Origin of the sequence: Cryobacterium sp. 10C3, from assembly GCF_034314285.1 — a bacterium.
Lineage (GTDB): Bacteria > Actinomycetota > Actinomycetes > Actinomycetales > Microbacteriaceae > Cryobacterium > Cryobacterium glucosi.
In genome coordinates, this window is sequence record NZ_JAVIWF010000002.1 from 400,207 (window position 1) to 457,877 (window position 57,671).

The following is a 57,671-nucleotide window of genomic DNA, read 5'->3' on the forward strand; positions in this document are numbered from 1 at the left end:
GGCCGGGCGGTCTCGTCGCCGAAGGCGCCGGTCAGGTGAATGCCCTCCGAGCGGATGACGCCCAGGGCCTTTCCCCGTGCCGTCACGGTCACGGTATGCCCGGCCTTCTCCAGTAGCGTGGCGAACGTTCCGCCGAGGGCACCCGCACCGATCACAGCAATTCGCATTCCCCCAGCCTAGGTCGCCCCCGCCCCGCCCATCCCGCCCGTCCTTCTCGCGAGAGTACACTTTTGGCCCTTAAAACCGGCTCTCCTGACTCTTCCGTGGGTTAGTCCCGGCCGGGAAGCACGGGTTTGTGCCCGCCGAGGCTGAGCATTGCGAGGGCGATGAGGGCCTCGGGTGATTTGAAGCCGAACGCGATGCGGGTCATGAGGCGGATCTTGGTGTTCATGGATTCGACGCGGCCGTTGGAGAGGCTGTGCTCGATGGAGGCCAGGATCGCGGTGCGGTGTTTCACGATGCTCTTCTGCAGTTTCACGAAGGACGGGATGCGGCAGCGGCGAGCCCAACCAACCCATTTGTCGAGAGCTTCGGTCGCTTCCTCGAGAGGCAGTTTGAAGATCACACGGAGGCCTTCCTTCAGGTAGTACGCCCGAGCCAGCCGGGGGTCGGTCTGCACGATCCAGGCGAGCTTCGTTTGTTGCTTCTCGGTCAGGTTTTCCGGGTTCTTCCAAAGCGCGTATCGGCAGTTCTTGATGCCCGTCGCCCGGGCGCTGTCTGGGCGTGCCGGGGCGTCGGCTGGGGGCCGGCCGCGAGTGCGTCGGGCATCGTTGTGCCGGGCGGCTTTGCGGGCCTCGTTCCACGCGCCCCGGCGGACTTCATCGAGGGCCTCGGTGGCCCATTTCACGACGTGGAACGGATCAGCGCAGCGAACAGCGTTCGGCGCTCGTTCCGCGACAACACTGGCGATCCAGGCCGCACCGTCCGCGGAAACATGCGTGATCAGTGCCGAACGCTCCGGCCCCAACGCATCAAAAAACGTCTCGAGGGTGGCCTTGTCCTGGCCTGGTGCCGCCCAGACGAGACGGCCAGAATCGTGGTCCACGACGCAGGTCAAGTACTTGTGGCCGCGCTTGTAACTGATCTCGTCAATCCCGATCCGGGTGAGGCCCGCGAACTGGTCGAACTGCTTCTCCGTATCTGCCCAAACCCGGGTGATGATCGCGCCCACGGTGCGCCACGCGATGCGCATCAGCACGGTGATGGCGGACTTGGATGTTTGCGTGGCCAGCCACGCGACCTGGTCATCGAAGAACAAAGTGTGCCCGCTCTGATGCCGGGCCCACGGCACGGCGGCGACCGTCACGCCATGCACCCGGCAGCTCACCCGCGGCGCCGCAGCTTCTAAGTGGATTTGCACCGAGCCGGCGTCCAGGGATCGCCAGCGGCGCCGCCCGTCACCGGCGTCGTAGCGCGGGCAGCGCTTCCGGCAGGCCCCGCACCGGTTCCGCATCGATGCCGTTGGGCGCACCGACGCGACCAGCATGCCCGTATCCGCGTCGAGATCGACCGCTTCGACGATGGTTTTGTCGACTCCGAGCAGAGTCCGCCATAGTGTTGAGTTTTGCACGCCGTTTTCTCGTCCCTGTGTTTCTTGCCTTTGTCAGTTAGAAACCTAGACGGAGAGCGGCGTGCACTCGTTAAGGCGCTCGGAAACCACCCACGGTAACGTCAGGAGAGCCTTAAAACCCGTTCTTAAGGGCCAAAAACGTACTCTCGCGAGCTACCGGAAGGGTCAGGCGGAGAGGGTGGCGGGCTCGGGGACGGGAGTCGCTGCGGGCGCACGGCGACCGTGGGGCAGGGCGAGCCCGATCAGGGCGGCCAGACCGAGCACGGATGCCCCGACGACGATCGCCGGGACCGCCGCATCCACGTAGCCGGTCGGGGTCAGCTCTCCTCCGGCACCCGTGAAGACGGCCGTGAGGACCGCGACGCCGAGCGCCACGCCGATCTCGCGCAGGGTCGAGTTGGTTCCGGTCGCCTTCGCGTGGTCGTTCGGGACCATGTTCGCGAGCACTGCCGTGGAGCTCGGCGCGAACACGAGTCCCATCCCGACGCCGGCGAGGAGGAACGCGGGCACGAGGTCGATGTATGCAACCGTCGCACTCATCTCCACCGCCAGCCAGCCCATCGCGATGGCGAGGAAGGAGAGTCCGAGCACGATCGGAAGCCGGGTGCCCGTTCGCGGACTGAGCAGGCCGGTGAGCGGGGCGATCACCATGGGCGCGAGGGTCCAGGGCATCGTCATCAGGCCGGCCTCGAGCGGGGTGTGCCCCTGCACGATCTGCAGGAACTGGATCAGGATGAAGATGGACCCGAAGATGCCGAAGCTGAAGGTGAGGCCGACGAGGTTGGCGACGGTGAAGCTGCGGTCCCGGAACAGCCGGAGTGGCAGCAAAGGGTCAGGCGTGCGGGCTTCCCAGGCGATGAAGGCCGCGAGCAGGACCGCGCCGCCGGCGAGCGCGCCGAGGACCTCGAGGCTGGTCCAGCCCGCGTCGTTGCCGCGAACGATGCCGTAGACGAGACCGAAGACGCCGACCCCGGCGAGGACGAGACCCACGACATCCGCCCGGACCCTGGCCCCGAAGCTGTTCGGAAGGGCGACCAGGGCGAGTGGGATCGAGATCACGCCGAGCGGGACGTTCAACCAGAAGATGGCCTGCCAGTTCCAGCCTTCGACGACGGCGCCGCCGATGAGCGGGCCGAGTGCGACGCCGAGGCCGGAGATTCCGCCCCAGATACCGATCGCGGCCGGGCGGCGCTTCTCGCTGACCGAGCCGACGAGGAGGGTGAGCGACAACGGCATCAGGGCAGCGGCCCCGACACCCTGGATCGCCCGCGCGGTGATGAGCTGCCAGGGCTCTGTCGAGAGACCGGCGAGCGCGGAGGCGACCGTGAAGATCGCGATCCCGGCGAGGAAGACGGTTCGCCGGCCGAAGCGGTCGCCGATGGCGACGGCCATCAGCATGAAGGTCGCGAAGCTCAGCGAGTACGCGTTGATCACCCATTGCAGCTCCTCGATGGAAGCGCCGAGGTCTCGGTTGATCACGGGGAGGGCACCGGTCACGACGAGGTTGTCGAGGGTGGCCATGAACATGGGGAGTGAGGACGCGACGATGGCGAGCCAGATCGGGACGCGACGCGTGATGGGCTGGGACACGTGGTATCCAATCGAGGGGGCGAAGAAGCACGGAATGTTGTAATCGAATGATTACAAATAGAGACGATAGTTATTCGCGGATACCATGTCAAGAGTGAGTGAAGAATCCGGTACGGCAGCCAAAGAAACGACCACCGAACGAATCCCCGCGGCGTTGCGCAGGGAACAGATCCTGGCCGCGGCGAGCCGCGTCTTCGGCGAACGTGGATACTCCGGTGCCACGACCGACCAGGTCGCGCAGGCCGCCGGGATCAGCCAGCCGTACGTCGTGCGGATGTTCGGCACGAAGGAGAACCTCTTCCTCGAGGTCGTCGCCCGTGCTCTCGACAAACTCATCACGACCTTTCGCGTGGTCCTTGCCGAGCCCCAGCCGGCCGGCGACGACGACGCCGACTCGCTCGTCGCCCGTCTCGGGGCCGCATACGTCGACCTGATCGAGGACCGCGGCATCCTGCTCTCGCTCATGCAGGCCTTCATCACCGGGCATGACCCGGTGATCGGCGCCAAGGCCAGGGAGGGTTTCCTGCAGATCTACCGGATGCTGCGCGACGAAGCCGGGTTCCCCCGGAGATCATCCGGGATTTCCTCGCGAACGGCATGCTCTTCAACACCCTGCTCGCCATCCGGCTCCCGGACATCTTCGAGGACGACGAGGCCGCCGAGGAGCTGATGCGGTGCGCCTTCCGGGGCAAGCTCGACGTCGTGCTCGACGCGACGGGCTCGCACGCCTCGCACGCCATGTCCGCCCCGACCGGCACTGCAGGGACACACTCATGAGTGCAGACATCGAGCGCGAGACCGAACCCAACGACGAGACGTCGTCCCGAAACAGCGCGCGGGTGCATTCCACCGCGAGCGGTCTCCTCCTCGTCGACAAGCCGCAGGGTTGGACGAGCCACGACGCCGTCGCCCGCACGCGGCGCCTCGCAGGTACCCGCAAAGTCGGCCACGCGGGCACCCTCGACCCGATGGCCACCGGCCTGCTGCTCCTCGGCATCAACAGCTCGACCCGACTGCTCACCTTCATCGTCGGGCTCGACAAGGAATACCTGGCCACGATCCGGCTCGGCTCGGCGACGACCACGGACGACGCGGAGGGCGAGGAAGTCTCCCGCGCGCCTGAGGCATCCGTCGCACTCATCGAGCCCGCGGCCATTGCGGCCGGAATCGGCCAGCTGACCGGGTATATCAGCCAGCAGCCGAGCGCGGTGAGCGCGATCAAGGTCGACGGAAAGCGCGCGTATGCCCGCGTCCGCGACGGGGAGGACGTGCAGTTGCCCGCCCGGCCTGTCACCATCGCCGCCTTCGAACTGCTCTCGAGCACGCCCGTCGACGGCTTCCTCGACCTCGAGGTGCGCGTCGAGTGCTCCTCCGGCACGTACATCCGGGCCCTCGCCCGCGACCTCGGCGCCGGGCTCGGCGTCGGAGGGCACCTGACCGCGCTCCGCCGCACCCGCATCGGCCCGTTCCGTATCGAGAACGCCCAGCCCCTCGCGGAGCTCGACGTCGCCGCCGCTCTCATCAGTCCGGCGGATGCCGCGACGCGTGTGCTCGGGCGCCTCGACCTCACCGAACAACAGGCGATCGACCTCGGTCACGGCAAACGTATCGAGGTCACGACCGAGATCGCGGATACCGGGGCAGCGGGGACCGCGGCTCCGCTCGCCGCGATCGCCCCCGGCGGCCGGCTCGTCGGCCTCGTCGAGCTTCGGGGCACCCAGGCCCGCACCGTGATCAACTTCCCGCCCGACGAGGCCGCAGCGGGGGAGTCCTCGTGATCGAGTGGTTCACCTGGCTCCAGGTCGGTGTCGCGGTGCTCGCCGGCGTGCTCTGCCTGTTTCTCGGGCTGTTCGGCCGGGTCCCGAACGACCTCACGATGGGCGCGACGGCGCTCGTCGAACTGCTCCTCGTCGGGCAACTCGTCGTTTCGATCGCGGCACCCTTCGCCGGGAACACGGCGAGCGGCAGCCTGCTCGAGTTCTACACCTACCTCGTGAGCGCCCTCATCGTTCCCGTCGCCGCCGCCGCCTGGGCGCTCATCGAACGCAGCCGCTGGAGCACGGTCATTCTCGGCGGCGCGTGCCTCGCGATCGCGGTCATGGTGTACCGGATGTTCCAGATCTGGACAGTGCAGGGCTTGTGAGAGTCTCGCTCCCACAAGCTGCGATAATTAACAGGCCATGACCGGACCACAGAGCGCAGCCGAGAACGTCGTCGATGGACCGCAGAAGCGCAGGGTCACCGGCGTCGGACGCCTGCTGATCGCCGTCTACGGGCTGCTCGCGCTCGCCGCGACCGGGCGGTCGTTCGTCCAGATCGCCTCCAAGTTCGACCAGGCGCCGCTCGCGTACTCGCTGTCTGCGTTGTCCGCGGTCGTGTACATCGTCGCGACCATCGCGCTCGTGCGCAGCAGCGGCCGCTGGTACCGCGTCGCGTGGGTGACCATCTCCTTCGAGCTTCTCGGCGTGCTCGTCGTCGGCACCCTGAGCATCGTCGACCCCGCGCTCTTCCCGCACGACTCGGTCTGGTCGGTCTTCGGCAGCGGCTATCTCTTCATCCCGCTCGTGCTTCCGATCCTCGGGATGATGTGGCTCGTCCGCCACCGCCCTGCTCGTCCACAGGGCCCGGCACGACCACAGGGCCAGGCCGGTCGACAGGCCAGCTCGTGAAGGTCCTCTCCGGCATCGGCTCCCTCCCGCTCGAAACCGCCACCTCCGGCTCCGCGGTCACGATCGGGAAGTTCGACGGCGTCCACGCCGGCCATCGCGCCGTGATCGACCGGCTCAAAGACATCGCCGGAACGCAGGGGCTCACGGCGGTCGTCGTGACCTTCGACCGGCATCCGCTCGCCCTGCTCGCCCCAGAGAAGTGCCCGCCGTTCCTGATCAGCGCCGAGCAGAAGCTCCGGCTGCTCGCAGAGACCGGCGTCGACTGCACCCTCGTGCTCGAGTTCACCAGGGACCTCGCGAGCCTGCCGCCTGAGGTCTTCGTCGAGACCGTCCTCGTGAACGGACTGCACGCCCGGCACGTGCTCGTCGGCAGGGACTTCCGGTTCGGCGCGCACGGCGCCGGTGACGTGGCCCTGCTCACCGAGCTCGGCGCACGCTTCGGCTTCGCCGTAGACCTGATCGAGGATGTCAAGCCCGACCGGGTGCGCAGGGTTTCGTCGACCTGGATCAGGGAACTGCTCGCGAGCGGTGATGTGAGGGCTGCCGGCGAACTGCTCGGCCACACCCCGACCGTGCGCGGCGAGGTCGTGCACGGCGCGGCCAGGGGCCGCGAACTCGGGTTCCCGACGGCCAACCTCTCCGCGGAGTCCGAGGGGCTCATTCCTGCCGACGGCGTCTATGCCGGCTGGCTGACCGACGGCGCGGATCGTTACCCGGCCGCCATCTCGGTCGGCAACAATCCGACCTTCGACGGGGTCGCGCAGAAGCAGGTCGAGGCCTACGTATTGGACCGGGAGCTCGACCTCTACGGTCACGTCGTCGAGGTGTCGTTCGTCGACCGGATCCGCGGGATGGTCGCGTTCACCGGAATCGATCCGCTGATCCTGCAGATGCGGGCAGACGTCGACCAGATCCGCACTCTCCTCGCCGGCTCGACCCGCCACTGAAAGCGAGCGCGCTGCAGGGGCTCAGTGCTCAGCGCTCAGGGCTTAGGCCGCGGGGGAGCGCGGCCCGGTCGGTGTGAAGCCTTCCCGGCCGAAGAGGAAGAGCACGATGTTCACGGCCGTGCTCTCGATCACGGCTCCGCGCCCGACGCGCCAGCCGGCATCCGTCGCCACAAGCGTGCGGCGGCGCACGACCGCCTTGACCGGGGTGGGTGCCATCAGCGCCCGGCGCACGGCAACCGCGCCGAGCGCGACCGGCGAGACCTCAAGGGCCCTGCCGAGCGGATGCGCCAGGTCGAGTCCGTGGACGACGACCTCCGTCAGTTCGGTGATGCCGTGCCGCCCCCGGGCGGTCACCCGCCCCGCGGCGTACTCGGCGGCGGTGGTCTGCAGCGACGCGATGAGCTCAGCCGGCTCTGCCTCGGCGGCCCGGCGGCTGAGGGTGTCGACGGCATGGTCCACACTCAGGTTCGGCAGTTGCTCCCGCAGTGCCGTCCACCCGGTGCCGAGCAGCTCCCGCGTCGGGGTCCCGACCCGCCAGACGAGATGCCCGGCCGCGTCGCGCACCCGCCAGCCGCCGCAGAGGCTCGGTGTCTCCCATTCCTCCGCGGAAAGCGTCTCAAGGATTCCGGCGATTCCGGTCAGGGTCGCCGCGATATCCGCGCTCCAGTCGGACGTCGTCCCGGTGTCGTCCACCTGGGGCTTGCGGCTGAACGGCAGGTACTGGGAAATGTCGGGCATGACGTCCAGCCTAGACTCGCCCGGTGAATAGACTTGGCCGGTGAACCCCACCCCGATCCGCGGTCTCTGGGCCGGGCGAACCCTCGCGCTTCTGGGCATCCTCCTCGTCGCGGCCAACCTGCGCACGGCGGTCGCGGCGCTGTCTCCGATCGTCCTGGCGATCAGCGTCGACGTCCCGCTCGGGGCGCTCGCCATCGGCGTGCTCGGCATGCTCCCGCCGGTCTGCTTCGCGGTCTTCGGCATCTTCACTCCCGTCTTCACGCGCCGCATCGGGCTCGAGCGGGTCGTTGTCGTCGCCCTTGTCGCAATCCTCGCCGGTCACCTCCTCCGTGGCAGCGCGGGTTCCCTGACCTGGCTCATCGGCGGAAGCATCGTGACCTTCGCAGGTCTCGGCGCCGGTAACGTGCTGCTGCCCCCGCTCGTCAAGAAGTACTTCCCCGACCGGGTCGGCCTCGTGACCTCCCTCTACGTCACGGTGCTGTCTCTGAGCACCCTCGTTCCGCCTCTCATCGCGGTCCCGGTAGCGGATGCCGCCGGCTGGCGGGTCTCCCTCGGCATGTGGATGATCCCCGCGCTCCTCGCCCTCGTGCCCTGGGCCACCATGCTCGTGCGGCACCGGATGTCGCAGAGCGCCCCGCCGGCGGTTCCGGAGGCCGAGCCGGTGCTGCTGGCCCGCATCGGCCGTTCTTCGATCGCCTGGGCGATCGCCGTCGTCTTCGGGACGTCGTCGCTCAACGCATACGCGCTCTTCGCCTGGCTTCCGCTGATGCTCACCCAGACCGCGGGGATCAGCCCCGGCCAGGCCGGGACGTTGCTCTCCCTCTACGCCGCCGTCGGACTGCCGTGCGCGCTCGTCGTGCCGTGGCTCGCCGTACGGATGAAGAACCTCAGCCTCCTGATCTACGTCGGAATGTTCGCCTTCATCGCCGGAGACGTGGGTCTCCTCCTCGCACCGGGCACGCTCACGGTTCTCTGGGTGCTGCTCGCCGGCCTCGGCCCGCTCTACTTCCCGCTCGCGCTCGTGCTGATCAACCTCCGTACGCGCACCCACGAGGGCTCCGTCGCGCTCAGCGGGTTCGTCCAGAGCGTCGGGTACACCCTCGGCGCCCTCGGGCCGCTTGTCGTCGGCGTTCTGCACCAGCTCACGGGGGCTGGAGTTGGCCGATCTGGTTCCTGATCGCGACCGGCCTCGCCGTGGGCTTCGCCGCGCGCGTGATCGCCCGCCCGCATCTCCTCGAAGACGACCTCGACCGTTCCCGCTGACCACGTGGGCTGAGGTGTCGCATATCGACGTTCCTGGGCCACGGAACCTCGATATGCGACACCTCAGGAGGGAGTCGGGGGTCGCAGCAAGGCACCGATGCGGCGCTGCTCATGTGAGCAAGTTTTCCCACAACAGTTGAGGCGTGCGTCGACGCGTCCTACGCTGGTTGGGGAGCCAACGGAGGACCGCGTGATCGATACAGATGAACTGTTGTCCATTCGCGCCGCCGAACTCTATTACGAAGAGAACAAGACCCAGGACGAGATCGGCGCCGTCCTCCGGCTCACCCGCTGGAAGGTCGGCCGGCTCCTCGCGCAAGCCAAGGCGAGCGGCTTCATCCGGATCGAGATCGTGCACCCGCGGGCCCGCCGCCTCATCGTCGAGCGTCGCCTGCGGGAACACACCGGGCTGAGCGACGCCGTCGTCGTCTCCGCAGCCGGCGTCTCGACCGACGAGGAGCTGCAGTCCCGGGCGGCCCAGGCCGCCGCCGACTACCTCACCGCGCTCCGTCCGGTTCCGGCGACCCTCGGCATCAGCTGGGGCCGCACCCTGCACGAGGTGGCCCAGGGCCTGAAGCCCGGTTGGGCGCGCGGCGTCAACGTCGTGCAGATCAACGGCGGCGTCAGCCTCAACCGGCGGGAGGGAACGGCCGCGGCGACCGCGGTCACGATCGCGCAGAAAGCGCACGGCTCCGCGACCCTGCTGCCGAGTCCCGCGATCCTCGAGCGCGTCGAAACCAAGCTCGCGATCGAATCCGACCGCGCCGTCGCGACGGTCCTCGACCTGGGCAGCGCGGCATCCGCCTACCTGTTCAGCGCAGGCCAGGCCGACGAGAATTCGGCGCTCGTCGACAGCGGCTACCTCACTGCCGACCAGGTCGCCGAACTCGTGCGCAAGGGCGCCGTCGGAGACATCGTCGGCCGGTACATCAACGCGGACGGCCATATCGTCGACCTCGAGCTCGACGAGCGGACCATCGGCATCCGGCTCGAACAACTGCGCCGGGCACCGACCGCGATCGCCGTGATCGCGGGAAGCACAAAACACGCCGTCGCCCGCGCCATCGTCTCCAGCGGCCTCTGCACCGTGCTCGTCACCGACGAGGACACCGCCCTGGCCGTCTTGGGCGAAACCCACTGACCGGAACGCCCTCAGGCGCCCGGAGCCCCCGTGACACCCACCACCACCCTGCGAGGACATTTCATGACAAGCATCCCAGTGGTCGCGACCCAGCCGTCGACGAGGTCCCGTGCCCTCGCCCTCATCGGCGGCGAGGCCACAGACGCGAACCTCCGCCGCTACCTGCACGGGATCCCCGGGATCGACGCGGTCGGGCTCGAACAGCGTGCCGCCGCCCTCGGCACGCGCTCGATCAAGACGAGTTCGAAGAAGCGGGCGATCGACACGATCATCGGCCTGATCGACCTGACGACCCTCGAGGGCGCCGACACGCCGGGCAAGGTTCGTTCCCTCGTCGGCAAGGCGCTCACGCCAGACCCCGGTGACCCGGGCTGCCCCCGCGTCGCCGCCGTCTGCGTCTACGGAGACATGGTCCCGTACACCGTCGAGGCGCTCGGCTCCGCACACGCGGCCGGTCGCGACCAGGGCATCTTCGTCGCCTCCGTCGCCACCGCCTTCCCGAGCGGCCGCGCCTCCCTCGCGGTGAAGCTCGCCGACGTGGCCGACGCCGTCGCGGCCGGCGCAGACGAGATCGACATGGTCATCGACCGCGGGGCCTTTCTTTCCGGTCGTTTCGGCCAGGTCTACGACGAGATCGTCGCCGTCAAGGAAGCCTGCCGCCGCGCCGACGGCAGTGTCGCCCACCTCAAGGTGATCCTCGAGACCGGCGAACTCAACACCTACGACAACGTGCGCCGCGCCTCCTGGCTCGCCATCCTCGCCGGGGGCGACTTCATCAAGACCTCAACCGGCAAGATGCAGCCCGCGGCCACACTCCCCGTGACCCTCTCGATGATCGAGGTCGTGCGCGACTGGCATCGCCTCACCGGCGCGAGGGTCGGCGTGAAACCGGCCGGTGGCATCCGCACCTCGAAGGACGCCATCAAGTACCTCGTCGCCGTCGCCGAGACCGTCGGCGAGGACTGGCTCACGCCGAGCCTCTTCCGCTTCGGCGCCTCAAGCCTGCTCAACGACGTGCTGATGCAACGGCAGAAGATGCGCGATGGACACTACTCCGGCCCCGACTACGTGACGATCGACTGAAGGAACCACGATGAGCTTTCTTGACTACGCTCCCGCGCCGGAGTCCCAGGCGCTGCTGCACCTCCGCCCCGAATACGGACTCTTCATCGACGGCGAATTCGTCGCCGGCCGCGGCGAGCCCTTCCAGACCATCAACCCCGCGACCGAGAAGCAGCTCGCCATGATCGCACACGCCGACGCGGCGGATGTCGACACCGCGGTCGCCGCGGCCCGTCGTGCATTCGAACGGCGCTGGTCGACCCTTTCTGGCAGCGACCGCGGCAAGTACCTGTTCCGGATCGCACGTCTCGTGCAGGAGCGCGCCCGCGAGCTCGCCGTTGCAGAGACCCTGGACAACGGCAAGCCGATCACCGAAAGCCGTGACGTCGACATCCCCCTCGTCGCCGCCTGGTTCTTCTACTACGCCGGCTGGGCGGACAAGCTCGACCACGCCGGCCTCGGCGTCAACCCCGCGGCGCGGGGCGTCGCCGCCCAGGTGATCCCGTGGAACTTCCCGCTGCTCATGCTCGCGTGGAAGATCGCCCCGGCCCTCGCCGCGGGCAACACCGTCGTCCTCAAGCCGGCGGAGACCACCTCGCTCACCGCGCTCCTCTTCGCCGAGATCCTCCAGCAGGCCGAGTTGCCGGCCGGCGTCGTGAACATCGTCACGGGGGGCCGCGAGACCGGGCAGGCGCTCGTCGGCCACTCCGGCATCAACCTCGTCGCCTTCACCGGCTCGACAGGGGCCGGCAGGGCCATCGCCCGCGCCGTCGCAGGGACCGACAAGAAGATCATTCTCGAGCTGGGCGGCAAGGCGGCGAACATCGTCTTCGACGACGCTCCGATCGACCAGGCCATCGAGGGCATCGTCAACGGGATCTTCTTCAACCAGGGCCACGTCTGCTGCGCGGGCAGCCGCCTGCTCGTCCAGGAGAGCATCCACGACGAGGTCGTCGACCGGCTCAAGCAGCGCCTCTCGACGCTGCGCCTCGGCGATCCGCTCGACAAGAACACCGACATCGGTGCAATCAACAGCGCAGACCAGCTGAAGCGCATCACCGAACTGTCCGCCATCGGCGAGGACGAAGGCGCCGAACGCTGGAGTCCCGACTGCGACCTGCCGGAGAACGGGTTCTGGTTCCGGCCGACCATCTTCACCAATGTGTCGACGAGTCACCGCATCGCCCGCGACGAGGTCTTCGGCCCCGTGCTTTCCGTGCTGACGTTCCGCACCCCCGAGGAGGCGATCGCGAAGGCGAACAACACGCCGTACGGTCTCTCCGCCGGGATCTGGAGCGACAAGGGCAGCCGCGTCCTCGCCGTCGCCGACCGGCTCCGCGCCGGTGTGATCTGGGCGAACACCTTCAACCGGTTCGACCCCGCGAGCCCCTTCGGCGGTTACAAGGAGTCGGGCTACGGCCGCGAAGGCGGCCGCCACGGCCTCGCCGCGTACCTCCAGCCGGCGGGCAGCGCCGCAGTCGCCGCCGCCCGCCACGCCGTGGCCGTGGACGCCGATCATCAGCCGTCAAGCCGTCCGCAGCACGAAAGAAGGCCACCAAGTGACCCGCCTCGCCGTCCCCAAGACCTACAAGCTCTACATCGGCGGAAAGTTCCCGCGGAGCGAATCCGGTCGCGTCTATGCCGTGGCGACGCCGAGCGGCGACTTCCTCGCGAACGCGGCGCAGGCATCCCGCAAGGACGCCAGGGATGCCGTGGTCGCGGCACGCTCCGCCTTCGCGGGGTGGTCGCGTGCGACCCCGTACAACCGCGGCCAGGTGCTCTACCGCATCGCCGAGCTGCTCGAGGGCCGTCGCGCCCAGTTCGTCGAGGAGATCGTGCAGTCAGAGGGCGTGTCAGCGTCGGCCGCGGGCCGGCAGGTCGACGAGGCCGTCGACCGGTGGGTCTGGTACGCGGGCTGGGCCGACAAGTACGCGCAGGTCGCCGGCAATGCGAACCCGGTTTCCGGGCCGTACTTCAACATTTCCGTGCCAGAGCCGACCGGTGTCGTCGCTATCATCGCCCCGCAGTCCGGCGGGTCGCTGCTCGGTCTCGTGAGCGCCGTCGCCCCCGCCCTCGTCTCAGGCAACACGGTCGTGGTCGTCGCCGACGAAACCAGGCCGCTCTCGGCGATCACTCTCGGCGAGGTGCTCGCCACGAGCGACGTCCCCGGCGGGGTCGTCAACATCCTCACCGGGTCACCGGCCGAGATGGCGCCGTGGCTCGCGAGCCACGCCGACGTCAACGCGATCGACCTCCTCGGTGCCGGCGACCTCGACTGGGTGCACCTCGAGATCGACGCGGCCGAAACCCTCACCCGGGTGCTCCAGCCCGAATCCGGGGCGGATGCCGCGGCGCCCTCCCTCGCCCGGATCCTCGCCTTCACGGAGACGAAGACCGTCTGGCACACCAAGGGCCTGCTCTAGGCGCGGGGCTACTCCTCGTGGGGGCGGTCGGGGCCGTCCTCGCGCAGCAGGTCTTCGAGTGCCTGGTCGACCTCGTCGAGTTCGGGTTCCGTGCCCGCCGCGACGCTCGCGGCCGTGCTCGTCAGCCGCGCGACGAGCGCCTTCGGGTCGTCGAGGTCCGCTGACGTCGGCAGAAGGTCGGGGTGCGCCCAGAGCGCGTCACGACCGTCGTTACCGACGGCATCCGTCACGGCCTGCCACATCGCGGCGGCCTCGCGCAGCCTGCGCGGACGCAGCTCGAGCCCGACGAGGGTCGAGAACGCGGACTCGGCCGGACCGCCAGAGGCGCGACGGCGCTTGACGGTCTCGTTGATGGCATCGGCGCGGGGGAGCCTGCTCGTGGCCTCGACGGTCACGACGTCGACCCAGCCTTCGACGAGCGCGAGCATCGTCTCGAGCCTCGCGAGGGCGGCGAGCTGGGTCTCCGACTTCGGCGGGATCAGCGATCCGTTCAGGATCGCCTGCCGCAGTTCCTCGGGGTTGGACGGGTCGAAGCCCTCGGCGAGTTCTTCGAGACGCCCTGAGTCGATGCTGATGTCGTGGGCGAAGTCGGTGATCGAGCTGATCAGCCGCAGGCGCAGCCAGCGCGAATGCCGGAACAGCCTGGCGTGGGCGAGTTCCCGCACGGCAAGGTAGATCTGAACCTGGTCGATCGGCACGTCGAGGTCTTCGCCGAAGGCCGCGACGTTCTGCGGCACGAGGGCGGCCTGCTGGTCGGTCATGAGCGGGATGCCGATGTCGCCTCCTGAGACGACCTCGCTCGCGAGCTGGCCGACGACCTGACCGAGCTGCATGGCGAAGAGGGTGCCTCCGATGCTGCGCATCATCTTGCTCGCGCCGGCCATCATGCCCTTGAGCTCCTCCGGCGCCTGGTCGGTGAGGACCTTGGTCAGGGAATCGGAGATGCTGTTCGCGACCGGCTCCGCCAACTGGGTCCAGACCGGCATGGATTCCGTGACCCACTCCTTGCGGGTGAGAAGGCGCGGGACCACCGTGAGTTCGGCGATGTCGGTCACCTCGTCGAGCCAGAGCGCAGCAATGTGGAACGCCTGGTCGAGGGCGGCGTGCTCTGCGGGGGTCACCGAGACCTGGCTCTCGGCCGCCTTGTTCTGGCCCTGCGTGAGCGCTGCGTCCCAGCTGATGCCGCCCTCGCCGTTGCCGCGGAGGGCACCCTGCAACTGCTGCATGAGAGCGTTGATGCTGGCCGGGTCTGCCGGCAGGCCGGCGGCTCCGGCGAGCTGGCTCGGATCGATGGAGGACTTGCCCGACAGGATGTCGCGCAACATGTCCCGGAATTCGTCTTCCGGGTTGGGACCCTCGTCGGGTCGGGAGTCGTCGGGCACTTCAGGCACCTCTCAGTCGCTTGCTTCTACGCTAGTCCGAGACGCCCGGCCCGAACTGGGAAATGACCTACGCTGAGAGGTCTGGTGTCCGCTTGCCGCGAACGCCCGGCATAACCTGGAAGGAGCCCGGTGGCCCTCTTCACCGACGACCCGACGCCATCCGACTCCGGCACCACCTGGGAAGAGCGATCGCCGCGCTCCCGGCGTGCAAGCAAGGCCGGTTGGATCGTGCTCAGCATCGCCCTGGCCTGCGGCATCATCCTCGGCGTCACCCCGGCCCCATACGTGATCGAGAAGCCGGGCCCCGTCTACAACACCATCGGCTCGACCATCTCTGAGGACGGTGCGGACAGGCCCCTGATCACCATCGACGGCGCGGAGACCTTCCCGACCGACGGAACGCTGGACATGCTCACCGTGTCCCTCGTCGGCAACCCGGACAACCGCCCGAGCTGGCTCAAGGTCGCCGGAGCGTGGCTGGATTCCAGCCAGGCCGTCATCCCGATCGAGGCGGCGTTCCCCTCGAACACCACGACGCAGCAGCGCGACGAGGAGAACACCGCGCAGATGGTCAACTCCCAGCAGGATGCGATCGCCGCCGCCCTGACGAACCTCGGCTACACCTACCCGACGATCGTCTCGGTTGTTTCGCTGCCCGACGGTTCGCCGGCGACGGGCGTCCTCAAAGCGGACGACCAGATCGCCACCGTCAACGGCGCCGCCGTCACCGACATCGCCTCCCTCCGTGCCGCGCTCACGGCGAACGGCGCCGGCGTTCCGGCCACTGTCGGCATCGTGCGCGGCGGCGTCGCGCAGGACCTCACGGTCACCCCCGTCGACTCGGACGGCTCCGCGATCATCGGGATCAACGTGAAGACCGAGTATCGGTTCCCGTTCACGGTCACCATCCAGCTCGACCAGGTCGGCGGCCCGAGCGCCGGCATGATGTTCGCGCTCGGCATCATCGACAAGCTCACCCCCGGGCTCCTCCAGGGCGGCGAGAACGTCGCGGGCACCGGCACGATCGATCAGGCGGGCACGGTCGGCCCGATCGGCGGCATCCGCCAGAAACTCGCAGGCGCCCGGAGCGCCGGAGCAGACTGGTTCCTCGCCCCCGCGGACGACTGCGACGAGGTCACCGGGCACATCCCGGACGGTCTCACGGTCTTCTCGGTCACGACCCTCGACCAGGCACTCACCGCGCTGGACGCCATCAAGTCCGGGGCGGACACGAGCGCACTCCCGCACTGCCCCGTGCAATAACGGGGGATACCCCAGCGGCCTTGCAGGGAACTCTGAGCCGGCTTGGGGCCGGCTGGCAGGCCTGCTCCCAGAACCCCTGTCTAGAATGAGGCCTGACCGCCGATTTACAGACCAAGAGGCCCATTCGTGACGTCACAATCCACCGGAAACGCTCCTCGCAGGAGTCGTGCCCCCCTCGCCATTACGGCCGCCATCATCGCGGGGCTGGTGATCCTGTTCTTTGTGTTCGCCGGCCTGTACGCCGATGTGCTCTGGTTCAACCAGCTCGGCTTCCTGAGCGTACTGACCACCCAGTGGGCGGCAGGAGCCGCTCTCTTCTTCGTGGGCTTCCTCGCCATGGCGATCCCGGTCTTCGTCAGCATCCAGATCGCCTACCGGATGCGTCCGGTCTACGCGAAGCTCAACTCGCAGCTCGACCGCTACCAGCAGGTCATCGAGCCGCTCCGCCGCCTCGCCATGTACGGCATCCCCGCTCTGCTCGGCCTTTTCGCCGGCGTCGCCGCCGCCACCCGCTGGCAGGTCGTGCTGATGTGGCTGAACCGCACCGACACCGGCACCACCGATCCGCAGTTCCACCTCGACGTGTCGTTCTACCTGTTCGACCTGCCGTTCTTCCAGGCGTTCCTCGGCTTCGCATCCGCCGTCGTCCTCATCTCGGCCATCGTCGCGATCGCGACCACCTACCTGTACGGGTCGATCCGGGTCAGCGGCCGCGAAATCCTCGTGTCCAAGGCCGCTCGCGTCCAGATCGCCGTCACGGCGAGTCTCTACCTGGTCCTGCAGGCGCTCAGCATCTGGCTCGACCAGTATTCGACGCTCACCAGCACGAACGACCTGATCACCGGTGCCGGCTACACCGACACCCACGCCACCATCCCCGGACGGGCGATCCTCGCCGGCATCGCCGCCGTCGTCGCCATCCTCTTCCTCGTCACGGCGATCATCGGTCGCTGGCGCCTCCCCGTGATCGGCACGGCGCTCCTCATCGTGACAAGCCTCCTGCTCGGCTCCCTCTACCCGTGGGTCGTGCAGCGCTTCCAGGTCGATCCGAGCGCGAAGTCCCTCGAGGCCGAGTACATCCAACGGAACATCGATCTCACCCGGAACGCATACGACCTCTCCGGTGTCACCGAGGTCCCGTACAACGCGACGACGACCGCAGAGCCAGGGGCACTTCGGGCGGACGCGACGACGACCGCCAACATCCGGATCCTCGACCCGGCCCTCGTGAGCGACGCCTTCTCGCAGCTGGAACAGTTCAAGCAGTATTACCAGTTCCCGAAGAACCTCGATGTGGACCGGTACACGATCGACGGCAAGTCCCAGGACACCGTCGTCTCCGTCCGTGATCTCAAGCTGTCCGGGCTCAACGCCGGGAACACCTGGGTGAACTCGACGATCGTCTACACCCACGGGTACGGCGTCGTCGCGGCATACGGCAACCAGCGCTCGGCAGACGGCCAGCCCGTGTTCCTCGAGTCCGGCATCCCGACGACCGGATCGCTCGGAACTTACGAGCCGCGGATCTACTTCGGTGAGAACTCACCGACCTACTCGATCGTCGGGGCCGCGGCGGACAGCAAGCCCGTCGAGCTCGACTATCCGTCCGGCACCGATGGCGCCCAGCAGACCTACACGACGTTCACCGGCAACGGCGGTCCGAAGCTCGACAACGCGTTCAACAAGCTCGATCTATGCGCTCAAGTTCCAGTCCGAGCAGATCTTCCTCGCCAACGACGTCAACGACCAGTCCCAGATCCTCTACGACCGCGACCCCGTCACGCGCGTGCAGAAGGTCGCCCCCTACCTGACCCTCGACTCCTCCGCATACCCCTCTGTCGTCGACGGCCGGGTCAAGTGGATCGTCGACGGCTACACGACGAGCGCGGACTACCCGTACTCGACACCGGTCGGCCTGAGCGACGCCATCACGGACACCGAGACGCCCGCACAGCCGTTCGCGCTCGACAAGATCAACTACATGCGCAACTCGGTCAAGGCAACGGTCGACGCCTATGACGGCTCGGTCACCCTCTACGCGTGGGATACCACGGACCCGATCCTGAAGACGTGGCAGAAGATCTTCCCGTCCACGGTCAAGCCCATGAGCGATATGAGCGGCCAGCTGATGAGCCACGTCCGGTACCCGGCCGACCTCTTCAAGGTGCAGCGTCACATCCTGAGCCAGTATCACGTGACTGACCCCGGCTCGTTCTACTCGCACGACGACGCGTGGACGACGCCGAACGACCCGGTGTCGCCGTCGACGAACACGACTCTCCAGCCCCCGTACTACCTCACGATGCAGGTGCCCGGTTCGGAGAAACCGGCATTCACCCTGTACTCGACCTTCATCCCGGACGCGACGGGTACCACGAGCCGGAACGTGCTCACCGGGTACCTCGCCGTCGACTCGGATGCCGGCGCGACCGACGGAGTCAGATCGGCGGAATACGGAAAGCTCCGCCTGCTCACCCTGCCGAAGGCGAACACGGTGCCGGGCCCCGGCCAGGTGCAGGCGAAGTTCAACGCCGACCCGACGGTATCGACCCAGCTCAACCTGTTGAAGCAGGGCCAGTCGAAGGTGCTCAACGGCAACCTGCTGACGCTGCCCGTCGGTGGCGGGCTCCTGTACGTGCAGCCGGTCTACGTGCAGTCGACGGGTGAGACCAGCTACCCGCTGCTGCAGAAGGTTCTCGTGGCCTTCGGTGACCAGATCGCCTTCGAGGACACCCTGAACAAGGCGCTCGACGTGCTCTTCGGCGGCAGTTCGGGTGCGCAGGCCGGTGACACTTCGGTGCCGACCACCGGAACGACGACGCCGACGACAGGCGGCACCACGACACCCTCGACGACGACGGGCAACCCGGCAACGGATGCCCAGCTCCAGGCGCTCCTGGCCGTCGCCAAGCAGGCTATTGCCGACAAGCAGGCGGCGCTGACCGCCGGCGACTTCGCGGCCTACGGTGTGGCGGACAAGAAGCTCTCCGACACCGTCGCGAGCATGCGTCGCCCTGCTGGGCCAGTAGCAGACAGCAGCACCGGCCGCGGACAGCATCCGTGGTCGTGACGGCCGGTTCCCCTCGGGGAGCCGGCCGTCCGTGCGTGTGGCACAACGCACGAGCGCCGGCACAGAACCCGCGCAGCATGCACGGCGCCGCGTGGTTCGACTGGGCCTCAAGGCTGTGATAAGCTACTTCTTGTAGCGCGGGGTGGAGCAGTTCGGTAGCTCGCTGGGCTCATAACCCAGAGGTCGTAGGTTCAAATCCTGCCCCCGCAACAGATGCCCCCGGAACCGTAAGGTTCCGGGGCTTTTTCATACCCGGAACCGATACCCTCGGTGGATGACCTGCCCCACGACCCGGCCCCTGGCCTACGCCGAGACCGGGCATGCCTGAATGTTCACCATCGACAGGGACGATCCTGCGCGACCGGACGTCCATCGGCTGCTCGACGAGCATCTTGCGGATATGTTCGCCTCCTCGCCGGCCGAGAGTGTCCACGCCCTCGACCTCGAAGCCCTGTCCGCACCGGAGATCCGATTCTGGACCGCTCGGGAAGGCGGCACCCTGGTCGGCTGTGGGGCCCTGAAAGAGCTGACGAGTGACCACGCCGAGCTCAAGTCCATGCGCACAACGCGGGAGGCGCGCGGTCGCGGAGTGGCGGCCGGGCTCCTCTCGCACATCCTCGACGACGCACTCCACCGGCGCATCGGGCGCGTCAGCCTGGAAACCGGGACCCAGGACTCTTTCGCCCCGGCCCGGCGGCTGTACCTGCGCGCCGGCTTCGTCGAATGCCCGCCGTTCGCCGGGTACACCCTCGACCCCAGCAGCGTCTTCCTGACCATCCGGCTCGCTCGGGAGTGAGCCTTACTCCGGTGGGCCGCCGGTGATCGGTCAGTGGATCGCAGCGAGCAGAATGCCGACGCCGACGAAGAGAACTCCGAAGATGCGGTTGAGTACCCGCTGGCCGCGCGCGTCCCTGGTGAAGCGCTGGAATGACCGCGCCGTTCCCGCGAAGAAGAGCCACATCACGAGCACGTCGATCACGATCACCGTGGCTGCCGCGATCAGGTATTGCGGGAGCGCGGGGCGGTCGAGCCGGATGAACTGGGGGAGGAAGGCCAGGAAGAAGACGATCGCCTTCGGATTGAGCAGGTTCACCCACAGGCCGCGACGGAACATCGACCAGCGCGGCTCGTCACGAAGAGCCCGGGCGCTCTCGGCGTCCAGGCTCGGCTTCGCGAGGAACTGCCGAATGCCCAGGTAGACGAGGTACGCGGCGCCCGCATAGCGGATGATGTTGAATGCGACAGGCGAATTGGCGACGAGCAGCCCAACGCCGAGGGCAACGATCGTGATGTGCACGACCAGTGCAGCCTGTTGGCCGAGGATGCCCCAGATGGAGCGGCGGAACCCGGAATTGAGGGCATTGCTCATGGTGTTGATCGCCCCAGCCCCGGGCGTGAAACTGATCAGCGCACCCGCACCCACGAGGGCCAGCCAGAGGGAGAATTGCACCGCTCCAGCCTAGGGCCTGCCTGAACCCGTGGATTGCGGTGGGTTGTGTCAGAATCGACCCGTTCCCCGACGTCGTTGTCCGAGAGAGATGAGTGCCATGAGCGAAGTACCCGTTGTCCCGCACTGGATCGATGGCGCCGAGCACGCCGGGGTGTCCGGCCGTACTTCTCCGGTCTTCGACCCGGCCCTCGGCACCATCACGAAAGACGTCCCCCTCGCCGACGCCGGCGAGATCGAAGCCGCCGTCGCATCCGCCAAAGCCGCGTTCCCGGCGTGGCGCGACCTGTCGATCGCCAAGAGGCAGTCGATCATCTTCACGTTCCGCGAACTGCTCAACGCCCGCAAGGGTGAGCTGGCCGAGATCCTCACGAGTGAACACGGCAAGGTGCTCTCCGATGCCCTCGGCGAGATCACGCGGGGGCTCGAGGTCGTCGAATTCGCCTGCGGCATCCCGCACCTGCTCAAGGGCGAATACTCCGAGAACGTCGCCACGGGCGTCGATGTGTACTCGACCCGCCAGGCCCTCGGCGTCGTCGGCATCATCAGCCCGTTCAACTTCCCGGCCATGGTCCCGCTGTGGTTCTTCCCGATCGCCATCGCGGCCGGCAACACCGTGATCCTCAAGCCGAGCGAGAAGGACCCGAGCGCAGCCATCTGGCTCGCCAGGCTCCTCAAGGAGTCCGGTCTACCCGACGGCGTCTTCACGGTCCTGCACGGGGACAAGGTGGCCGTTGACGGCCTCCTCACGCACCCCGACGTCAAGGCGATCTCCTTCGTCGGATCGACCCCGATCGCCCGCTACGTCTACGAGACCGGCACGCGGCACGGCAAGCGGGTGCAGGCACTCGGTGGCGCCAAGAACCACATGCTCGTGCTTCCGGACGCCGACCTCGACCTTGTCGCGGACTCGGCGGTCAATGCCGGCTTCGGCAGTGCCGGGGAACGGTGCATGGCCATCAGCGTCGTCGTCGCGGTTGAACCGGTCGCCGACGAGCTGGTCGGGAAGATCGTTTCCCGGATGACGGCCCTGACCGTCGGTGACGGGCGTCGCTCGTGCGACATGGGCCCGCTCATCACGGAAGTTCACCGCGACAAGGTCGCAAGCTACATCGAGATCGCAGCGGATGACGGCGCGACGATCGTCGTCGACGGTCGCGGCATCGAGGTCGACGGAGACAAGAACGGGTTCTGGCTCGGCCCGACCCTGATCGACCACCTCCCCGTCACCTCGAAGGCGTACACCGAGGAGATCTTCGGTCCGGTGCTCGGCATCGTCCGGGTCGACACCTACGAGGAGGGCGTCGCCCTGATCAACGCCGGTGCGTTCGGCAACGGCACCGCGATCTTCACCAACGATGGCGGGGCCGCGCGCCGGTTCCAGAACGAGATCGAGGTGGGCATGATCGGCATCAACGTGCCCATCCCGGTCCCGGTCGCGTACTTCTCGTTCGGCGGCTGGAAGAACTCGCTGTTCGGTGACACCAAGGCCCACGGCGCAGAGGGCGTGCACTTCTTCACCCGCGGCAAGGCGATCACCAGCCGCTGGCTCGACCCGAGCCACGGAGGCATCAACCTGGGCTTCCCCCAGAACCGATAACAGCCGAAAAACAGGTTGGGCCCCGCACCGAAGTGCGGGGCCCAACCTGTTTCAGTACTGATTCAGCGGGTGAAGACCTACTTGCCTGCCTTGCGGGCCGGCTTCTTGGCGTCCGTGTTGGACTCGGCGGCGGCCGCTGCGGCCGAACGACCGGCACGAACCTCTTCGAACGAGGTGCCGTAGTACGCGGCCTCCATGATGGTCTTCATGTCGGCGAGCATCGGCATCCGCGGGTTGGCCGGTGCGCACTGGTCGCCGTATGCACCCATGGCGAGCGAGTCGAGGCGACCGATGAAGTCTTCCTCCACAACACCCTGGGCCTGGAACGACGGCTTGATGTGCACGGCGTCGCGCAGCTTCTCAACGGCGGTCGCGTACGACTCGATGCCCTCTTCAGGAGTCGAGGCCGGCAGCCCCAGGTGCTTCGCGATCTGCTGGAAGCGCTCGGGAGCGATGTAGGTCTCGTACTTGGGCCAGCTGGTCAGCTTGGTCGGGATCTTGCCGTTGTAGCGGATCACGTGCGGCAGGTAGGTCGCGTTCACTCGTCCGTGGATGAGGTGCATCTGGGCGCCGGTGACGTGAGCCATCGCGTGACAAATTCCGAGGAACGCGTTACCGAACGCCATGCCGGCGATCGAGGATGCGTTGTGCATCTTCTCGCGCGCCTTGATGACCTTGTCGTCGGTGCTGTTCTGCGTGCCGTTGACCGAGGTCTCGATGTTCTCGAAGATCAGCTTGATCGCGTGCAGGCACATGCCGTCGGTGAAGTCGTTCGCGTAGACCGACACGTAAGCCTCTGTCGCGTGCGTCAGAGCGTCGAAGCCGGAGTCGGCGACGAGGAAGGACGGCATTGCGGCGGTGAGCGCGGGGTCGATGATCGCGACGTTCGGCAGGAGTGCGTAGTCCGCGAGCGGGTACTTGACTCCGGAGACCTCATCGGTGATGACCGCGAACGGCGTCATTTCCGAACCGGTACCCGAGGTGGTCGGGATGCAGACGAGCTGGGCCAGTTCGCCGAGGTCGGGGAACTTGAACGCGCGCTTGCGCACGTCGAAGAACTTTTCCTTCATGTCGGCGAATTCGATTTCGGGGTGTTCGTACAGGAGCCACATGACCTTCGCGGCGTCCATGGGCGAACCGCCACCGAGGGCGATGATCGTGTCGGGCTTGAAGGCGCGCATTTCCTCTGCACCCTTCTTGACCGCGGCGACGGTCGGCTCGGGGAGCACGTTGTCGATGATCTGGAGGGACACGCGGTTCTCGCGACGGTTGAGCACGTCGAGGATCTTGTCAACGAAGCCGAGCTTCGTCATGGTCGCGTCGGTGACGATGGTGACGCGTTCGACGTGGCGCATGTCCGCCAGGTAGCGGATGGCGTTCGGCTCGAAGTACGTCTTGGCGGGGACCTTGAACCACTGCAAGTTGTTGTTCCTTCGACCGATCCGCTTGATGTTGATGAGGTTGATGGCCGACACGTTGTTCGAAACGGAGTTGTGTCCGTACGAGCCACAGCCGAGCGTCAACGAGGGGATGAAGGCGTTGTAGATGTCACCGATGCCACCGAGCGAGCTCGGGGCGTTGGTGATGATCCGGACGGCCTTGACGCGGATACCGAATTCCTCGATGATCGCGGGGTTCTCGCTGTGGATCGAGCCGGAGTGGCCGAGTCCGTCGAATTCCACCATCTGCTCGGAGAGCGTGATGCCCTCTTCTGCATCCTTGGCGTGCAGGACGGCGAGCACCGGGGCGAGCTTTTCGCGCGTCATCGGTTCCTGCGGTCCGACGCTGCCGACCTCGACCATGATGATCGAGGTGTCTTCGGGAACGGTGAATCCGGCCTGCTGCGCGATCCACACCGGCGACTTGCCGACGACGGAAGCGTTGAGCTTGGCGCCGCCACAGTTTTCCGAGTGTGCCTGGACACCGAAGATGAACTCTTCGAGGAGGGTCTTCTCCGCCGGGGTCACGAGGTACGCGTGCAGCTTCTTGAATTCGACGAGTGCCTCTGCATAGAGCGGCTCTTCAATGATGACGGCCTGCTCGGAAGCGCAGATCATGCCGTAGTCGAAGGACTTCGAGAGCACGACGTCGTTGACGGCACGCTTGAGCTTGGCGCTCTTCTCGATGAATGCCGGAACGTTTCCCGCACCGACGCCGAGGGCCGGCTTGCCGCAGGAATACGCGGCGCGGACCATTGCGTTGCCACCGGTCGCGAGGATGGTCGCAACACCGGGGTGGTTCATCAGGAGCGTGCTCGCCTCGAGGGAGGGAACTTCGATCCACTGCACGCAGTTCTTGGGGGCGCCGGCGGCGATTGCCGCGTCGCGCACAATGCGGGCAGCTGCGACAGAAGACTGCTGGGCTCCCGGGTGGAAGCCGAAGATGATCGGGTTGCGGGTCTTAATGGCGATAAGGGATTTGAAGATTGCAGTCGAGGTGGGGTTGGTCACCGGGGTGATACCTGCGATAACACCGACCGGCTCGGCGATTTCTGTAATTCCGGTAATAGCGTCGCGGCTGATAATGCCGACGGTCTTAAGATTCTGCATCGAGTTCGTGACGTGCTCGCACGCGAACAGGTTCTTCACGGCCTTGTCCTCGAATACGCCACGACCGGTTTCGGCTACTGCGTGGACGGCGAGCTCAGCATGTTTGCTGAGGGCCGCGACGGAGGCCTTTTTTACGATGTGGTCGATCTGCTCTTGGGTGAAGTCAGCGTATTCGGTGAGCGCCTGCTGTGCTCCCTGAACGAGTGAGTCGATTTGGCTAGCAAGTGACTCAGTGACTGGTTTGTCCGTAATGGTCATGGTGCCCCTCTTCGGCGGCCCAACTTGGGCTTTTCGCCTCTTTAGGCAAGCTTACGACCCCGCGCCGAGGGACGCATCTTTAACGATGGGCAGGGTGCCGGGATTGCGACGTTTCAATTGAGCATTTTGGCTGATTAGCCGTCTGTTTCTCATTCGACGTGATCGGCTGGTCGATTTCTACGATTCGTAGAAATTCCGCAGATTCCACGGCCCGATTCAGCGTCGGCCGAGACCTCGGATTGTCGCGACAGCGAGACCGGCGGCCCGGGCCGTTTCGGAGAGCTCTGCTCCGGTCGTCGACGAGGCAAGGGCGAACCGGACTGCGGTCTGGGCGACCTCCGCGGGAAGCCCCATGGCCGTGAGGGTGGGGGAGGGTTCGTCGCTGCCCGCCGCGCACGCCGAGCCGCTCGAGCAGACGATCCCGTGTCCTTCCAGCTCGAGCAACACGGCCTCCCCGCTCGTGCCGGGGAACACGAACGACGCCGTTCCGGGCAGGCGCTGCAGCGGATGCCCGGTGAGGCGTGCGCCCGGCGCCGCGCCGAGCACTTCTGCGATGAAGGTGTCGCGGAGGGCCGCGACCCTGGGAGCATTCGCTGCGCGTTCGGTCTCGGCGAGCCGCAACGCTGTCGCGAGGGCTACGGCTCCGGCGACGTTCTCGGTGCCGCTCCGGTTGCCGCGCTCCTGGCCGCCGCCATGCTGGACGGGTTCGAGCGGCACCCGGCGACGCAGGAAGAGCGCCCCCGTTCCCTGGGGCGCCCCGAGCTTGTGGCCGGAGATACTGAGCGCATCGACTCCGAGGTCGGCGACGGACAGTGGCAGCCAGCCGGCGGCCTGGACGGCGTCGGTGTGGAACGGGACGCCCTGGACGCGGGCGAGCGTGGACAGATCTCTGATCGGCTGCACGGTGCCGACCTCGTTGTTGGCGTACTGCACCGAGACGAGGGTCGTGGCGGGGGTGAGCGCACGGGCGAGGTCTGCCGGATCGACGAGACCCTGGGCATCCACCGGCAGCAGGGTCACGTCGAAGCCGTGCAACCGGTGCAGGTAGTCGCAGGATTCGAGGACCGCTTCGTGCTCGACCGCCGAAATGATCAGGTGCCGGCCCCGCGGCGCGGCGAGGGCGATGCCCTTGATCGCGAGGTTGTCGGACTCGGTCCCGCCGCTCGTGAACAGCACCTCGGCGGGTCGGCAGCCGAGAACGGCGGCGACCGTTGCGCGCGCGTCGGCGAGGGCGGCCGCCGCGGCCTCGCCGACCCGGTGGTGGCTCGAGGGATTGCCGAAGCCGGTGGTGAGCAACGGCCAGATGGCCTCGAGGACTTCGCGGCGCACGGGCGTCGTCGCTGCGTTGTCGAGGTAGATCACTCCGGGCTCCTTGGGTGTCTGCTGGCGGTCGGCGGTCAGTTCCGGACGGCGCCGTCGAGTTCGGTGCCGGCGACCACGACGACGTCGAGGCCGAGGTCGAGGAGCGCACGCTGTGGGTGAGCGCGCCGACGGAGATGACGTCGACGCCGGATAACGCGATGGCCCGGACCGTGTCGAGGTTCACGCCGCCGCTCGCTTCGACGATGGCGCGGCCTGCGACCAGGCGCACGCCTTCCGCGAGCCGATCGGGGTCGAAGTTGTCAAGCATGATCGTGTCGACGCGGGCCGCGAGCACGGCTTCGATCTGGTCGATGCGGTCCACTTCGACCTCGAGGTGGGTGGTGTGCGAGATCCGGTCGCGCACGAGCAGGAGCGCCTCGGTGAGGCCAAGCCCGCCGGACTGCAGGACGGCGAGATGGTTGTCCTTGGCCATGACCGCGTCGGAGAGGCTGAAGCGGTGGTTGTGGCCGCCGCCGTCGCGGACGGCGGTGCGTTCGAAGGCCCGCAGCCCCGGCGTGGTCTTGCGGGTGTCGACGATGCGGGCGCGGGTGCCGGCGGTCTCGGCGACGTACCGGGCGGTGAGCGTCGCGATGCCGCTCATCCGCTGCACGAAGTTCAGGCCGATGCGTTCGGCCTGGAGGATGCCCTGGCGGGGCCGGCGACCTCTGCGAGCACGTCGCCGGTCGCGAAGGGAGTGCCGTCGGTTGTGAGCAGCGTGACCGCGATGGCGGGGTCGGTGAGCCGGAAGGCGGATTCGAAGACGGCGCTGCCGCTGAAAACGCCGGGTTCGCGGGCGACGAGCCTCGCGGTCGCCGTGGCGTCTGCGGGGATGAGCACCTCGGAGGTCAGGTCGCCCCAGGGGGCGTCCTCGTCGAGTGCGGCGCGCACCACGGTGTCGATGGCGGTGGTGCTCAGCATGCGATGGCCTCCTCGGCCTCTCTGGCGCGTTCAGGGGATTCGAGCACGAGGAACGGATCGTCGGAATCGGCGGGTCGCACCCACGCCTGGCTGTGGGCCAGCTCCGGCCGGCTCTCGGGGAAATCGGCGCGGTAGTGCGCGCCCCGGGATTCCTCGCGGGCGAACGCGGAGGCCACGGTGACCCTCGCCAGGTCGAGCAGGTTGGCGTCTTCGACGGCGCGCACCCGGTCGGCCGGGGTCGCGTCCTGACCGGCGGGTGCCGGGTGCTTCCAGCCGGCGAGGGCAGCGGATGCCGCGGCGAGCCCGTCACCGTCGCGCAGCACACCGGCCGCGTCCCACATCAGGCGCTGGAGTTCGGCGCGGTCGACATGCGCGCCGGGTCCGTCGACGGCCCTGGCGGGAACGGTCGCGTCGGCCGTGCCGCTGGAGGCCGGCACTGGCGGCAGGCGCCTGCCGTCGGCGTCGACCTGGCCAGTGCCGAGGGCGCGCACGGCTCGGTCGGCGAAGACCGCGGCCTCCAACAGGGAGTTCGAGGCGAGGCGGTTGGCGCCGTGGGTCCCGGTTCGTGCGGTCTCGCCGACGGCGTAGAGGCCGGGCAGTGAGGTGCGGCCCCACAGGTCGGTGCTGACGCCACCCATCCAGTAGTGGGCGGCGGGTGCGACGGGGATGGGCTCGACGGCCCAGTCGATCCCGGCGGCGAGGCACGCGGCCGTGATCGTGGGGAAGCGGGTTTCGAGGAGTTCCCTGCCGAGGCCGGTCGCGTCGAGGAGCACGGGTGTGCCGCCCTGGGCGGACATTTCGCGGGCGATGCTGCGGGCGACGATGTCGCGGGGGGCGAGTTCGGCGCCGGGGTGGATGGCGAGCATGAAGCGCTCGCCGCGAGCGTTCAGGAGCACGGCGCCCTCGCCGCGGACCGCCTCGGAGACGAGCGGGGTTCCCGGCACCGCGAGGGCGGTCGGGTGGAACTGGTAGAACTCGAGGTCGGCGATCGCCGCGCCGGCGCGCCAGGCCGCTGCGACGCCGTCGCCGGTCGCGAGCGCGGGATTGGTGGTGTGCGGGAAGAGCGAGCCCGCCCCGCCGGTGGCGAGGATCACCGCGTCGGCGTCGGCCCGGTGCACGAGCCCGTCCGGTCCGAGCAGGGAGGCGCCGGTCACCCGGTCGCCCGCGACGAGGAGGTCGACGAGCATGGTGTGCTCACGGAGCTGGACGCGCGGGATACCCGGGGTCTGGGCCGAGCGGGCGGCCCGTTCGCGGACGGTCGAAACGAGTGCGGCTTCGATCGCGGCGCCGGTCGCGTCCCCGCCGGCGTGCAGCACCCGAGAGCGGGAGTGGGCGGCCTCGAGCCCGCGCGTCACGCCGGAGTCGTCCTTGTCGAAGTCGACGCCGAAGCGGATCAGGTCGCGGACCCTGGCAGGCCCTTCGCCGCAGAGCACCTCGACGGCCGCCGGGTCGCAGAGGCCTGCCCCGGCGCGGAGGGTATCGAGGATGTGCAGGTCCACCGAGTCGTCGGGGAACATGGCCGCGGCGATGCCGCCCTGGGCATAGCGGGTGTTGCTGTCCGGGAGTCCCTGCTTGGTGACCAGGGTGACGGAATGACCCGCGTCGGTCGCGCGCACCGCGGCGATGAGTCCGGCGAGGCCGCTCCCGATCACGAGGATCCGGAGCGATGGTGCGAGGGGTGCGATCGGTGCTGCGGGCGTCACGCGCGTGCTCCGCTCACCGGTGCGCCGACGGGAGGACGCGCGGCAAGCATCCGCTCGAGGGCGACCCTGGCGTTCGTCGCGTCGGTAGCGGGGACCTCGATGCGGTTGAGCACGGCGGGCGGCTGCCCGGCATCGCCGACGAGGGCTTCGAGCACCCAGGCGAGATAGCCGGAGTGGATGCGGTACATCGTCGAGCACGGGCAGACGACGGGGTCGAGGCAGAAGATGGTGTGCTCGGGGTGCTCAGCCGCGAGGCGCTGCACGAGGTTGATCTCGGTGCCGATCGCGAAGGTCGACCCGGCAGGGGCGGCCTCGATGGCCTTCTTGATGTAGTCGGTGGAGCCGTATTCGTCGGCGGCGTCGACGACCGCCATCGGGCACTCCGGGTGCACGATGACACGCACCCCGGGGTGCTCTGCACGGGCGGTGGTGATCTGGTCGACGGTGAAGCGCTTGTGCACACTGCAGAATCCGTGCCACAGGATGACCTGGGCGGCGTCGAGTTCGGTCCCGGTGCTGCCGCCGAGTGGCTTGCGCGGGTTCCACATCGGCATCCGCTCGAGCGGGACGCCCATCGCCTTCGCGGTGTTGCGGCCGAGGTGCTGGTCGGGGAAGAAGAGCACCCGCTGGCCGCGTTCGAAGGCCCACTTCAGCACGGTCTCGGCGTTCGAGGAGGTGCAGACGATGCCGCCGTTGGCGCCGCAGAACGCTTTGAGGGCCGCCGAGGAATTCATATACGTGACCGGGATCACCGGGACCCGGCCGGAGGCATCCGCCTCGGTTCCATAGAGTTCTTCGAGCTGTTCCCAGCAGTCGGTGACCGAGTCGATGTCGGCCATGTCCGCCATCGAACACCCGGCGGCGAGGTTGGGCAGGATGACCGCCTGGTCGGGCCCGGAGAGGAGGTCTGCGGTCTCGGCCATGAAGTGCACGCCGCAGAAGACGATCGCCTCGGCATCGGGGCGGCTCTTCGTCGCCTGCGCGAGCTGGAAGGAGTCACCGACGAAGTCGGCGTGCTCGAGGACCTCCGAGCGCTGGTAGAAGTGCCCGAGAATCACGACCCGGTCGCCGAGGGTGGCCTTGGCCGAGCGGATGCGCGCGTCGAGTTCCTCTGCGGAGGCGGTCCGGTAGCGCTCGGGCAGGGCACCCTGGCGCGGGGACCCGGTCGGGAGCACATCGCCCATCGAGGACCCTGGGCCGTAGCCGGGGGTGCCGGAGTCGAATTCCCAGGGGCCTGCGGCCAGCTGCGGGCTGCAGGTGCTTCCGGGCGCGGTGCCCGTGCTGATCAGACGAATGGTGCGGTCGACCGATGCGATGGTCATGCTGTAACTCCTCGATTTTCACAAAAAGCGTTGTACACGGTGATTCAGTTCGTGGTGGGGATGGCGGCGGTCGCGGGTTCCGGCCCGAAAGGATCCGGTTCGCCCTGTCGTCCGGAGTCGTTGTACCGGTAGAGACGGGGCGGACGGTGCCGGGTGCCCGCGACGCGTTCGCCGGTGTCGACGATGGAACCGGATGCCTCGATCGTGCGACGGAAATTGGCCGGGTCGAGGGACTTCTGCAGCACGGCCTCATGCACGTCGCGCAACTGGGAGAGCGTGAAGGTCTCGCCGAGGAAGGCGTGGGCGATCCGGGAATACTCGACCTTGGTCCGCAGCCGCCAGAGGGCGTACTCGACGATCCGGTTGTGGTCGAAGGCGAGCCGCGGCAGGCGGTCTGCGGCGAACCAGCGCACGTTGTCGCCGACGACGGCGAGGTCGGCCTCACCGGACTCGACGAGGGCCCAGTAGACGACGGACACCACGCGGCCGCCGGCAGAGCGGCCCGGATCGCCGAAGGTATAGAGCTGCTCGAGGTACCTGGGCGCGAGGCCGGTTGTCTCGTGCAGGGTACGGGCGGCGGCCGCGGCGAGTTCCTCGTCGCCGGGCAGCCCGCCGCCCGGCAACGCCCACTGGTCGAGGTATGGGTCCCTGGTGCGGCGGACCAGGGGAGCCACAGCGTCTTGAAGTCGGATTCCGCGTCGGAGCGCAGGGCGAAGATCACGGTCGACACGGCGAGTGCGACAGCGGCTTGAGCGCTCATGGGGGCATCCACTAGGTAAAGGTCAGTATGACTCTAACTGGGTGAACCCATCATATAGTCATTCTGACCCGAAGTCGCCCCCGACTTCGTTCCTGTTCCGAATTCAGGAGTAGGACTGGTCTGAACCGGTTGATCGGCCGGTTTCCGGCGTCAAGATGGCTCGACTCCTGAATTCGGAACGCGCGGCTCAGTTCTTGGCGGCGGCAACGACGGACCGACGGGCGCCCTTGCCCGTGAGGCCCCACAGGGTGACGCGGGCCATCGCTTCGACGACGATGCTTCCGCTCATCTTGGATGAGCCGAGCACACGCTCGACGAAGGTGATCGGCACTTCGACGACGGTCAGGCCGGCCCGCACGCTCGTGAGCAGCATGTCGATCTGGAAGCAATAGCCCAGGCTCTCGACGCTCGCGAGGTCCATGCGTTCGAGGGCATGCGCCGTGTAGACGCGGTAGCCGCCTGTGACGTCGTGCTGGCGGAGCCGGAGCACGAGGCGTGAGTATGTCGATCCACCGCGGGACAGCGCGCGGCGGTGCCACGGCCAGTTCTGCACGGCTCCGCCAGGAACCCAGCGCGATCCCATCACGACGTCGGCGGTCTTCGCCGCCGCCAGCAGGTCGGGGAGCTGCTCAGGCTGGTGCGAACCGTCCGAATCGAGCTGCACGAGCTCGTCGTAGCCGCGGGACAGGCCCCAGCCGAAAGCCTCGAGGTAGGCCGCTCCGAGGCCGTTCTTCTTCGTGCGGTGCAGGACGTGCACCTGGGAGTCCGCTGCGGCGATGGCATCGGCGAGCTGGCCGGTGCCATCGGGGGAGGCGTCGTCGACGACGAGGATGTCCGCGGCCGGGACGCTCGCGCGCACCCTGGCCACGATCGGATTGATGTTCTCGCGTTCGTTGTAGGTCGGGATGATGACCAGTGTCTGTGCCATGAAAACTACCTTGTCAGTTCGGTGATTGTTGTGTGTACGACCGTGGCCGTTGAGGCGACGGAAAATCCCAGGTCTTGCAGCGTGTGCAGGTCGGTGCCCGCTTTTTCCTCACTGCTGCCCGAATACTGCACCAGCCATACCGTATCGGTGCCCGCGAGTGAATCCAGGACGCTCGTGAGCGGCCGGGTGGTGTCCCAGAGCGATCCGGTGTCCCCATAGGCCGTGTCGAGGGTCACGTCGCGCAGCCCGGTGAAGGATGCGGGGTACAGGTGCAGCGCGAGCCGCGGCTTCCGTGAGGGCCGCACGCTCTCGTCGAACACGATCGCGTCTCCGGGGTGCGCACCGGCCTGGACGATGGATGCGGCCTGGCGCCAGTCGCTCCCGGCGTTCTTGGCGTACGGGCCGCGCTGGTCGACGTAACTCGGCACCACGGCGACGACGAGCAGTACGAGTGCCGCGATCCCGGCCCAGCGGGGCCTGATCCAGGCCACGGCGATCCCGAGCGCGATTGCTGCGGCCGGCGTGCAGATGGAGAGGTACCGTAGCGAGTACATCGGCGTGACGACATGCGTGCCGATCAGCAGAGCCGCACTCGGCACGAGCATCCAGGCGAGCATCACGCCCAACGCTGCCCTGTTCCGCTCGAGGGCGCGCACCCTTCCGCGACTGAACCAGGCGAGAACGACCGCGAGCAGGATCAGAGCCCAGGCGATGACCGCCGCGGGCACGTTGCCGAACCACTGGTTGACGGCCGCGTCGAGCACGCCCGTCTGGGCTCGCCGCCCGATGAACGAGAGCTGGTCCTTCTGGCTGACGCCCGCGAACAGGACCGGGGAAGCGATGATGAGACCGACGACGGTCGCGCCCGACCAGGCCATCAGCTGTCCGCGTCGCCGGGCCCGATCGGGCGCGAGCAGGAACACCGCGATCCCGAGTACGGGGACGAGAAGCGCGACGTAGAGGAAGACATAGATTCCGAGGGCGAAGAGCGCGGTGAAGCCGATCCAGAGCCAGCTCTGGGTCGACCGGCTCGCCGTCCCTGCGCGGACCAGATGCACGAGCAGCACGACGAGCCACACGGCGATAGCCGTCGCGAGCGCCGTCGATCGCGCCTCTGCGCCCATGTACGTCACCCGGGGAAGTACCGCGAAGACGAGGGCTGCGATCCAGGCGACCCTGGCCTCGGTCAGCATTCGGGCGAGGACGAACGTTCCCGCCGTTGCGACACCGATCGCAATCGCGCTCGGGAGCCTGGTGGAGAACTCGGACGCACCGAAGAGGTCGATCCAGAAGTGCAGCATCAGGTAATAGGTGCCATGAACGGCATCGATCGTGCCGAGCATCCGGAACAGGGAGGGCAACGAACGCTCCGCGGACATCACGCTCGCGGCTTCATCGCCCCAATAGGACGGGTTCCAGGCCGCCGCGGCGGAGATCAACAGGCCGAGAACACCGACGTACAGCGGGGCCAGCTGCCGGTGGGTGGGCCAGGATCGCCGCTGCGGGCGCAGCTCTGGATCATGGGTCACGGGCAGATAAGTCACCCCATTACGTTATGCCACCCGGTCGGGGGTTTCCCGACGACCCGGTGTCGGGCGCCTGCGAAGGCTCTCAGTTTGGCGCTGTCGTCAGGCCCGCGGGCCCTGTCCGGTGCGGGTGCTGCGCGGCAGACGGATGTCGATGGCCAGGCCCGTCCCCGTGTTGCGCAGGCTGATGGTTCCCTTCGCCCGCGTCACGATGGCGTGCACGATCGCGAGGCCGAGCCCCGACCCGATCGAGCCGCTCGCGCGGGACTGTTCCGGCCGGGAGAACCGGTCGAAGGCCACCGGGATGAACGATTCCGGCATGCCGGGCCCCGTGTCCACGACGCTCAGCATGGCACCCTCTGCGAGGCTGCGGAGCGTGACGGTCACGGCGCCGCGGCCGCCCATGGCGTTGATGGCGTTCGAGATGAGATTGTCGATGAGCTGCCCGACGTTGGTCACCGAGATCGCATAGCGGCCGGTCGGATCCTCGCCCTCGATCTCGTAGTCGACGTCGAGATCCTCCCCGTTGCGAACCACCCTTGCGCGGTCGACCGAGGCCGAGATCTCGGCGATCAGGTTCTCCCAGCCGCACTCCGGCGGGGCCTGCTGGCTCTCGAGCTTGGACAGTTCCAGCAGGTTCGTCGCGAGCCGGGAGAGGCGGTCCACGGTGCGGGAGGCGTCGTCGATGTCCGCCTCGAGGGCCGGAGCGTCGCCGGAATTGAGATGCGCGAGCTCGAGCTGCGCCTTGAGCACGGCGAGGGGAGTGCGCAACTCGTGGCTCGCATCCGACACCACCTGCTTCTCCCTGTCGAGACTGCGGCGCAGCCGGGAGATGAAGTCATTGAGCGTGACCGCGAGGCGGCTGACCTCGTCCCTGCCCGCCGGGACGAGCAGTTGCGCGGACGACCCGGTCGTGCTCAGGCTCTCCGCCTCCTTGCGCAGCCGGTTCACCGGGCGGAGGGCCGCGCCGGTGAGCAGCCACGAGGCGAGGCCGAATCCCACGGTCAGCAGCACGGTGCCCATGATGAGCACCCGGCCCAGTTCGTCGAGCAGCAAGCCGAGTGCCTCCTCGTTCCGCGCCGTGATGACGACCCAGTTGCCCTGGTTGGTCACGGCCGTCGTCGCGGCGACAAGGTACCTGGCGTTGCCCGCGTCGATCGTCTGCGGCGTCTCGCCGATCGTCGCGAGCTCACTCACGCGTTTCCGCAGCGCCATCGGCAGCGAGGACTTGGAGATCTGGCCGTCCGGACCGACGATCGCGATGAGCTGGCCCTCGCTCGGGCCGTCGATGGGTTCTGTCGGGTTGCGGATCAGGTCCGTCACGATCGGGGCAGCGTCGCTGTGCAGCAGTGTCGTCGTCGTCTCGATCAGGATCGCCTGGACCTCGCCGCGGAAGAACACCGCTGCACCGCTGAACAGGACAGCGGCGATCACGAGACTGCCGACGGTGATGCGGGCCCGGATCGACAGCCCTGGCAACCTCATGGACGTGCTCCGCTCACTCGACGAGTTCCACGGCATACCCGGAGCCGCGTACGGTCACGATCCGCATCCCGGCCGCCGCAGAGTCGATCTTGCGCCGCAGGTAGCTGATGTACTGGTCGACGATGTTCGGGTCGATGTGTTCGGTGCCGTTCCAGATCTCTTCGAGGATCGTCGTGCGGTCGACGGTCGTCCCCGCCCGGCTGCACAGCAGGCGGAGCAGCGCGACTTCCTTGGGGCTCATCGAGACGGACCGGCCGGCCACGGTCACCTTGAGGTCCCGGGAATCGATGGCGAGGTTGCCGAGTTCGAGGCTCAGCGGTGTTGCCATCGACTGGCGTCTGAGCAGGGCGCGCACCCGGGCGGTGAGCTCGAGGAAGGCGAAGGGCTTGGTGAGGTAGTCGTCCGCGCCGCTGTCGAGCCCGAAGACCCGGTCGTCGACGGTGTCCCTGGCGGTCAGGAGCAGGACCGGCATGGTGTTGCCGGAGTCGCGGATGCGCCGACAGATCTCGAACCCGGTCATCTGCGGCAACATCACGTCGATGGCCGCAAGGTCGAATTCGTTGTTGTTGATCGCGATCAGGGCATCCATCCCGTTCCCGACCCTGACGATCTCGTAGCCCTCTGCCTCGAGTCCGCGTTCGATCAGCGCGCCCATTTGTTCGTCGTCTTCCACGACCAGGATCTTCGTCATGCCCGCCCCTTTTGCTCGTACGCCGCTACCTCTTCATGCTGGCACGTTCCCGGTGCGGAGCGTGACCAGTCTGAGGGTTCCGCTCCAATCGCGCCGCCCTCGTGGCTAGGCTGACGCCATGGTCGAAACCCCGCCTGCCACGCCAGCGCCCGCCCGGACGGTGCCTGTCGACCCGACGGCCGTCGGTGTCGCCGTCGCCCAGTTCGTCCCAGGGGCCGACCGGGAGGCGAACCTCGCCGAGGTCGCCCGCCTGGCCGGCATCGCGGTCGACCGCGGCGCGCAGCTCGTCGTGTTCCCCGAGTATTCCGCGTTCTTCGAGCCGACCCTCGGGCCCGCGTTCGTCGCGGCCGCCGAGCCGATCGACGGGCCGTTCGTGACGGCGCTCGCGGCGCTCGCCGAAGGCCTCGGCCTCGTCATCGTCGCGGGCATGCTCGAGGAGGCCGTCGGTGCCGGACGATTCTTCAACACCATCGTGAGCGTCGGGCCGACGGGCGAGCTCCTCGCCCGCTACCGCAAGCTGCACCTCTACGACGCATTCGGCGAGCGCGAATCCGACTGGGTGCTGCCCGGCGCGATCGAGCCGCCGCAGACCTTCTCGGTCGGAGGGCTGCGGGTGGGGTTGCAGACCTGTTACGACATCCGCTTTCCCGAGGTCACCCGGCGACTCGTCGACGCGGGTGCCGAGCTCGTGCTCGTGCCCGCCGAATGGGTGCGGGGCCCGCTCAAGGAGCAGCAGTGGCGCACCCTCCTGACCGCGCGCGCGATCGAGAACACTGTTTATGTCGCCGCCGCCGACCACGCCCCGCCGATCGGCGTCGGCACGAGCATGATCGTCGACCCGATGGGGGTCGAACTGGTCACGATCGGCGAGACGACGGATGTCGGCCTCGCCTGGCTCACCTCGGCTCGCCTCGGGCAGGTGCGTGCGGTCAACCCCGCACTCCGGCTCCGGCGCTTCGGGATCGTCGAGGTCTAGCCGCCGGGGAGCCTCAGCCCTCGGTCGCGATCGTGTCCTGGGAGGCCGCTGCCGCCCGGGAACGGAAACCGGGTTCCTTGCGCATCACGTGGTCCTGCTCGGACATCGCCCGCTCCTCTCCCGTGGCGACGAGTCCCTGGGAGCTGTTCGCCGAGCGGGTGAGCTGGGCGAGCCACAGCGGATTGATGGTCGGCGGCTGGCCGCCGGAGAACTTGAAGTACAGCGGGATGGCCGGGTGCAGCCAGGCGGAACTGCGACCGTCTCCTGCCTCTGCGGCGTTCCGCCAGGACAACAGGAAACTCTCGCCGCGGCGTAACTTCTGCACGATCACGATTTGCAGGTGCGCGAGGATCCGGTCGTCGAATTCGACGGTGACCCGGTCATACGTCAACGAACCCATGGGGCGCCGCTTTCAGTCGGTGAACTCTCGCGCGAACAGCAGACCGCCCTTGTGGGGCATCCGCTGGGTTCGCACTTTAAGTGTGGTCGTAATTCCCGGTCAATACAAGGGAATCGTCAGGCCTCGGCGGTCGCGGCCGGCACCTGCTCGACGATGCCGTGCAGCACGAGGTCGATCTCGGTGCGGAGCGAGTCCGGCAGGCTCTCCATCGGCTCCCGTCCCAGCCCGCATCGGATCAGGGCGAGGTGGAGCAGCGAGAAGATACTGCGTGCCGCAAGCGCCGGGTCCACCCCCGCCGGAGCCGCTCCGATTCTCCGGGGGTCTCCGTCCCGTAGCCGCTGAGCACGGTCGCGATGGTGGCCTCGAGCCCGTCGACGAGCTCGAGGGCCTCGGCGCGGTAGGTCCCGGTGGGCTCGCCGCACAGGATCTCGCGCTGGTAATAGGCGGTGTTCTCCGGGTGGCGCGCGGCGGAGGTCAGCAGGGGGAGGAGGAGGGCCATGATCGCGTCCGTCGGGGCGAGGGATGCGTCCGCCTTCGTTGGATCGTGCCGGGTTCCGGTCAGGGCCCTGCGCCACTCGTTGTTGAAGACCATCAGGAGGAGCTCGGGCTTCGAGCTCGCGTACCGGAAGAGCGTCCCCGCCGCGACATCCGCGCGATCGGCGATGTCCTGGGTCGTGACGAGCGCGTAGCCGCGCTCGGCGAAGAGATCCTCGGCGGCCGCGAGGATGCGGCCCTGCTTGTCACGCTTGTTGCGTTCGCGGCGGCCAGGAGTGGCACTGGCGGCGTCGGCGTCGGCGTCGGCAACGGCGGCGGCACCGGCGGCCGGTGTCGTGCCTTCGTCTGGTCGGCGCACGGGGATCCTCACTCTGGGTCGGCTGCTTCCCGGGACGGTGCCACGGGGTTTTCTCAATCGTAGATTCAATCAGCTGATTCCAATATAACGGAGTACGCTCATTTTTGAGTAGAGTACAGATTCATTGAACCCGAAGAGAAAGGTGGCCATCATGGGTCGCGTTCAAGGCAAAGTGGCACTGATCAGTGGCGGTGCCCGCGGAATGGGAGCATCACACGCGCGGCGGCTGATCGCGGAGGGAGCGCAGGTGGTCATCGGAGACCTCCTCGACACCGAGGGCGAGGCCATGGCGACCGAGCTCGGCCCGTCCGCACGCTACGTGCACCTCAACGTCACCGACGCAGACGACTGGTCTGCAGCTGTCCTGTTTGCTGTGGAAACCTTCGGCGGGCTGGACATCCTCGTCAACAACGCCGGAATCGCGAGCGCCGCGCCGATCGAGAGCTTCCCGATCGACGTCTGGACCCGCACCATCGAGATCAACCTCACCGGTACGTTCCTCGGCATGCGGGCCGCCATCCCTGCGCTCTCACGCCGCGGCGGCGGCTCGATCGTCAACGTCTCATCGGTCGAGGGCCTCCTCGGCAGCGCGGGCCTGCACGCCTACGTCGCGTCGAAGTTCGGCGTGCGCGGCATCACGAAGTCGGTCGCGCTCGACGTGGCGCCCCTCGGCATCCGCGTGAACTCGATCCACCCCGGCTTCATCGAGACGGCCATGACGAAGTCCCTCGACGTCGACATGGTTGAGATCCCGTTGCGCCGTGGCGCCAAGCCCGAGGAAGTATCGAGCCTGGTGCTGTACCTCGCGAGCGACGAGTCGAGCTACTCGACCGGCGCAGAGTTCGTCATTGACGGCGGCCTCACGATCGGCATCCCGCACAACTGATCGTTCACGTCCCCGCTCCGCCCGGCGTGCCCGCGAGAGTACACTTTCGGCCCTTAAACCATCGGTTTAGGGGCCGAAAGTGTACTCTCGCGGAGGCTGCTCAGGGCTTCGAGGGCTTCGAGGGCGGCGAAGGGCTTCTCGATGTGGGCGAAGTGGCCCGTGCCCGCGATCGTTCGCGAAACGAACCCGGGAATGACGGCGGAGAGCCGGGCGCGGTCCGAATCGGCGACGAAGATGTCCGCGTCGCTCTGGATCGCGCGCACCGGGCAGGTGATGCGGGCCCAGGACCGTTCCGGGTCATGGGCTCCGGCGAGGGCGGATGCCTCGACGAAGGCCCGCGGACGGACTTCCGTCGCGAGGGCCGAGATCACGCTCGCCGGTACGGCGTCGACCCGGCTGAACAGCGGCGCGGTGAGCCCGCGCAGCACACCCACCCTGTTGAGCCAGCGCACGAGGCCGCGGCCGGCGGGCTCGGCGACCGCGAGGGCGCGCATGACGCCGAGCAGGGCCGTGTACCCGGGCAGCAGGGTGAACCTGGTGATCGGATGCCGCACGCTGTCCACCACCGAGAACGTCGTCGCAGAGACGAGGGAGACCGACACGGTTGCGGCAGGTTCGAGTGCGGCCAGTTCGAGGGCGAGGAAACCGCCGAGCGAGTGCCCGACGACGTGCCAGCGCTCGTAGCCGAGTGCACGGACGGTTTCGGCGATCGCGGCCGCGACGGTCGTGATGCCCGGGGCGGGCCGGGTGGAGTGCCGGCCGGAGGCATCCGCTGGTTCGCTGTCGCCCCAGCCGGGTAGGTCCGGAATGATCAGGTCGGTCAGGGCGAGTGCGCCGGATGGAACGCGTCCCGTCGAGCCCGCCGAGCCACCGTTCGTCGCCGCCGAGAGGAGCGGGGTCCAGGTCGTCCAGGAGCCGGCAGCCCCGTGCAGCAGGACCGTCGCCGTGTCGCTGCCCGTGCGGCGGCCGTGACGCACCGCAAGCGTGCCGGAGCCGAGGCGCATCGAACTCGTGGTGAGGCCGAAGGCGCGTGCGTCTGTCGAGAGTGGGAACGGGCAATACTCATCCCGCCGAGTTTCGGGCACGGACGTCACGGACGTCCTGGACGTCCCGGCCGGCACGAGAGACGTCACCGGGGCGGGCGCCGCCGTGCGGTCGGGAGTTCGTGTCACCAGGATGGTCATGCCTGGTATTCGTCGCCGCGGGGCGATCGGTTTGCCCGCGTCGGGACAGGCTGAGACCGCTCGCAGCCCGGCCCGGCGTCGGCGTCCCGGCGGCGGACGACGGTGTGGACCGCGTGTGGAATAGGACCGGGCCCGGGCCCGTTGTCTGCAGCGCACCCTGCGTTTCCCTGCGCCGGCCCGTTCGGCCGCGCCCGGCGGAACTTCCGTACTACGAAAAGAGCGACTGTGACCCTGTTCTCCCCGCTGACCCTCGGCGACCTGCACCTGCCGAACCGACTCGTGATGGCGCCGCTGACCCGCACCAGGGCGGGCCTCGACGGCATCCCCGGACCGATGGTCATCGAGCACTATCGCCAGCGCGCATCCCTCGGCCTGATCGTGTCGGAGGGGGTCTACCCGAGCCACGCCGGACAGGGCTACACCGGCCAGCCCGGACTCGTCACCGCCGAGCAGGTCGACGGCTGGCGTTCCGTCGCGTCGGCCGTGCATGAGGCCGGCGGCCTCATCGTCGCCCAGGTCATGCACGCCGGCCGGGTCTCGCACGACCTCGTCAACGGCGGCTTCGACGTCGTCGCGCCGAGCGCGATCGCCATCGAGGGCGAGACGCACACCCCGGAGGGCAAGAAGCCATACCCCGTTCCGCACGCGCTGACCGAGGCCGAACTCCCCGGAATCGTCGCGGAATTCGTGCGCGCGTCGCAGAACGCCATCGCGGCAGGGCTCGACGGCGTCGAGATCCACAGTGCCAACGGCTACCTCCTGCACGAGTTCCTGTCACCGGCCTCGAACCAGCGCACGGATGCCCACGGCGGTTCGCCGGCGAACCGCGCCAGCTTCGTGATCGAGGTCGCGACTGCTGTTGCCGCCGCGATCGGCGCCGGCCGGGTCGGGATCCGCATCTCACCGGAGCACAACATCCAGGACGTGCTCGAGACGGATGCCGCAGAGACCCTCGCGACCTACACCGCCCTGGTCGACGGGCTGGCCCCGCTCGGCCTCGCCTACCTCAGCGTGCTGCACCAGGACCCGACCGGCGACCTGATCCAGGGACTGCGCACCCGCTTCGGCGGACCGCTCCTGATCAACACCGGCTTCGGCACCGTCACGACCCGGGCCGAGGCCATGGCCATCCTGGCCGATGACGTCGCAGACGCCGTCGTCGTGGGACGCGCCGTCATCGCCAACCCCGACCTCGTGCACCGCTGGCGCGACGACCTCCCGCTCAATGCCCTCGACCCGCAGACCCTCTACGGCAGCACGGCCGCCGGCTACACGGACTACCCGGCGCTCGCCGCCGCCGCCGCGGAGTAACACTCGCCCGAACCGATTCGACGGACTTTTTGAGTTTCTGGGCCGGTTTGCGGCCGCCCAGGTTACGAAAACCCGGCATCTCCGTCGAATCGGTTCGGGCGGCCTCGCGCTACCGGGCGGCCGGGCGCAGGGCAGCGAGCCGTGCGGCAGCCTGCTCCAACAGGTCCACCTTCTTGCAGAAGGCGAAGCGCACGAGCGAGGCATACTGCGGCCGGTGTTCCGGACTGCAGAACGCACCGATCGGCACGGCGACCACGCCGGCGAGGGCGGGAAGGTCGCGACAGAAGTCAGCGCCGTCCTCGTATCCGAGCGGCGCGGCATCCGCCACGATGAAATACGAACCGCTCGGGCGCGACACGGCGAAGCCCGCGGCGACCAGGCCGCGCTCGAGGACGTCACGCTTGCCCTGCAGCGAGGCCGCGATACCCGTGAAGTACGAGTCCGGGAGATCGAGCCCCCTCGCGATCGCCGGCTGGAACGGCGCACCGTTCACGTAGGTCAGGAACTGCTTGACCGCGAGGATCGCCGTCACGAGCGCGGCGGGTGCTGTCAGCCAGCCGATCTTCCATCCGGTCGTGTTGAAGGTCTTCCCGCCGGAGGAGATCGTCACGGTGCGCTCGAAAGCCCCCGGAAGCGTCGCGACGGGCAGGTGCTGCACACCGAAAGTGAGGTGTTCGTAGACCTCGTCGGTGACGATGATCGCGTTGTGCTGTTCGGCGAGCCGCACGATGAACTCGAGCGTCTCGCGGGAGAACACGGTCCCGGTCGGATTGTGCGGGTTGTTCACGAGTATGAGCCGGGTGCGATCGGTGATCACCGCACTGAGCTCGTCGAGATCCGGCTGGAAGTCCGGCGTGCGCAGGCGCACGGTGCGATGGATGCCGCCGCCGAGTGCGATGAGGCCGCCGTACGCGTCATAGAACGGTTCGAACGTCACGACTTCGTCGCCGGGCTCGATCAGGGCGAGGATCGTCGCAGCGAGCGCCTCTGTCGCCCCCGCGGTCACGAGGACCTCGGTCTCCTGGTCGACACTGAGGCCGTAGAAACGCTGCTGGTGGCGGGCGATCGCGTCGAGAAGCACGGGGAAGCCGCGGCCAGGCGGGTACTGGTTGACCCCGTCCGTGATGGCCTGTCTGGCGGCGTCGAGAACCTCGATGGGTCCGTCCTCATCCGGGAACCCCTGTCCGAGATTGATCGCGCCGGTGCGGACGGCGAGCGCGCTCATCTCGGCGAAGATGGTGGCGGCGATCGTGCCGTCGGCGCCCAGCAGGCCGGCACCACGGGCCGTCCGGCGCCAGGCGCCCGGAATGGCCGCGGTCGGAACTGTCTCGGGGGAGCCGTGCATGACTCCAAACTACGACATCCCCCGTGTCGGTGGCTCACGGGACCGGTTCGCAGGCGAGGATTGCTGCGCCGATCCGGCCGACCCCGGTCGCTGGGCTGCCACCCCAAGCAACATCACGGCTTCGTCATTGAATGCTCTCAGCTTGGGCGGAGGATTCGTTCAGGTTCGGGCGTGAAGCTGGCATCGCTTGGAAGGAGCACCTCATGACCGAACACCCTCAGGACCCAGACATTAATCGAGATCGTCCCGCTGCCGACGTTCCCTCCGACGCTGGCCAGGCCGCCGCGTCCGGACAGCCGGCCAACGCCGCCGTCCCCGCCGATACCACCGAGTACCCGGCCCCCTCCGCGAACGCGGACAACACGACCGAGGTCGTCGGCTTCCCGCAGGCCGCGCAGCCGGTTGCAGAGCAGCCGCAGGGCGTCGTCGCCCAGCAGGCGTCCGCCCCCGCAGACGTCCAGGCCGCCCAGGCTCCCCAGCAGCCCGTCGCGAACGCGTCGAACCAGATCACCCAGCCGACGCTTCCCTACGCGACGGATGCCTTCGGACGGCCCCTCGGCGGAGCCGACGGCTCTGTCCCGCCGCACTTCGCAGCATCGGCTGCACCCTTCTCCTACGCTCCCCAGGGTGGCGGCCCGAACGGACCGACCGGCCCGTCGTCGGCCCCCCATCCGAAGGACCCGGCCCGCCGCCGTGCCGGACTCAGCCTCGTTGCGGCGCTCGCGATCGGCGCCCTCATCGGCGGCGCATCCGGCGCCGGCGTGATGGCGCTCCTTTCCGGAGGCCAGGGCAACGGCACCCCCGTCAGTCAGGCCCAGGGGTCGAGCACCGTCGTCGTCAACAACACCGAGAGCGTCAACCAGATCACGGCAGCCACCGCGAAGGCCATGCCGAGCGTCGTCACCATCAACGCGACCAGCGGAACCTCCGGCGGCACCGGTTCCGGAGTCGTCCTCACCTCCGATGGCTATGTCCTGACCAACACCCACGTCGTGACACTCGACGGCGCGAGCGCAGACGCGACCCTCGAAGTCACGGCCAGTGACGGGAAGGTCTACAAGGCGACAATCGTCGGCACAGACCCGATCTCCGACCTCGCGGTCGTCAAACTGACCGACGCGAGCGGCCTCACCCCGATCAACTGGGCAGACTCGAGCAAGCTCAACGTCGGCGACACCACGATCGCCATCGGCGCACCGCTCGGCCTCTCCGGAACCGTCACCGACGGCATCGTGAGCGCCCTCAACCGGAGCATCTCGATCGCCTCATCGGCGGCGCCCACCACGGACACGCCGGACACCACGGCCCCGAGCACGGACAACCCGTACTTCTGGAACTTCGACCTCCCGAACAAGGACGGAAGCGCGCAGTCGACCACTCCGAGCACGACGAGCAGCATTTCGCTCTCCGTAATCCAGACGGATGCCGCGATCAACCCCGGCAACTCCGGCGGCGCCCTGCTCAACTCCAAGGGTGAACTGATCGGCATCAACGTCGCCATCGCCAACGCGGGCGGGTCCTCCTCATCGGGAACGGCTGCCGGAAGCATCGGCGTCGGCTTCTCGATCCCGTCGAACCTCGCCAAGCGCGTCTCCGACGAGCTCATCGCCAACGGCAAGGCCACCCACGGGCTGCTCGGTGCGAGCATCACGAGCGCGACGAGTGACACGAGCAGCACGGTCGGCGCCCTCGTCAGCGAGGTCAGCTCCGGTGGCGCAGCCGAGAAGGCGGGCCTGAAGAAGGGCGACGTCGTCACGAAGTTCAACGGAGTGCCGATCACCGACGCGAAGGATCTCACCGCCCAGGTGCGGGTACTCGCCGCCGGCGCCACCGCCGACCTCGTCTACGTCCGCGACGGCAAGTCGTACACCGTGACCGTCACGGTCGGGGAACTGTCCAGCTAGCAGCTCCCGTCCTCCTTCCACGCCCTGCGCCGCCGGTCATCGACCGGCGGCGCAGTCGTGTTTCCGCTCCGGTGCGCCAGCCGTCAGGAGGCCCCCAAAGGGGTGGGCTGGTAGTCTGGACAGTCCGCAACGGAATGGACACCCGATCGAACAGGCAGCACACACCGGCGAAGCGCCCCTGATCGGTGTCTCCTACGTGATGCCCGTGCTCAACGATGTGCTGCACGTCCCGGCCGCGGTGACGAGCCTCCTGGGCCAGGATTACACCGGTCCGTTCGACGTCACGCTGGCCCTTGCACCGAGCATCGACGGCACGGAGGAACTCGTCGCGGAACTCGCCGAACTCGACCCGCGCATCCGTGTCGTGCCCAACGAGATCGGATCGACCCCTGCCGGCCTCAACGCCGCGATCCGTGCATCCGCCTACCCCGTCGTGATCCGGGTCGACGCCCACTCGGTGCTGCCGAGCGACTATGCGCGCGTCGCCGTCGATACCCTCGAGCGCACCGGGGCGGACAACGTCGGCGGAGTCATGGACGCGCGGGGCACCGCTCCGTTCCAGCGCGCCGTCGCCCGGGCTTACGGCACCCGGATCGGCCTCGGCGGAACGCCCCTCCACGTCGGTGGGCCGGAGGGCGCCGCAGAGACGGTCTACCTCGGCTGCTTCCGCCGCGACAGCCTCCTGCGTGCCGGGCTCTTCGACGAGACCATCAAGCGCGGCCAGGACTGGGAGCTCAATCGGCGCCTCCGCGAGCAGGGTGGCACGGTCTGGTTCACACCGAGGCTGCGCGTCGTCTACCGGCCGCGACCGAGCCTGTCCAGACTCGCCCGCCAGATGCTGTCCACCGGAATGTGGCGCGGGGAACTCGCGCGGCGCTTCCCCGCAGACAACGGCATCCGCTATTTCGTGCCTCCCGTGATGGTGCTCCTCGTCACCGACGGAGTGGTCCTGGGCTTCGCCGGCGTCGTCGTACCGTGGCTGCTGCTGGGCTGGATCGCCCCGGTCGGATACCTGCTCGTCGTCCTCCTGGCCACCGTGGTCGTGACTCGCCCTGATGGCGGGCGCTCCGGCGCCTGGTTCCTTCTAGTCTTGCCCTGTATCCACTTCTGCTGGGGTTTCGGCTTCCTGCTCGGATACCTGAAACTCACCAGCAATATCGCGGCACGGACCGGGAGACACCTATGACATCCCACTCACATTCCACCGGTCGGGTGCGCCAGCCCCGGCCGACGTCGATCGCCGAGTTGCGGGCCGTCGCGCAGCCGCCCGAGGTACGCCTGCGGGCGAACGCCGAGCACTGGACGGCCTCGCTCTACCTGCGCGACGTGTCGCCGTATCTCACCTGGCTGCTGCTGAAGACGAGCGTGACCGCGAACGGTGTCACGGCGCTGATGATCCTCGTCGGCTGGTCGACCGCTGCGGCGCTGCTCATCCCCGGTGTCTGGGGGCCCTGCTCGCGCTGATCCTCGGGCAGCTGCAGATGCTCGTCGACTGCTGCGACGGCGAAGTCGCGCGCTGGCGAGGCGAATCGTCGCCAGCCGGGGTCTTCCTCGACAAGGTCGGTCACTACTCGACGGAGGCGCTCATTCCGATCGCGTTCGGCATTCGCGCGGCGGCCTACCCGTTCGAATCGCCGGAGGATTTCCTCTGGACGACTCTCGCGTTGCTGCTCGCCCTCGTGATCGTGCTCAACAAGGCGCTCAACGACATGGTGCACGTCGCCAGGGCGAACGCGGGGCTCACCAAACTCGCCGACACGCGCGGTGAGCAGACCCCGACTCCCGGCAGGATCGCCCAGCTGCGCAGGCTCGCCCGGTTCCTGCCGTTCCACCGCCTGTACCACTCCGTCGAACTCACGATCCTGATCTTCGCCTCCGCGGTGATCGGCCGTTTCGTCGGCGAGCCTCTCATGGACCGGATCGTGCTCATCGCTCTCGTGCCCCTGTCGATCCTCGCTCTTTTCGGCCATTTCGTCGCAATCATGGCGTCGCGCCGCGTCCGGTCCTGAGCGGTGAGCGACACCGTGCTGCCGAGGGTCGGTGTCGTCGTGCTCACCCAGGGCACCCGGCCGGATGACCTCGCCAGCGGCATCCGCTCGGTGCTCGCCCAGCAGGAGGTCGTCCTCGACGTGGTCTGCGTGGGCAACGGCTGGGTACCGACCGGGTTACCGGGTGCCGTCCAGGCGCTGGCCCTGACGGAGAACCTGGGCATCCCCGCCGGTCGCAATCGCGGCGTCCCCCTTGTGACGGGCGAGTACCTCTTCTTCCTCGACGACGACGCGAGCATCCCGGACCCCCGGTTCCTCAGTCGCGCGGTCGCGCAGCTCCGCGCGGACCCGTCGATCGGCCTGCTGCAACCCCGGGTGACCGATCCCACGGGCGCGGCGGCGCCGACCCGCTGGATTCCGCGCATCCGTAAGGGAGCCGCGACAGAGTCCGGCGCCGTCTTCTCGGTCTGGGAAGGTGCCGTGGTGATGCCCCGTGCGGTCTTCCTGGCCACCGGAGGCTGGGCCGAACCGTTCTTCTACGCTCACGAGGGCATCGAACTGGCGTGGCGGGTCTGGGACCAGGGGCTGCGCACCTGGTACGCGGGAAACCTCGAAGCAAATCATCCCGTCATCCAGCCCACCCGGCACGCCGACTACTACCGGCTGAACGCGCGCAACCGGGTCTGGCTCGCCCGGCGCAACCTGCCTGCCGTGCTGGTCCCGGTCTACGCCGGTTCCTGGCTCGCGATCCAGCTGCTGCGATTCCGCAGCGACCGGCCGGCACTGCGGGCCTGGCTCGCCGGATTCCGGGAGGGCTGGCGCAGCAACCCGGGGGAGCGGCGGCCGATCAGCGCCCGCACGGTCTGGCGGATGTCCCTGGCCGGCCGTCCCCCCATCGTCTGACCCGGTGCTCGGTACTCTGGAGGGATGACCATTCGAAAAGACATCGGCCTGGCCGTCAAGCTGGTCAAGGATGTCGCCGCGTCGCGCCGGGCACAGAAACTGCTCGCCGGCCGGCTCCTCGGGGACGGTCCGCTTCCGCTCGGCCGTTTCAAGATCGCGGTCTACTTCGCCGACGGCGCCGTCAACCTGTATCAGATGCGGCAGTGGTACCGGCCGCTCGCCGTGCTCGCCGAGACCTGGCCCGTCATCGTGTTGAGCCGCACCGGGACCGGGGCGCTGCCGATGTCCGAGGAGTGCCCGGTGCCGGTGACCTACGTGCGCAAGGTCGCCGACCTCGAGCGGGTCGTCGCGGAACAGGACATCCGCATCGTGTTCTACGTCAACCAGAACGCCCGGAACTTCCAGATGATGCGCTACCCGCGGTGCTGGCACGTGTTCATCAACCATGGCGAGAGCGACAAGATGTACATGGTCACGAACCAGATCAAGGCGTACGACTACGCCTTCGTCGCCGGTGACGCCGCCCTCGCCCGTCTCGACCGGGTGCTCTGGGACTACGACTTCGACAAGCGGGCGATCACCATCGGCCGCCCGCAGGCGGACCACTACAGCGGCGTGCTTCCGTACGTTCCCGACGACCGGCAGGTCGTGCTCTACGCGCCGACCTGGGAAGGAGACCGGCCCACCGCGGCATACGGCTCGATCGCGAGCCACGGCGTCGCACTCGCCACTGCGCTCCTCGCCTCGTCGCGGCATCGCCTGATCTACCGGCCGCACCCGCGCAGCGGGGTCACCGACGAGGCATACGGCGCAGCCAACCGCAGGATCATCGCCCTGATCAAGGCGGCGAACGCCCGCGATCCCGCCGCTCACCACATGTACGACACCGGTGCGGAGCTCGGCTGGCAGCTCGCGGCGGCGGACGTTGCCATCGTCGACATCTCAGCCATGGTCTACGACCGGCTCGCCGCAGGCAAGGCCCTTCTCGTCACCCGCCCCGCCGATCCCGCTGCCGAGATCGACACCGGCGGGTACCTCGCGGCGTGCGAATGGCTCGACGCGTCCGCCGCCTCCTCGATCGTGGGCACGGTGGATGCGCTCGCGCACGACCCGGAGGCCGAGGCCCGGTTGGGTGTGTGGGTCGAACGCTACTTCGGCGACGCGGCACCCGGTGCGGCCACCGCTCGCTTCCACGCGGCCGTGCAGCACCTGATGGACGAGTGGGAGCGGTTCGACGCCGTTCGGCCCTGAGCGGCCTGCTACGGTCGCGGAGAGGAGGCCGGTTCGCGGGGAGACACGTCCTGCCCGGCGGCCGCGTGATCCGAATCCGCGTGAGCCGAATCCGGGTGATCCGCCGTTGCGGTGCCTGGAACCCCTGACTCCAGCGGTCGGCCACGGCGCAGCAGCCGCGGGACCATGCGGGGGAGCACGGTGAGGGTGCCGTGCCCGAGCTGCCCGAGCTGGGTGATGCGGTGGCCGGCGGCGACCCGCAGCGCGCCGGCACGGCCGACTCCCTCGAGGCCGCCGCCCTCGCGCACGATCGCCTCGCGTATGCGCGGGTCGAGTTCGGGACGGAAGTCCGCAGGCGGCTGGCCGAAGGCGAGCCGGGACGAGGTCAGCACCCGCTTGCCCAGAATATGGTTGCCGGCGCCGCCGACGACGGCGCCGACGCCGAAGGGGAGCGCCTTGCCGACGAAACTCGCGGAGCCGCGGGTCGCGAACTGGCGGATGAACGAGCTCTTCAGGCGATCGGTGAGCGGACCCATGATGGCGCGCGGAATGCTCGCGGTGACGAGTTCGCCCCAATAGGCCGTTCGGACCGCACCCGTTCCGCTGAACTGGCCGGCAAGCTGGCGGACGAGGTCGGAGCCCTCCCTGCCGAGCATCATCGTCATGACGAGGGCGCGGGCGCGCTCCGGGTCGTCGACGGCAATACCGTGCACCTCGCTCACCGACTGGGCGAACAAGGCTGTCGCTTCGAGGAACCCGGCGGTCTCGACGCCGGACAGTGCGAGGGTCACCCCGGTGCCGACGCCGGGAATGACGGCCGTCGCCCCGACGGCCGCGCCGCCGGTCGTGACCATGGCGAGGTAGCGGCGTTCGAGGATCCTGATGATCTGTGCGGGGTCCGAGTCCGGTGAGCGCCGGCGGATGCCGCGGATGTGGGCGAGCACAGCCGGGCGGTGGATGGCCATGACCCGGTCGAATCCCCGGATGATGCCGGTCGGAAGCTGGCCGCCCTGCGGCAGACCCCCGGTCGTCGAGACGAGGGGTTTCACTCTTCGTGCCATGTCGATGCCGTCCTTCCGATTTCCGTCGAGTTTACGTTGCCGGTCTGACAGGGGAAGGTATTCACATCTTTTCCCCGGCCACTGGCGGTTTTCCCACTTCAAGCCTATAGATGGAGGATGCCGGAGCCGAAGTCAGAAGCGAGCCGCCTGCTGGGACTGCGCCTGCGGCAGCGCCGAACGGAACTCGAGCTCAACCAGGAGTCTGTCGCGCACCGGGCCGGACTCAACGTGTCCAATTACGCCAGGATCGACCGCGGCACTGGGAATCCGACCTTCCACACCCTGATCCGGCTCGCGGACGTGCTGAGCCTCGAGGTCGGGGACCTCCTCACCGGCCTGACCAAGGAACAGCTGCCGCCCGATCGCGACAGCCTCGCCATCGTCGATCCTTGAGCCGGCTCAGGCGGGCCGCACGCCGTAATCGGCGTCGTACCGGGCGAGGACCTCGTCGAGTGGACCGTCGAGGACGAGCGCGCCCTTGTCGAGGTAGAGGCCCCTGGCGCAGAAGCGACGCAGGTCGCGTTCGTTGTGCGAGACGAAGAACAGGGTGCGGCCGCCGGCGAGCAATTCCTCGATCCGGCGATAGCACTTCTCCCGGAAGGCCTTGTCGCCGACGGCGAGCACCTCATCGACGAGGATGATCGGCTCCTCGAGCCGGGAGATGACCGCGAAGGCGATGCGCACCTTCATACCGCTCGAGAGGTGCTTGTACGGGGTGTCGACGAAGTCTCCGATCTCGGCGAAGTCGAGAATCTCGTCAAAACGCTCGCCGATCTGTTTCTTCGTCATGCCGTGCAGGCCCGCCGTGAGATAGACGTTGTCGCGCACGGTGAGGTCATCGACGAAACCGCCGGTGATCTCGATCAGTGGTGCGACGCCCTCCGTCACCCGCACAGTGCCCTCATCGGGCAGGACGACCCCGGTCACGAGCTTGAGCAGGGTCGACTTTCCCTGGCCGTTGCGACCGACAACGCCGATGGCCTCTCCGCGCTGCACCGTGAAGGATACGGCGCGCAAGGCCCAGAATTCGCCGGGTCTGGTGCGCCGGGCCCCGCTCGCGAACAGGTCCTTGAAGCTGCGCCTGCCGCGTCGGTTACGGCGAAAACGGATGCCGACCCCGGCCAGGGCGATCACAGGCGCCCCGGTCACGGCCGATCCCGGCGTCCGGACTGTTCCCGTCATCACAGCTCCTTCAGGACCGCGCGCTCGGTGCGCGTGAAGACCAGCAGCCCGAGTCCGAGGAAGGCGACGGACATGGCCGCGCTGACGCCGACGGTGAACCAGTCGAGGTTGCCGGGGAAGAAGGCCGCCCGGTAGAGGCTGAAGATGCCGCTGAGGGGATTGAACGCCGCCCAGAAGTGCAGCTGGTGCGGCAGGTCCTGGGTGCTGTAGATGATCGGGGATGCGTAGAACAGGAAGCGCAGGATGAGTTTGACGGCGCGTTCCAGATCGCGGAAGAACACGACGAGCGGCGCGACGATGAGGCCGACCCCCGCCGTGAGGATCGCCTGGATCACGATGGCGAGCGGGAAGAACACGATTTCGACGCTCGGCCGGGCGCCGGCGAACACGGCGAACAGCACGAGCACCGGGATCGAGGCGAGGAATTCGATGCCCTTGGAGAGCACGAGCCGGTTCACCCAGATGGTGCGGGGGATCCGGGTCGACCGGATCAGCTTCGCCTCGCGCAGGAACGCGCGAGTGCAATCGGAGACGGTTCCGTTGAACCACATCCAGGGCAGCAGCGCGCTGAGCAGGAAGATGATGTACGGCTCGTGCCCGACGCCCCGGTGGAACACCTGGGTGAACACGAACCAGTAGATCCCGGCCATCACGAGCGGGTCGAGGATCGACCAGAAATAGCCGAGGAACGAGGTGGAGTAGCGGACCCGCAGGTCGCGCTGGGTCAGGAGCCACAGTGAGTGGCGGTAGCGGGAGAGAGCGGTGAGCTGTTCAGGGCGCACTTCTGCGTAGCTACTCACAGACTCCACTCTAGATGTTCACAAAATCAGGGTGAATGCGAATCAGACGAACAGGTTCGCGCGCTCGAGGTCTTCGGCGAAATCGACCTCGACAGCGTAGAAGTCGGAGATGTCGAGGGGTTCGATCAGCAGGCCGTTCTTCTCGATCGCGAGTTCGATGCCGCGCTCGAAGTAGTCCTGGTCGTTCACCCTGGCGAGATGGCGCACCAGGATCGCCTTGTGCGCACTGGAGATGAAGTTGATGCCAACGGCCTCTCCGAGTCCACCGGTCACGGTCTTGGAGAGTTCCCTGATGTATCCCTCGTCGTCGGTCGTGTACTTGACCTCTTCTTCGGACACCTGTGAGGTGTTGACCGTCACGAAAGACTGGTCGCGTTCGACCATGGCGTGCGCCCGATCGAGGACGGCGGGATCGAAGACGACGTCGCCGTTCATCCAGAGCACCCCGCCCGCGCCGGAGGCCTGCAGGGCGCGCAGGAGGCTCTTGGACGTGTTGGTCTGGTCATATTCCTCGTTGTAGACGAAGGATGCCTGGGGGAACGCCTCGATGATGTGCTCGAGCTTGTAACCGACGACGATGGTGACGCGGGCCAGGGATCCGAATGCGTGCTCGATGTTGTCGAACTGCTGACGCATGATCGACCGGCCGTCGCTGAGTTCCGTGAGCGGCTTGGGCAGTGAACGACCCAGTCTGCTGCCCATTCCCGCTGCCAAAATGACTACCTGGGTGGCCATATTTGTCTCCTTAACAGTGTCGGGCTACCTGCGCCCGGTTCGAAAAATGTCGAGCCAGTTTGCCTGTGGTTCACCTCGTCTTTTCCGTTCAGACACACCAACATGAAAGTGTCAGTCTACCCGAAGTGCCCCTTTCGGGTGCCGCCGCGTGGAATCGGCCCCGGTGAACGGGCCGGATCGAGCGCGTTTTCGGCGGGATTCGCGCCCGCCATCCAGTCTTGTCGGAGGGTCGTTGGTAGGGTTGGCGAGGTGACTCACGTGCCTCCCAACTCCGAGCCCAACGAGCCGACCACAACTGTGCCCGCGTCCGATTCGGCCCCGTCGAACGACGCAGCCACTCCGGCGCGTCCGGCCAAGACGACGCCCGACCGCGCAACCTCGGCGCGCACCGCTTCACCCCGAACTCCGGCAGCCCGAACCCCCGTCGCCCGAACCCAGAAGCCCCGCGCCAGCCCGGTTCGCAAGGTTGCCGCGGCTCCCCAGAAACCCGCTGATCCGGCCGAGCCGTCCCCGACCCATGTCGCCCCTGCGGCAGGAGCCGCGGCCAAGACCCGCACGACCGCAGAAAAGGCCGAGACGGCCGCTCGTCAACGCGCCGCGAGGGCGAGCGCGGCGAAGTCGCGTGCCGCGAAGGCTGCCGTCGTCCGTGCGGAGGCCCTTGCCGCCGCGGAAGCCCTCGCCCAGGCGCAGGCCGAGGCGGAGGCGGAGGCTCGTGCCCGTGCCGAAGCCGAAGAGTACGCAGCTGCCCAGGCTCGCGAGTACGAGGCGGCCGAGGCGCGCGCCCAGGCGGATGCCGCCGCACGCGCGAAGGCGCAGGCCGATGCCCTGGCTCTGGCCGCGATCAAACCGCGTCCCGACCCGGAGGCGCTTGCCCGCGCCCAGGCGCAGGCCCGCACCGAGGCCCTCGCCAAGCGTTCACTCGGCCCCATGCCGCCGGACGCGCCCGCACGCGGCGGCCGGCTTCCCGTACCCGGCGTCGTGCCGATCGTCGTGCCATCCGTTGTCTCAGCGCCTCCCGCCGTTCCCAAGCCCCCACGCATCCGCCCGGGAGTCGGGACCTCCAGAGACTGGGTCGCCACGGCCGTCCTCGGCCTGCACCTGCCCCCCGTCGAGAACAAGTCCACCACGCCGGCAGCCACGCAGCCGAAGGACGACGAGGTGTCGACGGTCCGTCCGGACCCGACACCTCCGCCCGCGACCAAGGTCATGCCGGTACCGGCACCGGTTCGTGCTGGTGAGCCGATTGCCCCATCCGTTCCGGAACCGGGACTCGTCGCTGTCCCTGAGCCGATCGACGCTCCGGAGCCCGACCCCGGGCCCGTCGTCGCCGCAGCACCCGTGCCGATCGTCGCGAAGGCGGCAGGGTCCTCGACTCTCGACGAGCCGGCGACCGTCACCGAGCCCGCAACCGAGCCTGACGCGGAGCCCGTCACCGATCTCCCCAGTGAGCCCGAAACTGAGCCCGTCACCGAGTCGGAAACCGAACTCGTGCCCGAGACAGAAACCGAGCCCGAAACCGTGCACTCGGTGGAGCCGCAGGCCCCGCCCGTGCCGGAGCTCGTGTCCGAACCGGAACCGGAACCAGAACCCGAGCCGGAACCCGAACCGGAACCGGAGCCAGAGCCAGAGGTCGAGCCTGCCGAGCCGGCTGCCGCGAACCTCGCCATCGCTCCCGGTGCCCGTACCGCACCCGCCCCTGTCGTCCTCTCTGTCACGGCCCTGCGTAAGTCTTTCGGAAGCACGCTCGCCGTCTCCGGAATCAACCTCGAGGTCCGCACCGGCTCCTTCTACGGCATCGTCGGCCCGAACGGTGCGGGCAAGACCACGACCCTCTCCATGGTCACCGGCCTCCTCCGTCCGGACGACGGTTCGATCGAGGTCCACGGCATCGACGTCTGGAGCGACCCGGTCGCCGCGAAGCGCGTCATCGGGGTGCTGCCGGACCGACTGCGTCTCTTCGACCGCCTGACCGGCGCCCAGCTGCTCTACTACGCCGGCGTGCTCCGCGGGCTCGACGGGGCGACCGTCCGGAAACGATCCGCCGACCTCGCCGTTGCGTTCGGACTCGAGGACGCACTCAACCGACTGGTCGCCGATTACTCGGCGGGCATGACCAAGAAGATCGCCCTGGCCTGCGCGATGATCCACTCGCCGCGCCTGCTCGTTCTCGACGAACCGTTCGAATCCGTCGACCCGGTCTCGGCAGTCAACGTGACCGAGATCCTGCAGAAGTACGTTGCAAGTGGCGGCACCGTCGTCCTCTCGAGCCACAGCATGGACCTGATCCAGCGGGTCTGCGATCACGTCGCGATCATCGTCAACGGCAAGGTCCTCGCGGCCGGCACTGTCGACGAGGTGCGTGGCGGGCAGACCCTCGAAGAACGATTCATCGAACTCGCCGGAGGGCGAAAAGTGGCGGAGGGGATGGAATGGTTGCACAGTTTCTCGGACTGAAGCTCCGGCTCTTCGGCAATCTCTTCCGGCGGAGCCCCTGGCAGGTCGTCGGCATCGTGATCGGACTGCTCTATGGGCTCGCGGTCGCGGCCGGGATCTTCGCCCTGCTTGTCGGCCTGCGCTTCGTCGACGACGGCGTCGGTTCGATCCGTGACGGCATCGTGGTCGCCGGCTCGCTCGTCGTGCTCGGCTTCCTGCTGATTCCGCTCATGACGGGCATCGACGACAGCATGGACCCCCGCAAGTTCGCGGTCATGGGCATCCCCAACCGGCAACTGTCGCTGGGGCTTGCCGTGTCCGCACTGATCGGCGTCCCCGCAATCGTGCTCACGATCGTGCTGCTCGGCACCATCGTGACCTGGTCGCGCGGACCCGGTGAGACCGTGTTCGCCGTCCTGTCCGCGGCGCTCCTCCTTGCCACCTGCATGCTCGGCTCCCGGGTCAGTACGTCCATTGCTTCGTTCCTGCTGGCCACTCGCCGCGCGCGGGAGATCGCCGGAATCGTCGGCGTTCTCCTGCTCGTCATGTTCGCTCCCGTCACCGTGCTCGTGGTCAACCTCGACTGGAGTCTCTACGGCACGGGCTTCATCGGCGGCCTCAGCAGTATCCTCGGCTGGACTCCGCTCGGGGCGGCCTGGTCGGCGCCCGGCGATGCGGCAGGTGGGGACTGGGGTGCTGCACTCCTCAAGCTGCTCGAGGCCGCGGCATTCCTGCTCGTCCTCTGGGTCGCCTGGCAAGCGCTCGTGAGCCGGATGCTCGTCTCACCCGGCAGGGAAGCCGTCGCCAAGGAGTACGGCGGCCTCGGCTGGTTCGACCGCCTGCCGAACAATGCCGCGGGCGCCATTGCCGCACGAAGCCTGACCTACTGGCGCAGGGACCCCCGCTACGGCATGTCCCTCGTGATGATCCCGGTGATCCCGGTGCTCGTCGTTCTCCCGCTCGCGTTCGCCGGGGTTCCGGTCCAGGCCCTCGCGCTCCTGCCGGTGCCGCTGATGTGCATCTTCCTCGGCTGGGCGCTTCACAACGACGTCGCGTTCGACCACACCGCGATCTGGCTGCACGTCGTCTCCGGCACCCGGGGCATGGCCGACCGGATGGGCCGGCTCGTTCCCGCGTTCCTGGTCGGAATCCCACTGATCGGCATCGGCTCGTGCATCAGCGTCGCCGTGTACGGCGACTGGGGCGCGTTCCCCGCCGTGCTCGGCGTGAGCACCTGCATCCTGCTGACCGGACTCGGTTTCTCGAGCTACAGCTCGGCGCGCTTCCCCTACCCGGCATCCAAGCCAGGCGACAGTCCGTTCACGCAGCCGCAAGCCTCCGACACCGCGGCAGCGCTGATCCAGTCCGTGACCCTCGTCGGATCGGTCATCCTCTCGCTCCCGGCGATCGGGTTCGCGGTCCTCGGCCTCTTTGTCGATCCGGTCTGGCTGCTGCCGTCCCTCGCGAGCGGTGTCGTCGTCGGCCTGCTCACCCTTTGGGGCGGCATCTGGCTCGGGGGCCGAACGTTCGACGCCCGCGGACCCGAGATGCTCGCCTCGGCGCTGCGCGCCTGACCCGTCGGTGAGCGCCGCCTGCGAGTTCGTCGATACCACCCTGCGCAACGAGGGGGACGAATACCGGGCCCAGGCGGAGAAGACCAGACTCGGAAGCGACCTGGACTTCTACGGGGCGACGATCGGGGCGATCCGGGGCACGATCCGGGACGCTGCCCGGCGGTACCCGGGGCTGACGCATGACGAGGTCACGGCGCTCAGCACAGAGCTGTGGGACGTTCCCGTCTTCGAGCGCCGGTTCGCCGCCGTCGTCCTGCTGCAGTCGAACGTCGCACTGCTGACCAACACCGATCTCACCCGGATCGAAGGCTTCCTCCGCGACGCCCGGCTGGCCGCGCTCGCGGATCCGCTCGCCCGCGATGTCACCCGCCCCCTCGTCGGACGGCTCTCCGGACTCCCTCGCACCAGGGCGGATGCCGCCATCGAGCGCTGGGCGCGCGACCAGGACCCGTGGCTCCGCCGCACCGCCGCCCTCGTGAGGGAAGCCTGACGCTGCCTAGACTAGGACCCATGATCAGAATCATTCGCGCCAGTATCGCCGAACCGGGCAACCCCGGCCAGCCGGGCGGCGGTACGTCCACGCTCGACCGCGAGCTCGAGGAACTGCTCAACACCGAGCAGATGGAACCGGGCGACCACGAGCGGTTCTCCCACTACGTACCCAAAGACAAGATCCTCGAGAGCGCCATCTCCGGCAAGCCGGTCAAGGCACTGTGCGGGAAGATGTGGATTCCCGGTCGCGACCCGGAGAAGTTCCCGATCTGCCCGACCTGTAAAGAGATCTACGACACGATGAAGAAGTAGCGGTTCCGCAGACCCCTTCCGGTCTACCCGTACCTGTCTAACCCTGCTCGTAGATCGTCGGGATGACGGGCTCCCCGCGGCCGAGGCGGAAAGCCTCGATCGGCAGCTCACGCATCACAGAGGCATGGTGCAGTCTCGCGCGTTCCGTGCCGGCCGCCCCGAGGTGGCTTTCGTCGATCACGCCGTCTGTGACGAGCGGGACGAGCAGTACCCGGTCCCGCCCGGATTCCTCCGCGGGCTCCGTCGTGTCTGCGGGGTCGCCGCCGAGCAGGACGACCTCGGCGCGGGCCGTTCCGCTCGCGTCGAGACGTCGAACGGCCCGCTTGAGGCCCCCGACCGAGACCTTGGCCGCGGATGTCTTCGCGACAGACACCCACTCGCCGGCGTCGTTCCGGTGCGCGACGAGCTTGTAGACCATCCCGGCGGCGGGGGCAC

The 57,671-nt window shown here is 68.1% G+C and carries 47 protein-coding genes, 1 tRNA gene and 5 pseudogenes (2 of these 53 only partly in view); 28 read left to right on the top strand and 25 right to left on the bottom strand.

All coding sequences use genetic code 11. The features are described 5' to 3' along the window. The 3 genes from RGU41_RS02415 to RGU41_RS02425 all read right to left on the bottom strand — a co-directional run. On the bottom strand, positions 1 to 167 hold the 5' end (the start) of the coding sequence (locus tag RGU41_RS02415) for a 2-dehydropantoate 2-reductase (RefSeq protein ID WP_322135427.1). Its footprint begins 841 nt before the window's first position; 167 of the gene's 1,008 nt are visible here — the first part of the coding sequence; it begins with the start codon at positions 165 to 167; the stop codon falls past the left edge of the window. 101 nt (positions 168 to 268) lie between these two features. Next, positions 269 to 1,570, bottom strand: a complete 1,302-nt coding sequence (locus RGU41_RS02420) for an ISL3 family transposase (protein WP_322135197.1) — start codon at positions 1,568 to 1,570, stop codon at positions 269 to 271. Positions 1,571 to 1,735: 165 nt separating this feature from the next. Next, positions 1,736 to 3,160: a DHA2 family efflux MFS transporter permease subunit gene (locus RGU41_RS02425; protein WP_241975392.1), complete on the bottom strand. Its 1,425-nt coding sequence runs from the start codon at positions 3,158 to 3,160 to the stop codon at positions 1,736 to 1,738. Between the two features lie 94 nt (positions 3,161 to 3,254). Here RGU41_RS02425 and RGU41_RS02430 point away from each other — a divergent pair, with 94 nt between their 5' ends. The 5 genes from RGU41_RS02430 to RGU41_RS02450 all read left to right on the top strand — a co-directional run bounded on the left by RGU41_RS02430 (position 3,255) and on the right by RGU41_RS02450 (position 6,776). Beyond that, the gene (locus RGU41_RS02430) at positions 3,255 to 3,830 is read left to right on the top strand and encodes a TetR/AcrR family transcriptional regulator (protein WP_322135428.1); all 576 of its coding nucleotides are present in this window, start codon (positions 3,255 to 3,257) and stop codon (positions 3,828 to 3,830) included. A 103-nt stretch (positions 3,831 to 3,933) separates the two neighbouring features. Continuing rightward, positions 3,934 to 4,938, top strand: coding sequence for a tRNA pseudouridine(55) synthase TruB (gene truB, locus RGU41_RS02435; RefSeq protein ID WP_322135429.1), 1,005 nt, complete (start codon positions 3,934 to 3,936; stop codon positions 4,936 to 4,938). Continuing rightward, positions 4,935 to 5,303 carry a hypothetical protein gene (locus RGU41_RS02440; protein ID WP_134445854.1) on the top strand — a complete coding sequence of 123 codons (369 nt, stop codon included), beginning with the start codon at positions 4,935 to 4,937 and terminating at the stop codon, positions 5,301 to 5,303. The genes truB and RGU41_RS02440 overlap by 4 nt, the downstream gene beginning before the upstream one ends. A gap of 37 nt (positions 5,304 to 5,340) precedes the next feature. Beyond that, on the top strand, positions 5,341 to 5,829 hold the full coding sequence (locus tag RGU41_RS02445) for a hypothetical protein (RefSeq protein ID WP_134445853.1): 489 nt from the start codon (positions 5,341 to 5,343) through the stop codon (positions 5,827 to 5,829). Next, on the top strand, positions 5,826 to 6,776 hold the full coding sequence (locus RGU41_RS02450) for a bifunctional riboflavin kinase/FAD synthetase (RefSeq protein ID WP_241975390.1): 951 nt from the start codon (positions 5,826 to 5,828) through the stop codon (positions 6,774 to 6,776). Before RGU41_RS02445 ends, RGU41_RS02450 begins: the two co-directional genes overlap by 4 nt. Before the next feature lie 42 nt (positions 6,777 to 6,818). Here RGU41_RS02450 and RGU41_RS02455 read toward each other — a convergent pair whose 3' ends face one another. Next, complete coding sequence (locus tag RGU41_RS02455) at positions 6,819 to 7,514, bottom strand: maleylpyruvate isomerase family mycothiol-dependent enzyme (RefSeq protein ID WP_322135430.1); 696 nt, start codon at positions 7,512 to 7,514, stop codon at positions 6,819 to 6,821. Positions 7,515 to 7,554: 40 nt separating this feature from the next. On the opposite strand from RGU41_RS02455, the gene RGU41_RS02460 reads away from it, so the two are divergent. The 5 genes and pseudogenes from RGU41_RS02460 to RGU41_RS02480 all read left to right on the top strand — a co-directional run bounded on the left by RGU41_RS02460 (position 7,555) and on the right by RGU41_RS02480 (position 13,403). Continuing rightward, the gene (locus RGU41_RS02460; protein ID WP_322135431.1) at positions 7,555 to 8,691 is read left to right on the top strand and encodes an MFS transporter; all 1,137 of its coding nucleotides are present in this window, start codon (positions 7,555 to 7,557) and stop codon (positions 8,689 to 8,691) included. Positions 8,692 to 8,967: 276 nt separating this feature from the next. Next, positions 8,968 to 9,918 carry a sugar-binding transcriptional regulator gene (locus tag RGU41_RS02465; RefSeq protein ID WP_322135432.1) on the top strand — a complete coding sequence of 317 codons (951 nt, stop codon included), beginning with the start codon at positions 8,968 to 8,970 and terminating at the stop codon, positions 9,916 to 9,918. A gap of 63 nt (positions 9,919 to 9,981) precedes the next feature. Then, complete coding sequence (gene deoC / locus RGU41_RS02470; RefSeq protein WP_134445849.1) at positions 9,982 to 11,001, top strand: deoxyribose-phosphate aldolase; 1,020 nt, start codon at positions 9,982 to 9,984, stop codon at positions 10,999 to 11,001. Between the two features lie 10 nt (positions 11,002 to 11,011). After that, positions 11,012 to 12,472: pseudogene (locus tag RGU41_RS02475) on the top strand (aldehyde dehydrogenase family protein); the annotation flags it as partial. Positions 12,473 to 12,539: 67 nt separating this feature from the next. Continuing rightward, positions 12,540 to 13,403, top strand: coding sequence for an aldehyde dehydrogenase family protein (locus tag RGU41_RS02480; RefSeq protein WP_134445847.1), 864 nt, complete (start codon positions 12,540 to 12,542; stop codon positions 13,401 to 13,403). Positions 13,404 to 13,411: 8 nt separating this feature from the next. Here the strand turns inward: RGU41_RS02480 and RGU41_RS02485 are convergent, their stop codons facing one another. Then, positions 13,412 to 14,785 carry a zinc-dependent metalloprotease gene (locus RGU41_RS02485; protein WP_370294914.1) on the bottom strand — a complete coding sequence of 458 codons (1,374 nt, stop codon included), beginning with the start codon at positions 14,783 to 14,785 and terminating at the stop codon, positions 13,412 to 13,414. A gap of 129 nt (positions 14,786 to 14,914) precedes the next feature. Between RGU41_RS02485 and RGU41_RS02490 the strand changes: the two genes are divergently transcribed. The 4 genes and pseudogenes from RGU41_RS02490 (at position 14,915) to RGU41_RS02505 (ending at position 19,914) form a co-directional block, all read left to right on the top strand. Continuing rightward, a complete protein-coding gene (locus RGU41_RS02490) occupies positions 14,915 to 16,048 on the top strand; it encodes a PDZ domain-containing protein (RefSeq protein ID WP_322135433.1) in 1,134 nt (377 codons plus the stop codon). Positions 16,049 to 16,174: 126 nt separating this feature from the next. Further along, a pseudogene (locus tag RGU41_RS02495) lies at positions 16,175 to 19,118 on the top strand (UPF0182 family protein). Positions 19,119 to 19,254: 136 nt separating this feature from the next. Beyond that, positions 19,255 to 19,328: transfer RNA gene (locus tag RGU41_RS02500), tRNA-Met, on the top strand. Between the two features lie 118 nt (positions 19,329 to 19,446). Then, complete coding sequence (locus RGU41_RS02505) at positions 19,447 to 19,914, top strand: GNAT family N-acetyltransferase (protein WP_134445846.1); 468 nt, start codon at positions 19,447 to 19,449, stop codon at positions 19,912 to 19,914. A 30-nt stretch (positions 19,915 to 19,944) separates the two neighbouring features. On the opposite strand, the gene RGU41_RS02510 is transcribed toward RGU41_RS02505, so the two are convergent. Beyond that, on the bottom strand, positions 19,945 to 20,568 hold the full coding sequence (locus tag RGU41_RS02510; RefSeq protein WP_134445845.1) for a LysE family transporter: 624 nt from the start codon (positions 20,566 to 20,568) through the stop codon (positions 19,945 to 19,947). 97 nt (positions 20,569 to 20,665) lie between these two features. On the opposite strand from RGU41_RS02510, the gene RGU41_RS02515 reads away from it, so the two are divergent. Further along, positions 20,666 to 22,165: a CoA-acylating methylmalonate-semialdehyde dehydrogenase gene (locus RGU41_RS02515; protein WP_416173132.1), complete on the top strand. Its 1,500-nt coding sequence runs from the start codon at positions 20,666 to 20,668 to the stop codon at positions 22,163 to 22,165. Between the two features lie 77 nt (positions 22,166 to 22,242). Here RGU41_RS02515 and adhE read toward each other — a convergent pair whose 3' ends face one another. From adhE to RGU41_RS02565, 10 genes and pseudogenes are all read right to left on the bottom strand, one after another. Beyond that, complete coding sequence (gene adhE, locus RGU41_RS02520; RefSeq protein ID WP_134445843.1) at positions 22,243 to 24,972, bottom strand: bifunctional acetaldehyde-CoA/alcohol dehydrogenase; 2,730 nt, start codon at positions 24,970 to 24,972, stop codon at positions 22,243 to 22,245. Between the two features lie 216 nt (positions 24,973 to 25,188). Next, on the bottom strand, positions 25,189 to 26,334 hold the full coding sequence (locus tag RGU41_RS02525) for a cysteine desulfurase family protein (protein WP_322135435.1): 1,146 nt from the start codon (positions 26,332 to 26,334) through the stop codon (positions 25,189 to 25,191). 35 nt (positions 26,335 to 26,369) lie between these two features. Continuing rightward, positions 26,370 to 27,252: pseudogene (gene nadC, locus RGU41_RS02530) on the bottom strand (carboxylating nicotinate-nucleotide diphosphorylase). Further along, positions 27,246 to 28,955: an L-aspartate oxidase gene (gene nadB / locus RGU41_RS02535; protein WP_322135436.1), complete on the bottom strand. Its 1,710-nt coding sequence runs from the start codon at positions 28,953 to 28,955 to the stop codon at positions 27,246 to 27,248. Before nadB ends, nadC begins: the two are co-directional and overlap by 7 nt. Then, complete coding sequence (gene nadA, locus RGU41_RS02540; RefSeq protein WP_322135437.1) at positions 28,952 to 30,277, bottom strand: quinolinate synthase NadA; 1,326 nt, start codon at positions 30,275 to 30,277, stop codon at positions 28,952 to 28,954. The genes nadB and nadA overlap by 4 nt, the downstream gene beginning before the upstream one ends. Positions 30,278 to 30,321: 44 nt before the next feature. Then, positions 30,322 to 31,037: pseudogene (locus RGU41_RS02545) on the bottom strand (NUDIX hydrolase). Between the two features lie 187 nt (positions 31,038 to 31,224). Then, on the bottom strand, positions 31,225 to 31,965 hold the full coding sequence (locus RGU41_RS02550; RefSeq protein WP_134559474.1) for a polyprenol monophosphomannose synthase: 741 nt from the start codon (positions 31,963 to 31,965) through the stop codon (positions 31,225 to 31,227). 5 nt (positions 31,966 to 31,970) lie between these two features. Then, positions 31,971 to 33,509: a glycosyltransferase family 39 protein gene (locus RGU41_RS02555; RefSeq protein ID WP_322135438.1), complete on the bottom strand. Its 1,539-nt coding sequence runs from the start codon at positions 33,507 to 33,509 to the stop codon at positions 31,971 to 31,973. Between the two features lie 84 nt (positions 33,510 to 33,593). Next, positions 33,594 to 34,976 (bottom strand): sensor histidine kinase, encoded by a 1,383-nt coding sequence (locus RGU41_RS02560; RefSeq protein ID WP_166791067.1) that lies wholly within the window; start codon positions 34,974 to 34,976, stop codon positions 33,594 to 33,596. Between the two features lie 13 nt (positions 34,977 to 34,989). Further along, positions 34,990 to 35,667, bottom strand: coding sequence for a response regulator transcription factor (locus tag RGU41_RS02565; protein WP_134445835.1), 678 nt, complete (start codon positions 35,665 to 35,667; stop codon positions 34,990 to 34,992). Between the two features lie 118 nt (positions 35,668 to 35,785). Here RGU41_RS02565 and RGU41_RS02570 point away from each other — a divergent pair, with 118 nt between their 5' ends. Beyond that, positions 35,786 to 36,643 (top strand): carbon-nitrogen hydrolase family protein, encoded by an 858-nt coding sequence (locus RGU41_RS02570; RefSeq protein ID WP_134559469.1) that lies wholly within the window; start codon positions 35,786 to 35,788, stop codon positions 36,641 to 36,643. Positions 36,644 to 36,656: 13 nt separating this feature from the next. Here RGU41_RS02570 and RGU41_RS02575 read toward each other — a convergent pair whose 3' ends face one another. Then, positions 36,657 to 37,043: an ATP-dependent DNA ligase gene (locus tag RGU41_RS02575; protein ID WP_241975386.1), complete on the bottom strand. Its 387-nt coding sequence runs from the start codon at positions 37,041 to 37,043 to the stop codon at positions 36,657 to 36,659. A 235-nt stretch (positions 37,044 to 37,278) separates the two neighbouring features. Then, the gene (locus RGU41_RS02580) at positions 37,279 to 37,896 is read right to left on the bottom strand and encodes a helix-turn-helix domain-containing protein (protein ID WP_322135439.1); all 618 of its coding nucleotides are present in this window, start codon (positions 37,894 to 37,896) and stop codon (positions 37,279 to 37,281) included. A gap of 151 nt (positions 37,897 to 38,047) precedes the next feature. Here RGU41_RS02580 and RGU41_RS02585 point away from each other — a divergent pair, with 151 nt between their 5' ends. Next, positions 38,048 to 38,782 carry a glucose 1-dehydrogenase gene (locus RGU41_RS02585; RefSeq protein ID WP_134445832.1) on the top strand — a complete coding sequence of 245 codons (735 nt, stop codon included), beginning with the start codon at positions 38,048 to 38,050 and terminating at the stop codon, positions 38,780 to 38,782. A 53-nt stretch (positions 38,783 to 38,835) separates the two neighbouring features. Here the strand turns inward: RGU41_RS02585 and RGU41_RS02590 are convergent, their stop codons facing one another. Further along, positions 38,836 to 39,966 carry an alpha/beta hydrolase gene (locus RGU41_RS02590; protein ID WP_322135440.1) on the bottom strand — a complete coding sequence of 377 codons (1,131 nt, stop codon included), beginning with the start codon at positions 39,964 to 39,966 and terminating at the stop codon, positions 38,836 to 38,838. A gap of 225 nt (positions 39,967 to 40,191) precedes the next feature. Here RGU41_RS02590 and RGU41_RS02595 point away from each other — a divergent pair, with 225 nt between their 5' ends. After that, positions 40,192 to 41,277, top strand: a complete 1,086-nt coding sequence (locus tag RGU41_RS02595; RefSeq protein WP_134559463.1) for an alkene reductase — start codon at positions 40,192 to 40,194, stop codon at positions 41,275 to 41,277. Between the two features lie 109 nt (positions 41,278 to 41,386). Here RGU41_RS02595 and RGU41_RS02600 read toward each other — a convergent pair whose 3' ends face one another. Next, on the bottom strand, positions 41,387 to 42,622 hold the full coding sequence (locus RGU41_RS02600; protein WP_134445829.1) for an aminotransferase class I/II-fold pyridoxal phosphate-dependent enzyme: 1,236 nt from the start codon (positions 42,620 to 42,622) through the stop codon (positions 41,387 to 41,389). A 203-nt stretch (positions 42,623 to 42,825) separates the two neighbouring features. Between RGU41_RS02600 and RGU41_RS02605 the strand changes: the two genes are divergently transcribed. The 5 genes and pseudogenes from RGU41_RS02605 to RGU41_RS02625 all read left to right on the top strand — a co-directional run bounded on the left by RGU41_RS02605 (position 42,826) and on the right by RGU41_RS02625 (position 48,668). Continuing rightward, complete coding sequence (locus RGU41_RS02605) at positions 42,826 to 44,526, top strand: S1C family serine protease (protein ID WP_134445828.1); 1,701 nt, start codon at positions 42,826 to 42,828, stop codon at positions 44,524 to 44,526. Between the two features lie 199 nt (positions 44,527 to 44,725). Next, entirely contained in the window at positions 44,726 to 45,712 is a 987-nt protein-coding gene (locus RGU41_RS02610; RefSeq protein WP_322137284.1) for a glycosyltransferase family 2 protein, read from the top strand. Beyond that, a pseudogene (locus RGU41_RS02615) lies at positions 45,709 to 46,535 on the top strand (CDP-alcohol phosphatidyltransferase family protein). The gene RGU41_RS02610 and the pseudogene RGU41_RS02615 overlap by 4 nt, the downstream one beginning before the upstream one ends. A gap of 3 nt (positions 46,536 to 46,538) precedes the next feature. Beyond that, positions 46,539 to 47,417 carry a glycosyltransferase family 2 protein gene (locus RGU41_RS02620; RefSeq protein ID WP_134445825.1) on the top strand — a complete coding sequence of 293 codons (879 nt, stop codon included), beginning with the start codon at positions 46,539 to 46,541 and terminating at the stop codon, positions 47,415 to 47,417. 24 nt (positions 47,418 to 47,441) lie between these two features. Then, the gene (locus RGU41_RS02625; RefSeq protein WP_134445824.1) at positions 47,442 to 48,668 is read left to right on the top strand and encodes a hypothetical protein; all 1,227 of its coding nucleotides are present in this window, start codon (positions 47,442 to 47,444) and stop codon (positions 48,666 to 48,668) included. 8 nt (positions 48,669 to 48,676) lie between these two features. Here the strand turns inward: RGU41_RS02625 and RGU41_RS02630 are convergent, their stop codons facing one another. Next, on the bottom strand, positions 48,677 to 49,708 hold the full coding sequence (locus tag RGU41_RS02630) for a hypothetical protein (RefSeq protein ID WP_241987400.1): 1,032 nt from the start codon (positions 49,706 to 49,708) through the stop codon (positions 48,677 to 48,679). Positions 49,709 to 49,825: 117 nt separating this feature from the next. On the opposite strand from RGU41_RS02630, the gene RGU41_RS02635 reads away from it, so the two are divergent. Beyond that, a complete protein-coding gene (locus RGU41_RS02635; RefSeq protein WP_134445823.1) occupies positions 49,826 to 50,101 on the top strand; it encodes a helix-turn-helix domain-containing protein in 276 nt (91 codons plus the stop codon). Positions 50,102 to 50,107: 6 nt separating this feature from the next. On the opposite strand, the gene RGU41_RS02640 is transcribed toward RGU41_RS02635, so the two are convergent. From RGU41_RS02640 to RGU41_RS02650, 3 genes are read right to left on the bottom strand one after another with little or no spacing between them, the layout of a single operon-like run. After that, a complete protein-coding gene (locus RGU41_RS02640; protein WP_134445822.1) occupies positions 50,108 to 50,890 on the bottom strand; it encodes an ABC transporter ATP-binding protein in 783 nt (260 codons plus the stop codon). Further along, positions 50,890 to 51,690 (bottom strand): ABC transporter permease, encoded by an 801-nt coding sequence (locus RGU41_RS02645; protein WP_241975384.1) that lies wholly within the window; start codon positions 51,688 to 51,690, stop codon positions 50,890 to 50,892. Before RGU41_RS02645 ends, RGU41_RS02640 begins: the two co-directional genes overlap by 1 nt. 42 nt (positions 51,691 to 51,732) lie before the next feature. Continuing rightward, positions 51,733 to 52,425, bottom strand: a complete 693-nt coding sequence (locus RGU41_RS02650; RefSeq protein WP_134445821.1) for an NTP transferase domain-containing protein — start codon at positions 52,423 to 52,425, stop codon at positions 51,733 to 51,735. 258 nt (positions 52,426 to 52,683) lie between these two features. Here RGU41_RS02650 and RGU41_RS20695 point away from each other — a divergent pair, with 258 nt between their 5' ends. The 4 genes from RGU41_RS20695 to RGU41_RS02670 are packed head-to-tail and all read left to right on the top strand — an operon-like array spanning position 52,684 to position 57,236. Then, complete coding sequence (locus RGU41_RS20695) at positions 52,684 to 54,879, top strand: ATP-binding cassette domain-containing protein (protein ID WP_416172948.1); 2,196 nt, start codon at positions 52,684 to 52,686, stop codon at positions 54,877 to 54,879. Next, positions 54,855 to 56,432 (top strand): hypothetical protein, encoded by a 1,578-nt coding sequence (locus tag RGU41_RS02660; RefSeq protein WP_134561743.1) that lies wholly within the window; start codon positions 54,855 to 54,857, stop codon positions 56,430 to 56,432. The genes RGU41_RS20695 and RGU41_RS02660 overlap by 25 nt, the downstream gene beginning before the upstream one ends. 7 nt (positions 56,433 to 56,439) lie before the next feature. After that, positions 56,440 to 56,922, top strand: coding sequence for a DNA alkylation repair protein (locus tag RGU41_RS02665; protein WP_134445819.1), 483 nt, complete (start codon positions 56,440 to 56,442; stop codon positions 56,920 to 56,922). 20 nt (positions 56,923 to 56,942) lie between these two features. Then, the gene (locus RGU41_RS02670) at positions 56,943 to 57,236 is read left to right on the top strand and encodes a DUF3039 domain-containing protein (protein WP_322135441.1); all 294 of its coding nucleotides are present in this window, start codon (positions 56,943 to 56,945) and stop codon (positions 57,234 to 57,236) included. A gap of 37 nt (positions 57,237 to 57,273) precedes the next feature. Here the strand turns inward: RGU41_RS02670 and RGU41_RS02675 are convergent, their stop codons facing one another. Next, positions 57,274 to 57,671, bottom strand: partial view of a nicotinate phosphoribosyltransferase gene (locus RGU41_RS02675; RefSeq protein WP_134445817.1) — the final stretch only. Its footprint extends 931 nt past the window's final position; 398 of the gene's 1,329 nt are visible here — the last part of the coding sequence; its start codon lies beyond the right edge, outside the window; it ends in the stop codon at positions 57,274 to 57,276.

What these genes read in the sequence shown, in the direction of transcription:
- RGU41_RS02610 (WP_322137284.1), top strand. Translation starts at nt 44,726, where the DNA reads ATGCCCGTGCTCAACGATGTGCTGCACGTCCCGGCCGCGGTGACGAGC.
- RGU41_RS02600 (WP_134445829.1), bottom strand. Translation starts at nt 42,622, where the DNA reads ATGCACGGCTCCCCCGAGACAGTTCCGACCGCGGCCATTCCGGGCGCC.
- RGU41_RS02560 (WP_166791067.1), bottom strand. Translation starts at nt 34,976, where the DNA reads ATGAGGTTGCCAGGGCTGTCGATCCGGGCCCGCATCACCGTCGGCAGT.
- RGU41_RS02635 (WP_134445823.1), top strand. Translation starts at nt 49,826, where the DNA reads ATGCCGGAGCCGAAGTCAGAAGCGAGCCGCCTGCTGGGACTGCGCCTG.
- deoC (WP_134445849.1), top strand. Translation starts at nt 9,982, where the DNA reads ATGACAAGCATCCCAGTGGTCGCGACCCAGCCGTCGACGAGGTCCCGT.
- RGU41_RS02445 (WP_134445853.1), top strand. Translation starts at nt 5,341, where the DNA reads ATGACCGGACCACAGAGCGCAGCCGAGAACGTCGTCGATGGACCGCAG.
- adhE (WP_134445843.1), bottom strand. Translation starts at nt 24,972, where the DNA reads ATGACCATTACGGACAAACCAGTCACTGAGTCACTTGCTAGCCAAATC.
- RGU41_RS02505 (WP_134445846.1), top strand. Translation starts at nt 19,447, where the DNA reads ATGTTCACCATCGACAGGGACGATCCTGCGCGACCGGACGTCCATCGG.
- nadA (WP_322135437.1), bottom strand. Translation starts at nt 30,277, where the DNA reads ATGACCATCGCATCGGTCGACCGCACCATTCGTCTGATCAGCACGGGC.
- RGU41_RS02515 (WP_416173132.1), top strand. Translation starts at nt 20,666, where the DNA reads ATGAGCGAAGTACCCGTTGTCCCGCACTGGATCGATGGCGCCGAGCAC.
- RGU41_RS02575 (WP_241975386.1), bottom strand. Translation starts at nt 37,043, where the DNA reads ATGGGTTCGTTGACGTATGACCGGGTCACCGTCGAATTCGACGACCGG.
- RGU41_RS02585 (WP_134445832.1), top strand. Translation starts at nt 38,048, where the DNA reads ATGGGTCGCGTTCAAGGCAAAGTGGCACTGATCAGTGGCGGTGCCCGC.
- RGU41_RS02660 (WP_134561743.1), top strand. Translation starts at nt 54,855, where the DNA reads ATGGTTGCACAGTTTCTCGGACTGAAGCTCCGGCTCTTCGGCAATCTC.
- truB (WP_322135429.1), top strand. Translation starts at nt 3,934, where the DNA reads ATGAGTGCAGACATCGAGCGCGAGACCGAACCCAACGACGAGACGTCG.
- RGU41_RS02570 (WP_134559469.1), top strand. Translation starts at nt 35,786, where the DNA reads ATGGTCGAAACCCCGCCTGCCACGCCAGCGCCCGCCCGGACGGTGCCT.
- RGU41_RS02670 (WP_322135441.1), top strand. Translation starts at nt 56,943, where the DNA reads ATGATCAGAATCATTCGCGCCAGTATCGCCGAACCGGGCAACCCCGGC.
- RGU41_RS02550 (WP_134559474.1), bottom strand. Translation starts at nt 31,965, where the DNA reads ATGGCACAGACACTGGTCATCATCCCGACCTACAACGAACGCGAGAAC.
- RGU41_RS02650 (WP_134445821.1), bottom strand. Translation starts at nt 52,425, where the DNA reads ATGGCCACCCAGGTAGTCATTTTGGCAGCGGGAATGGGCAGCAGACTG.
- RGU41_RS02455 (WP_322135430.1), bottom strand. Translation starts at nt 7,514, where the DNA reads ATGCCCGACATTTCCCAGTACCTGCCGTTCAGCCGCAAGCCCCAGGTG.
- RGU41_RS02640 (WP_134445822.1), bottom strand. Translation starts at nt 50,890, where the DNA reads ATGACGGGAACAGTCCGGACGCCGGGATCGGCCGTGACCGGGGCGCCT.
- RGU41_RS02565 (WP_134445835.1), bottom strand. Translation starts at nt 35,667, where the DNA reads ATGACGAAGATCCTGGTCGTGGAAGACGACGAACAAATGGGCGCGCTG.
- RGU41_RS02630 (WP_241987400.1), bottom strand. Translation starts at nt 49,708, where the DNA reads ATGGCACGAAGAGTGAAACCCCTCGTCTCGACGACCGGGGGTCTGCCG.
- RGU41_RS02605 (WP_134445828.1), top strand. Translation starts at nt 42,826, where the DNA reads ATGACCGAACACCCTCAGGACCCAGACATTAATCGAGATCGTCCCGCT.
- RGU41_RS02590 (WP_322135440.1), bottom strand. Translation starts at nt 39,966, where the DNA reads ATGACCATCCTGGTGACACGAACTCCCGACCGCACGGCGGCGCCCGCC.
- RGU41_RS02625 (WP_134445824.1), top strand. Translation starts at nt 47,442, where the DNA reads ATGACCATTCGAAAAGACATCGGCCTGGCCGTCAAGCTGGTCAAGGAT.